The 57671-nt window shown below is 50.8% G+C and carries 43 protein-coding genes and 1 pseudogene (1 of these 44 running past the window's edge); 33 read left to right on the forward strand and 11 right to left on the reverse strand.

Annotation, left to right across the window (positions count from 1 at the left end; all coding sequences use genetic code 11):
• Positions 1–205 precede the first annotated feature (205 nt).
• The 7 genes from ACTQ3A_RS08265 (at position 206) to murI (ending at position 10709) form a co-directional block, all read left to right on the forward strand.
• Complete coding sequence (locus tag ACTQ3A_RS08265) at positions 206–1426, forward strand: homoserine dehydrogenase (RefSeq protein ID WP_441100835.1); 1221 nt, start codon at positions 206–208, stop codon at positions 1424–1426.
• A gap of 129 nt (positions 1427–1555) precedes the next feature.
• Positions 1556–3565: a methionine--tRNA ligase gene (metG, locus tag ACTQ3A_RS08270; protein WP_441100836.1), complete on the forward strand. Its 2010-nt coding sequence runs from the start codon at positions 1556–1558 to the stop codon at positions 3563–3565.
• A 302-nt stretch (positions 3566–3867) separates the two neighbouring features.
• Entirely contained in the window at positions 3868–4635 is a 768-nt protein-coding gene (locus ACTQ3A_RS08275) for a TatD family hydrolase (protein ID WP_441100837.1), read from the forward strand.
• 490 nt (positions 4636–5125) lie between these two features.
• Entirely contained in the window at positions 5126–7195 is a 2070-nt protein-coding gene (gene glgB, locus ACTQ3A_RS08280; RefSeq protein ID WP_441100885.1) for a 1,4-alpha-glucan branching protein GlgB, read from the forward strand.
• Positions 7196–7308: 113 nt separating this feature from the next.
• Complete coding sequence (locus ACTQ3A_RS08285; protein WP_441100838.1) at positions 7309–7560, forward strand: hypothetical protein; 252 nt, start codon at positions 7309–7311, stop codon at positions 7558–7560.
• A gap of 200 nt (positions 7561–7760) precedes the next feature.
• Positions 7761–9593: a Na/Pi cotransporter family protein gene (locus ACTQ3A_RS08290; RefSeq protein ID WP_441100839.1), complete on the forward strand. Its 1833-nt coding sequence runs from the start codon at positions 7761–7763 to the stop codon at positions 9591–9593.
• Between the two features lie 324 nt (positions 9594–9917).
• Entirely contained in the window at positions 9918–10709 is a 792-nt protein-coding gene (gene murI / locus ACTQ3A_RS08295) for a glutamate racemase (protein ID WP_441100840.1), read from the forward strand.
• Positions 10710–10803: 94 nt separating this feature from the next.
• Here murI and deoD read toward each other — a convergent pair whose 3' ends face one another.
• Positions 10804–11544 (reverse strand): purine-nucleoside phosphorylase, encoded by a 741-nt coding sequence (gene deoD, locus ACTQ3A_RS08300; protein WP_441100841.1) that lies wholly within the window; start codon positions 11542–11544, stop codon positions 10804–10806.
• Positions 11545–11815: 271 nt separating this feature from the next.
• On the opposite strand from deoD, the gene ACTQ3A_RS08305 reads away from it, so the two are divergent.
• The 3 genes from ACTQ3A_RS08305 to ACTQ3A_RS08315 are packed head-to-tail and all read left to right on the forward strand — an operon-like array spanning position 11816 to position 14591.
• Positions 11816–13246, forward strand: coding sequence for a transglutaminase domain-containing protein (locus tag ACTQ3A_RS08305; protein ID WP_441100842.1), 1431 nt, complete (start codon positions 11816–11818; stop codon positions 13244–13246).
• Between the two features lie 38 nt (positions 13247–13284).
• Entirely contained in the window at positions 13285–13506 is a 222-nt protein-coding gene (locus tag ACTQ3A_RS08310) for a hypothetical protein (protein ID WP_441100843.1), read from the forward strand.
• Positions 13507–13529: 23 nt separating this feature from the next.
• Entirely contained in the window at positions 13530–14591 is a 1062-nt protein-coding gene (locus tag ACTQ3A_RS08315) for an NUDIX domain-containing protein (RefSeq protein ID WP_441100844.1), read from the forward strand.
• Positions 14592–14880: 289 nt separating this feature from the next.
• Here ACTQ3A_RS08315 and ACTQ3A_RS08320 read toward each other — a convergent pair whose 3' ends face one another.
• From ACTQ3A_RS08320 to tnpA, 3 genes and pseudogenes are all read right to left on the reverse strand, one after another.
• Positions 14881–16317 carry a sodium-dependent transporter gene (locus ACTQ3A_RS08320; protein ID WP_441100845.1) on the reverse strand — a complete coding sequence of 479 codons (1437 nt, stop codon included), beginning with the start codon at positions 16315–16317 and terminating at the stop codon, positions 14881–14883.
• A 247-nt stretch (positions 16318–16564) separates the two neighbouring features.
• Positions 16565–17302, reverse strand: coding sequence for a TraX family protein (locus ACTQ3A_RS08325; protein WP_441100846.1), 738 nt, complete (start codon positions 17300–17302; stop codon positions 16565–16567).
• Positions 17303–17381: 79 nt separating this feature from the next.
• Positions 17382–17782, reverse strand: a pseudogene (gene tnpA, locus ACTQ3A_RS08330) (IS200/IS605 family transposase).
• Between the two features lie 81 nt (positions 17783–17863).
• Here tnpA and ACTQ3A_RS08335 point away from each other — a divergent pair.
• The 13 genes from ACTQ3A_RS08335 (at position 17864) to ACTQ3A_RS08395 (ending at position 31140) form a co-directional block, all read left to right on the forward strand.
• Positions 17864–19003: an RNA-guided endonuclease TnpB family protein gene (locus tag ACTQ3A_RS08335; protein WP_441100847.1), complete on the forward strand. Its 1140-nt coding sequence runs from the start codon at positions 17864–17866 to the stop codon at positions 19001–19003.
• A gap of 567 nt (positions 19004–19570) precedes the next feature.
• Entirely contained in the window at positions 19571–20095 is a 525-nt protein-coding gene (locus ACTQ3A_RS08340) for a prepilin peptidase (protein ID WP_441100848.1), read from the forward strand.
• 216 nt (positions 20096–20311) lie between these two features.
• Complete coding sequence (locus ACTQ3A_RS08345) at positions 20312–21391, forward strand: hypothetical protein (RefSeq protein ID WP_441100849.1); 1080 nt, start codon at positions 20312–20314, stop codon at positions 21389–21391.
• Positions 21349–22557, forward strand: coding sequence for a CpaF family protein (locus ACTQ3A_RS08350; protein WP_441100850.1), 1209 nt, complete (start codon positions 21349–21351; stop codon positions 22555–22557). The genes ACTQ3A_RS08345 and ACTQ3A_RS08350 overlap by 43 nt, the downstream gene beginning before the upstream one ends.
• Positions 22514–23527: a type II secretion system F family protein gene (locus tag ACTQ3A_RS08355; RefSeq protein ID WP_441100886.1), complete on the forward strand. Its 1014-nt coding sequence runs from the start codon at positions 22514–22516 to the stop codon at positions 23525–23527. Before ACTQ3A_RS08350 ends, ACTQ3A_RS08355 begins: the two co-directional genes overlap by 44 nt.
• Positions 23528–23660: 133 nt before the next feature.
• The gene (locus ACTQ3A_RS08360; protein ID WP_441100887.1) at positions 23661–24887 is read left to right on the forward strand and encodes a type II secretion system F family protein; all 1227 of its coding nucleotides are present in this window, start codon (positions 23661–23663) and stop codon (positions 24885–24887) included.
• A gap of 136 nt (positions 24888–25023) precedes the next feature.
• Positions 25024–25203, forward strand: a complete 180-nt coding sequence (locus tag ACTQ3A_RS08365; protein ID WP_441100851.1) for a Flp1 family type IVb pilin — start codon at positions 25024–25026, stop codon at positions 25201–25203.
• A 113-nt stretch (positions 25204–25316) separates the two neighbouring features.
• The gene (locus ACTQ3A_RS08370; RefSeq protein WP_441100852.1) at positions 25317–26864 is read left to right on the forward strand and encodes a DUF5702 domain-containing protein; all 1548 of its coding nucleotides are present in this window, start codon (positions 25317–25319) and stop codon (positions 26862–26864) included.
• A gap of 512 nt (positions 26865–27376) precedes the next feature.
• Positions 27377–28078, forward strand: coding sequence for a hypothetical protein (locus ACTQ3A_RS08375; RefSeq protein WP_441100853.1), 702 nt, complete (start codon positions 27377–27379; stop codon positions 28076–28078).
• A 54-nt stretch (positions 28079–28132) separates the two neighbouring features.
• Complete coding sequence (locus ACTQ3A_RS08380; protein ID WP_441494573.1) at positions 28133–28567, forward strand: prepilin peptidase; 435 nt, start codon at positions 28133–28135, stop codon at positions 28565–28567.
• Positions 28568–28744: 177 nt separating this feature from the next.
• The gene (locus tag ACTQ3A_RS08385) at positions 28745–29209 is read left to right on the forward strand and encodes a TadE family protein (protein ID WP_441100855.1); all 465 of its coding nucleotides are present in this window, start codon (positions 28745–28747) and stop codon (positions 29207–29209) included.
• A 131-nt stretch (positions 29210–29340) separates the two neighbouring features.
• Positions 29341–30669: a DUF6382 domain-containing protein gene (locus tag ACTQ3A_RS08390; protein ID WP_441100856.1), complete on the forward strand. Its 1329-nt coding sequence runs from the start codon at positions 29341–29343 to the stop codon at positions 30667–30669.
• Positions 30670–30729: 60 nt separating this feature from the next.
• Positions 30730–31140, forward strand: a complete 411-nt coding sequence (locus ACTQ3A_RS08395) for an HIT family protein (protein ID WP_441100857.1) — start codon at positions 30730–30732, stop codon at positions 31138–31140.
• A gap of 416 nt (positions 31141–31556) precedes the next feature.
• Here the strand turns inward: ACTQ3A_RS08395 and ACTQ3A_RS08400 are convergent, their stop codons facing one another.
• Positions 31557–32621 carry an undecaprenyldiphospho-muramoylpentapeptide beta-N-acetylglucosaminyltransferase gene (locus ACTQ3A_RS08400; RefSeq protein ID WP_441100858.1) on the reverse strand — a complete coding sequence of 355 codons (1065 nt, stop codon included), beginning with the start codon at positions 32619–32621 and terminating at the stop codon, positions 31557–31559.
• Positions 32622–33045: 424 nt separating this feature from the next.
• Between ACTQ3A_RS08400 and ACTQ3A_RS08405 the strand changes: the two genes are divergently transcribed.
• Both ACTQ3A_RS08405 and ACTQ3A_RS08410 read left to right on the forward strand, forming a co-directional pair.
• Entirely contained in the window at positions 33046–34662 is a 1617-nt protein-coding gene (locus ACTQ3A_RS08405) for an MBL fold metallo-hydrolase RNA specificity domain-containing protein (RefSeq protein WP_441100859.1), read from the forward strand.
• 40 nt (positions 34663–34702) lie between these two features.
• Entirely contained in the window at positions 34703–35401 is a 699-nt protein-coding gene (locus ACTQ3A_RS08410) for a 5'-methylthioadenosine/adenosylhomocysteine nucleosidase (RefSeq protein WP_441100860.1), read from the forward strand.
• 174 nt (positions 35402–35575) lie between these two features.
• Here ACTQ3A_RS08410 and ACTQ3A_RS08415 read toward each other — a convergent pair whose 3' ends face one another.
• Positions 35576–35842 (reverse strand): hypothetical protein, encoded by a 267-nt coding sequence (locus tag ACTQ3A_RS08415; RefSeq protein WP_441100861.1) that lies wholly within the window; start codon positions 35840–35842, stop codon positions 35576–35578.
• A 345-nt stretch (positions 35843–36187) separates the two neighbouring features.
• On the opposite strand from ACTQ3A_RS08415, the gene ACTQ3A_RS08420 reads away from it, so the two are divergent.
• Together ACTQ3A_RS08420 and ACTQ3A_RS08425 are read left to right on the forward strand one after the other, a co-directional pair.
• Positions 36188–38482, forward strand: coding sequence for a hydratase (locus ACTQ3A_RS08420; protein ID WP_441100862.1), 2295 nt, complete (start codon positions 36188–36190; stop codon positions 38480–38482).
• 761 nt (positions 38483–39243) lie between these two features.
• Positions 39244–39420, forward strand: a complete 177-nt coding sequence (locus tag ACTQ3A_RS08425; protein WP_441495288.1) for a hypothetical protein — start codon at positions 39244–39246, stop codon at positions 39418–39420.
• A gap of 516 nt (positions 39421–39936) precedes the next feature.
• Here ACTQ3A_RS08425 and ACTQ3A_RS08430 read toward each other — a convergent pair.
• A complete protein-coding gene (locus ACTQ3A_RS08430; protein WP_441100863.1) occupies positions 39937–40704 on the reverse strand; it encodes a response regulator transcription factor in 768 nt (255 codons plus the stop codon).
• Positions 40701–42386, reverse strand: coding sequence for a sensor histidine kinase (locus ACTQ3A_RS08435; RefSeq protein ID WP_441495289.1), 1686 nt, complete (start codon positions 42384–42386; stop codon positions 40701–40703). The genes ACTQ3A_RS08430 and ACTQ3A_RS08435 overlap by 4 nt, the downstream gene beginning before the upstream one ends.
• 557 nt (positions 42387–42943) lie before the next feature.
• Here ACTQ3A_RS08435 and ACTQ3A_RS08440 point away from each other — a divergent pair.
• The 6 genes from ACTQ3A_RS08440 (at position 42944) to ACTQ3A_RS08465 (ending at position 51199) form a co-directional block, all read left to right on the forward strand.
• Complete coding sequence (locus ACTQ3A_RS08440) at positions 42944–44434, forward strand: ABC transporter substrate-binding protein (RefSeq protein WP_441100865.1); 1491 nt, start codon at positions 42944–42946, stop codon at positions 44432–44434.
• A gap of 273 nt (positions 44435–44707) precedes the next feature.
• Positions 44708–45589 (forward strand): carbohydrate ABC transporter permease, encoded by an 882-nt coding sequence (locus ACTQ3A_RS08445; RefSeq protein WP_441100866.1) that lies wholly within the window; start codon positions 44708–44710, stop codon positions 45587–45589.
• Positions 45590–46417 (forward strand): carbohydrate ABC transporter permease, encoded by an 828-nt coding sequence (locus ACTQ3A_RS08450; RefSeq protein ID WP_441100867.1) that lies wholly within the window; start codon positions 45590–45592, stop codon positions 46415–46417.
• 88 nt (positions 46418–46505) lie between these two features.
• Positions 46506–49223, forward strand: a complete 2718-nt coding sequence (locus ACTQ3A_RS08455; RefSeq protein ID WP_441100868.1) for a glycosyl hydrolase family 95 catalytic domain-containing protein — start codon at positions 46506–46508, stop codon at positions 49221–49223.
• A 122-nt stretch (positions 49224–49345) separates the two neighbouring features.
• Positions 49346–49858: a ferritin gene (locus tag ACTQ3A_RS08460; protein WP_441100869.1), complete on the forward strand. Its 513-nt coding sequence runs from the start codon at positions 49346–49348 to the stop codon at positions 49856–49858.
• 90 nt (positions 49859–49948) lie between these two features.
• Positions 49949–51199, forward strand: coding sequence for a hypothetical protein (locus ACTQ3A_RS08465; protein ID WP_441495290.1), 1251 nt, complete (start codon positions 49949–49951; stop codon positions 51197–51199).
• Between the two features lie 287 nt (positions 51200–51486).
• Here the strand turns inward: ACTQ3A_RS08465 and ACTQ3A_RS08470 are convergent, their stop codons facing one another.
• The 3 genes from ACTQ3A_RS08470 to ACTQ3A_RS08480 form a co-directional block, all read right to left on the reverse strand.
• The gene (locus ACTQ3A_RS08470; protein WP_441100871.1) at positions 51487–54966 is read right to left on the reverse strand and encodes a bifunctional diguanylate cyclase/phosphodiesterase; all 3480 of its coding nucleotides are present in this window, start codon (positions 54964–54966) and stop codon (positions 51487–51489) included.
• Between the two features lie 198 nt (positions 54967–55164).
• Entirely contained in the window at positions 55165–56814 is a 1650-nt protein-coding gene (locus ACTQ3A_RS08475) for a response regulator transcription factor (RefSeq protein ID WP_441494572.1), read from the reverse strand.
• A 55-nt stretch (positions 56815–56869) separates the two neighbouring features.
• A protein-coding gene (locus ACTQ3A_RS08480) for a sensor histidine kinase (protein ID WP_441494571.1) crosses the window boundary here: on the reverse strand, positions 56870–57671 show its 3' portion. Its footprint extends 734 nt past the window's final position; the window shows 802 of its 1536 coding nt (coding positions 735–1536); the start codon falls outside the window, past its right edge — the gene reads right to left on this strand; the stop codon is at positions 56870–56872.

The raw sequence follows: 57671 nt of genomic DNA on the forward strand, positions 1-57671 counted from the left end.
ATAAGCTACGGATTGCTCCGTGCTTCGCACTCCCGCAATCCTACAGGTATTCGCGTTTTCGCCGTGTTTCACACGGCTTCACGCTCATACCTGTTGCCTTCGAAATCGCATCCAGTCTCTTACACACGCTTCGCGTGTGACGATCCTGTCTGCGTTTTCGAAGAGCTTATACACCTACATCAGATGAGAGCGAGGAAGAATACAGATGGTTAATGTTGCCGTTCTGGGTTACGGAACCGTAGGTTCCGGAGTAGTTGAAGTAATCAATACCAACCATGACAGTATCAACAAGAAGGCAGGGGATGAGATCAAGATCAAATATGTTCTTGACCTCAGAGATTTTCCGGGAGATCCGGTGGAGAAGGTTCTGGTCCATGATTTCAATGTGATTCTGCAGGACCCGGAGGTAGACATTGTCGTGGAAACCATGGGCGGACTGCACCCTGCTTATGAGTTTACCAAGAGCGCTCTTCTTGCAGGCAAGAGCGTGTGCACATCCAATAAGGAGCTCGTTGCGACGTATGGCACGGAGCTTCTGAAGATCGCGAAGGAGAAGAGCATTAACTATCTGTTTGAGGCGAGCTGCGGCGGAGGAATTCCGATTATCCGTCCGCTGAACTCTTCGCTCACAGCGGATGAGATTGATCAGATCACCGGTATTCTGAACGGGACGACAAACTATATCCTGACAAAGATGGGACGGGACGGATCTGATTTTGACGAGGCTCTCGCGGAGGCGCAGAATAACGGTTACGCGGAGCGCAATCCGGAGGCGGATATTGAGGGATACGATGCCTGCCGGAAGATTGCCATCCTTTCTTCGCTGGCCTACGGACGTCATGTGGATTATCATGATATCTATACGGAGGGAATTACCAAGATCACGGCAGTGGACATGAAGTACGCGCAGGAAATCGGCGCGGCGATCAAGCTTCTGGCGACAAGCTGTAAGGTCGACGATGGTTTCTACGCTATGGTCTGCCCGGGCATGATCAACGAAAGCAGCCCTCTTTACAGCGTGAACGGAGTTTTCAACGCGATTTTCATTCACGGGAATGTTCTCGGTGACGCAATGTTCTACGGCAGCGGCGCGGGAAAGCTTCCTACAGCCAGCGCGGTTGTGGCGGATGTTGTGGATGAGGCAAAGCATCTTCATCGCAATATAATGATGAACTGGAGCAGCAGAACCCTGAAGCTGTGTGACGTCAGTACGATGGAGAATCGTTTCTTTGTTCGTGTGAAGGGATCCGTATCAGAAAAAATTGACAAGGTGAATGAGATTTTTGGCAGGGTAGAGCCGATCAGTCTGCCGGCAGTGCCCGGCGAGTTCGCCTTTATCACAAAAAAGATGAAGGAATCTGAATTCAAGGCAAAAGCGGACCAGATGGGTGAAGAAATCCTCGGAAGAATCCGTGTATTTTTCTGAAAAAGACAGGCACGTGACAGGGTATTCAATGCCACATGAGGTTCGGGAGACGATGGTCTCCCGGTCCTGCATGTGGCGTTATTCAACAGAGAAGCCGGCTCATCTGTCGGCGGAAGAGGTGATTAGAGAATGGTAAAACATACAGGAGAGAATTATTACATTTCTACGGCTATTGCATATGCGTCCGGAAAACCCCATATCGGTAATACCTATGAGATCGTTCTTGCGGACAGTATTGCGAGATTCCGCAGGATGCAGGGATATCAGGTATATTTTCAGACCGGTACGGACGAGCACGGCCAGAAGATTGAGAACAAGGCCGAGGAGAAGGGATGCACGCCGCAGCAGTATGTAGATGACGTGGCAGCTGAGATTCACCGGATCTGGGATCTGATGAATACCTCCTACGACAAGTTCATCCGCACGACAGATGCGTATCACGTCAGACAGGTCCAGAAGATTTTCAAAAAGTTCTATGAGCAGGGCGATATCTACAAGGGACATTATGAGGGATGGTACTGTACGCCGTGCGAGTCCTTCTGGACGGATTCCCAGCTGGTGGACGGCAAGTGCCCGGACTGCGGACGTCCGGTCACACGGGCAAAGGAGGAGGCATATTTCTTCAGAATGAGCAAATATGCGCCGAGACTGATTGAATACATCAATGAACATCCTGAATTTATTCAGCCGGTATCCAGAAAGAATGAGATGATGAATAACTTCCTGCTTCCGGGGCTTCAGGATCTCTGTGTATCCAGAACATCCTTCAAATGGGGAATTCCGGTAGACTTTGATGACAAGCATGTCGTATATGTATGGCTGGACGCACTGACCAACTATATCACCGGACTCGGCTATGACGCCGACGGGAACAGCAGCGAGCAGTACAGGAAGTTCTGGCCGGCGGATCTTCATCTGGTCGGAAAGGACATCATCCGTTTCCATACGATATACTGGCCGATCTTCCTGATGGCGCTGGGCGAGCCGCTCCCGAAGCAGGTATTCGGACATCCATGGCTGATCCAGGCAGACGGCAAGATGAGCAAGTCAAAGGGAAATGTGATCTATGCGGATGATCTGGTCAATCTCTTCGGGGTTGATGCGGTCCGGTATTTTGTTCTTCATGAGATGCCGTTCGAGAATGACGGTGTCATCAGCTGGGAGCTGATGGTGGAACGCCTGAATTCTGATCTTGCGAATACGCTGGGCAATCTGGTAAATCGTACGATTTCCATGTCAAATAAATATTTCGGCGGAATTGTCGAGAACAAAAATGTGAATGATCCCGTGGACGATCAGCTGAAGGCGGTTGTCACAGAGACTGCGGGCAAGGTCGAGGAAAAGATGAAGGGACTTCACGTCGCGGATTCGATTACCGAGATTTTTGCGCTCTTCAAGCGCTGCAATAAATACATTGATGAAACCATGCCGTGGGCACTCGCCAAGGATGAGACAAAGAAGGACAGACTGGCGACGGTTCTGTACAATCTCGCGGAGAGCATTACCATAGGAGCATCGCTTCTTGAGCCGTATATGCCGGAAACGACGGAGCGGATTCTGAAGCAGCTCAATACCGGGAAGAGAGATTATGCAGATGCCGACAAATTCGGCCTGTATAAGAGCGGCACGAAGGTGACGGAAGAGCCGGAGATTCTGTTTGCAAGACAGGACCTGAAGGATGTCATGGAAAAGGTAGAGGAGATCCGTAAAGGACAGAAGGCCGCGTCCGGAGAGGCTGCGCAGAGCGGTACAGCCGGCGAAGGGGCTGATGCAGCAGGAGAAGAGAAGCCGGAGATCCACGTTGAGCCGAAGGCGGAGATCACCTATGATGATTTTGCGAAGATGCAGTTCGCGGTAGGTGAGGTTCTGGAGTGCAGAGAGGTTCCGAAATCGAAGAAGCTTCTGGTGTCTCAGATTAAATTCGGTGACCAGACCCGTCAGATCGTGTCCGGAATCAAGAAATGGTATAAGCCGGAGGAGATGGTCGGCAAGAAGGTAATGTGCCTGATTAATCTGAAGCCGGCGAAGCTTGCCGGTCTGGAGTCGCAGGGCATGATTCTCGCCGCGGAAGACAGTGAGGGAAATGTGACTCTGATGGCACCTGAGAAAGATATGCCGTCAGGCTCCGGGATTTCATAAATAAAATTTTTTAGAGAAAATGCCGTTATATAGCGGCTGGGTTATACGGAAGACTGCAGCAGGTGTGTTGCAGTCTTCTGCCATATAAGGGGCTGTGCGAACGTGTGGCCCGGGACAAAACGGATAAGGGCGGCTGCAGGAACGCGTTGCCCGGGACAAAACGGATAAGGGCGGCTGCAGATACGCGTGGCCGGGACAAAACGTTAAGGGTGGCTGTACGAGCGCATAGCTCACGACAAACCGTTTCAGCAGTATGTGCTGATGTTTACGGCATGGAATTTTACCCTGTGAGGTGATGAAGAATGATATTTGATACACATGCGCATTACGAGGATGAAGCTTTTGATGAGGACAGAGATGAGATGATCCGGACCCTTCCGGATTATCATGTGGGACGGTTCGTCAACGTAGCTTCCGACTGGGCCAGTCTGGAAAAAACGCGAAGGATAGCGGAGAGTTATACAGATGCCTTTGCCGCATTTGGTCTGCACCCGGACAACGTCGGGGAGCTGAATGAGGAACGGGTAAAAGAACTGGAAGAATATCTGCGTTTTCCGAAGTGCGTGGCTGTGGGAGAGATCGGACTGGATTATCACTGGAACAAGGATAACCGGGAGGAGCAGATCTACTGGTTCAGAAGGCAGCTGGAACTGGCGAGAAGTCACAGGCTTCCGGTAATCATTCACAGCAGAGACGCTGCACAGGATACGATGAATATTGCCCGGGAGGAGAACCTGGGAGAGATCGGCGGTGTGATTCACTGCTATGCGTATTCTGGCGAACAGGCGCTGGAATATACAGAGATGGGGATGTATCTGGGAATCGGGGGTGTGGTCACATTCAAAAATGCCAGACGTCTGAAGGAAACGGTGCAGGCAGTTCCTCTGTCACATCTCGTTCTGGAGACTGACTGCCCGTATCTTGCGCCGGAGCCGAACCGGGGAAGCAGGAACAGTTCCCGGAATCTCCGGTATGTGGTGCGTGCGATCGCGGAGCTGAAGGGGATATCAGCGGAGGAAGTCGAGCAGACAACCTGGGAGAATGCCTGCAGAATGTACCGGCTGCAGTAAGCCTGACCTGACAGCCTGAAATATTGCAATTGGGATTATCGGAGGCATTATAAAATGTATCGGATGCAATAGGGCGGATTAGAAAGATGACGGAAGAAAATCGGGCCCTCATTTGTGTAATTTTCCATATTTTTCTATACGAATCCAAATCTTTTTGTGATATTATGACTGTATAAGCTCTTCGAAAACGCATACAGGATCGACACGCGCGAAGCGTGTGAAAGAGACTGTATGCGATTTCGAAGGCAACAAGGAAAAGCACGAAGAGACGCGAAGCGGTTAAAGGGACGAGAGGACATTTTTTATAGAGAATAGAGACAGCAATTCCATAGAAAATAGCATCCGTATAAAGGAGAGGGATATGGCAAGAAAAAGCATCGGGGAAGAAAAGAAAAGCGAGACCGTGGAGAGGGCGACGGCCGCAGTGAAAGAGGCTTCCGGAAAGGCTGCCAGGGCAGCGAAGGAGGCATCGGATATCGCGTCGAGGGCGATGAAGGATGCAACGGAAAAGGCAGGCAAAAATGCGGCTGCTACCGTAAATTCAGTGAAGAAAAATGTGAAAAGATCGGTGGCGAAGGCACAGTCGGGAAAGATTGTGGATGAACCGGAGATTTCCGGGAAATCCGAAAAAACAGAAGAGTCTTCGGAAAACAAGGTTAAACAGGACCCGCATATTTTTTCTGATCTGGATTCTTATCTGTTCGGTCAGGCGACTCACTATGATCTGTACAAGAAGATGGGCGCGCACACAGCGCGTCTGAATGGCGAGAACGGAACGTGGTTCACATTATGGGCGCCGAATGCGGTCGCGGCGTATGTGATCGGAGAGTTTAACAGCTGGGATGAGAATGCGAATCCCATGAAGAAGATCGAAGATCAGGGAATCTGGGAGATCTTTATCCCGGGAGCGGCAGTGGGTCAGCTCTACAAATATCTGATCATCTCGAAGAACAATCAGAAGCTGTACAAAGCGGATCCGTACGGGAACTGGGCGGAGCTTCGTCCGGGAACGGCTTCGAGAATAGCGGATTTGAGCTATCGGTGGGGTGATGCGGCATGGATCCGCAACAGGCAGAACCTTGTGCCGGAAACGGCTGCGCTGTCGATCTACGAGGTGCATCCCGGGTCCTGGATGAAGCATCCATACAGTGAGGAAAATCCGGAAGGGTTTTATACCTACCGGGAATTCGCGAAGCGGATCGTCGAGTATGTGAAGGACATGGGATATACCCACGTCGAGCTTATGGGCATAGCCGAGCATCCGCTCGATCAGTCCTGGGGATACCAGGTGACAGGATATTACGCACCGACTTCCCGCTACGGGGCGCCGGCTGATTTCAAGTATCTGGTGGATTATCTTCACCGCAACAAGATCGGTGTAATTCTGGACTGGGTACCCGCGCATTTCCCGAAAAACGCCGAGGGACTCGCGAATTTTGACGGCGATGCCGTATACGAGCATGCGGACCCGAGACAGGGAGAGCATCCGGACTGGGGCACCAAGATCTTTAACTACGGCCGTCCGGAGGTGAAGAATTTCCTGCTTGCGAATGCGCTTTACTGGGTGGAGGAGTTCCATGTGGACGGCCTGAGGGTGGACGCGGTTGCCTCTATGCTGTACCTGGACTACGGCAGAAAGGACGGAGAGTGGATCGCCAATAAATACGGGGACAACAAGAACCTCGAGGCGATTGAATTTTTCAAACATCTGAACACGCTTGTGCCCGGTCGGAATCCGGGCGTCATGATGATTGCCGAGGAATCAACCGCGTGGCCGAAGGTGACCGGAAAGGTGGAGGACGGCGGCCTCGGGTTTACCTACAAGTGGAACATGGGCTGGATGCATGATTTTCTTGAGTACATGAAGCTGGATCCGTATTTCCGCAAGTTCAACCACAACAAGATGACCTTCGCGATGACCTATGCGTTCAGCGAAAGATATATACTGGTTCTCTCACACGATGAAGTGGTTCATCTGAAATGCTCGATGATCAACAAGATGCCGGGACAGGACGACGAGAAGTTCCAGAATCTCAAGGTCGGTTATACCTTCATGTTCGGCCATCCGGGCAAAAAGCTGCTGTTCATGGGTCAGGATTTCGGACAGTACAGAGAGTGGAGCGAGGAGAGGGAGCTGGACTGGTTCCTTCTGGAGGACAAGAAGAACGAGCATCTGCAGGCATATGTGCGTGACCTGCTGAACATGTACCGGAAATATCCTGCCCTTTACGCAAATGACAAGGGCTATGAGGGATTTGAATGGATGAACGCGGACGACTGCGACCGGAGCATCTTCAGCTTTGTGAGATGGTCGCCGACGAAGAGAAACAATCTTCTCTTTGTCATCAATTTCACGCCGGTGGAGCGCGCGGACTATATGTGCGGCGTGCCGAAGGCCGGGAATTACACGCTGATTCTCGACAGCAAATGCGAGAAGTACGGAGGGGATCACAAGGTTCCGCTCAAATACAAGGCCGAGGAGGGCGAATGCGACGGGCAGAAGCTTCACATCGCCTACGAGCTTCCGGCTTACGGAGCCGCGGTATTCAAATTCAACTGACAGACTGTGTAAAATTTTGCAATATATGCATGCAGCATATACTGCGGGAGTATCTGTTAACTTTTGGAATGAATCGCTTCCTTTCTGCGATAGCTTAATTTTAAGGTGATTGTATGTTTGGGAAAAGAGAACTATTTTTAACATATGATACGATAGAATTGCAAAATATTACCAGAAAGCTTAATAGTGCTAAGATTAGATATGAGATAAAAAGTAGCGATTTTGGAAGGTCTAACAGAGGTTCTGGATTGCTGGGCAACTTTGGTGAAAATCCGAACCAAAAAATTATGTACTATGTTTATGTGAAAAAAAATGACTATGATTTTGCAAAATCTGTGATAGACGATGTTTTAAAGGGAGTTTAGAAGATTGCTTTTGTTATTTTAGTTTTGAACTAAAATTTAAAAGAAAGGGGCGGCCCTTTTACATATCGTTTGTTAATGCTCCGACAACAATTAACATAGCATTAACACAGACTTTATATTAAACAGATAGTTTCTCCGGGTTATCTTTTGTACGCTTAATCTATATGTTAATGGAGCGTTACAGATCCCGGAGGTAGGTTATGAATGAGAAGGTACAGATAGTATTTGGTCTGCTGGGAGGACTCGCGATTTTCCTGTTCGGCATGAACATGATGAGCGACAGTCTGCAGAAAGCGGCCGGAGAGAAGATGCGCACGGTGCTGGGGATGCTCACCAGAAATCCGGTGCTGGGAGTGATTTCAGGAGCACTGGTTACAGCGGTTTTGCAGAGCTCCAGTGCGACGACGGTCATGGCGATCGGGTTCGTGAGCGCAGGCCTGATGACTCTTCCGCAGGCGATTTCGATCATCTTCGGAGCGAATATCGGAACGACCATGACGGCTCAGATCATAGCGTTCAAGCTGAGTGATTATATCTTTATCATCATTTTCATCGGTTTTATCATCGGATTTACCGCGAAGAAGCAGAAGATCAAATACATCGGAAATACCATCCTGGCTTTCGGGCTTCTGTTTGAGGGAATCGAGATCATGGGCAGCGTGATGAAACCTCTGGCTTCCAGTCCCTTCTTTATTAACCTGATTGGGAAGGTCGCTCATATTCCGGTGCTGGGTGTTCTGACAGGTCTGATGATGACTCTTGTAGTGCAGAGCTCCAGCGCTACCATTGCGGTTCTTCAGAATTTTGCGTCTCAGCCTGCCGCAGACGGGATCACAAGCATCATCGGCCTTGCGGGAGCGATACCGGTTCTCCTGGGCGATAATATCGGAACGACGATCACAGCCATTTTGGCAAGTATCGGCCAGAGCATCGACGCAAAGCGGACGGCGCTGGCGCACTGTATCTTTAATGTGAGCGGCAGTCTGCTGTTCATCTGGTTTGTAAAGCCCTACGCGAATCTGATCACGATGATCTCTCCGAAGGGCAATGAGGTAGATGTCATTTCCAGACAGATTGCCAATGCCCATACCGGTTTCAATATCATCATGACTCTGATCTGGACGCCTCTTCTGTGGCTGATGGTCAGGATCGTCATGAAGCTTCTCCCGGGAAAGAAGGAGCGGGTGGTTCCACTCGGCGAGCCCAAATATCTGGATGACAAGCTGATCCGGCAGCCGGTTGCCGCGCTCCATCTTGTGGCGCAGGAGACACTTCATTCCGCGCATATCGTCCAGCGGATGTTCGGAAAGGCGGAGGAGATCACACAGAAGGACAGTGATGCCGTACTTGGGACAATCCGTGCGGAGGCTGCGGGGGTACATGAGCTGTCAGAAAAGATCAACGAATATCTGGCCGCTGTTTTTTCGTTCGGTGCCATCACGGAGGACCAGGCATCCATGGCGACAGGTGTTCTTCTGATTCAGAGTGAAATCGACCGGATTGCGGATCTGTGCCGGAGTATCATTGAAAACATCGCGGGAGCGAAGAATATGAAACTGAAATACTCCAAGGATGCGATGAAGGAGCTTCGGAAATCCATGGAACTGATTCGCAGGATGTTTGAGGAAACACTTGTCCTCATGGCGGATCCCGGGAAAATTGAGACGGACAGTCTGAAGAAGGAACGGGAGATGGTCATGGACATCGATGAAGGGATGCGGAAGGATCACGTGAAGCGGGTCGCAAAGGGAAAGTGCGATGCGAAGATGACGGTGAGCTTCAACGCGCTTCTGCACGATCTTGACCGGATGGGAAGCAGCTGCCTGAATCTGTCGGATACCGCGCTGAAGGAGATCAATTTCAGCACACTTCTTCAGGGTGAGCCGGATCCCGAGAGAGAAGAACTTCTTCAGAGCAGTCCACACCCGGAGAGTGAAGAAATTCTTCAGGGCGGGATGGATCCGGAGAGTGAAGAAAGGATTCCGGCGGATGCCGTCCGTCCGAAGGCCAGGGCAAAGAAGGTCCGCGTATGAGGTCCTTGCGTACAATTGAAGAAATCCGAAACATTTGGTAAGATAGAGGTGTCGTGCACATGTGGCGCGGCACTTTTTGAATGACAGGAACAGTGGTATGCGTTCGGCTGTGAAGGGGCTGTGCGCGGAGAACGCCGCGGCAGACCGATGAAGTCGGTCAGATGTGGCAGCTGCGAGAGGTGCGAAAACAACGGAGCAGCTGGCTTTATAGATTAAATGCTGACCCGATTGCGGGGCATGAAGGGCTGCTTTGGCATTGTACGGCGGAGATCACGTTGGAAACCGGATGTAATTCCGATAGACTGAATCAGGACAGGCGGGAACATGAGTACAGATGAGAAAAAATACAGGGGTTATGTAGGCGTGTTTGATTCCGGAGTCGGAGGAATCAGCGTTTTGAGGGAAATGATCCGCGAGCTCCCGAACGAGAATTTTTATTATTTTGGGGATTCGGCGAATGCGCCTTATGGCGAGAAGACGGTAGAGAAGGTACAGGAGCTTTCCATGGCGATCGTGGATCGCATGGTGAATGAGGGATGCAAGGCGATTGTCGTCGCCTGCAACACCGCAACCAGTGCGGCGGTAAGGCTGATCCGGGAGAAGTACGAAAAGACAATGCCGGTGATCGGAATCGAACCTGCGCTGAAGCCGGCCGCCAGAGAGGAGCATCACGGGAGGATTCTCGTGATGGCGACACCGGTCACACTGAGGCTGGAGAAATACCATGAGCTTTCGGGAAGACTTGCCGGGGAGGCGGAATTCATCCCGGTTTCCTGCGCGGGTCTTGCCGACCGGGTGGAAAAGGGAAATCTGGATGCGGCGGACGTTACACAGATGCTTGAGAGGATGATCGGGCCTTATCGGGGACAGGTTGACGGAATTGTACTGGGATGCACGCACTATCCGTTTCTGAAGAAGCAGATTCACAGCGTCATGGGAGATGTGCCGCTCTACGACGGGGGCAGAGGAACCGCAAGGGAACTGCACCGCCAGCTTTCGCGGCATGGTCTGCTGAATAAAGGAGAAGAGCCGGGAAGAGTCGTTCTGGATTCCAGTCTGAGGACAGAGGAAGAAATGAAGATTTACCGGCAGCTTCTGGATGCGGACATCGAATAATCTGGATTCGTGTGAAGGATGTCAAAAATATAAAACGCCGCGCGGCGATCCGTCGTTCCGGATGGGCGGAGCAGCGGGTCGCCGTGCAGCAGAATCAGCCGAGCTTTCTCACGGTATCGGCAGCGGTCTTCAGGGCGATTTCCATCATTTCATGGAAGGAGGTCTTGATCTCTTCCGGGGAGAGATGCTCCGGCTTGAAGAGGTGATCGGAAATGGTAAAGAGGGCCAGTGCCTTTTTGTGAGCGTACATGGCCTCTGTATAGAGACCGGCGCTTTCCATTTCTACGGCAAGAAGCCCTGCCTCTTTTTCCTTTTCCGCAACGGCAGGATCGGGATAGTAGAAGAAATCGGAGGAATAGACGCTTCCGACGGAGGTGCGCACACCCATTTCATCTGCGATTCGTACCGCGTCGCGGAGCATGCCCCAGTCTGCGGTCGGAGCGATCGTGCCGGGCAGTCCGTAGCGGGACGGAGCGGCGGAGTTTGTGGAGGCGCTCATTGCAACGACAACGTCACGTACATTGACATCGTCTCCGACGCCGCCTGCGGAACCGATTCGGATGATTCCTTCGACGCCATAGAAGGTGAACAATTCATGGGAATAAAGGGTGATGGAGGGAATTCCCATGCCGCTTCCCATGACGGATACCTCGACACCGTCGTAGATCCCGGTGTATCCGAGCATTCCGCGGACATCATTGAACAGGACCGGGTTCTGAAGATAGGTTTCCGCCACATATTTTGCGCGGAGAGGATCGCCTGGCATCAGGACTACTTTTGCAACATGTGTTCCGTCTTTTACTTCCATGCATGCGGATGGTGAAACATTTCCCATAATTCATTAGCTCCTTTCGATGGCTTTGCGAAACCGGATTCTGGAAAAGGAATGCCGGCGGCAAAGCAGATGCAGATAGTTCAGATTTTTTTGCCGTGCTCCGTCAGCAGATAAGCGCGTGCGGGACGGCGGTTAGATTTCGTTGATATTTTAGCATATCTGAAGGGAACATGATATAATTCTCTTCATAAAAAACCACGGGCCTCAGAGTATGCGATGGCAGTGGTGTGAACCGGACGAACCGGTTTTACCATTCATCAGGGAGACGGATATGATGATAGGAAAAAAGAGGACAGGACTTTTCGTTCTGACTGTGCTTATGTGCGGGGCCCTGCTTGCGGGCTGCGGCTCCGGAGACTTTCATGTCTCAGAGCTTCCGGATATGTTCCGGAATTTTTTTAATGTGAATAAAGATCTTGAGGATACTTCCTCGTCAGCTGCGGACTCTGTTTCCGGAGGAAGCGGCGAAACGGGTGATCCTTCAGGATCGGGTTCGGATGCGGGAAGCGGTTCCGGAAAGCAGTCCACATCGAGTTCCGGGCAGTCGATTATCTCGGACATTTCTTCGTTTCTGGATGGAGTGACCGGGGATTATAAGGACAAACTGCCGGAGGGCGATTCACTTTTTGTGAATAATGCCCCGGTTTTTTACTACTACACGCAGCTTTCCGCGGAGGAACAGGGAATATACAATGCGCTTCTGGCGGTGACGAGAGACCCGACATCTACGGATTATCACAAAAAGGTGACGGTCAGTGAGGATCCGTCATCTGATGCATTTGGCAGGGAACTGACGATTGCATACGAGGCGCTGATTTACGATCATCCGGAGCTGTTCTGGTTCCGGCAGAGCAGCGGAAATTTCCAGTATTATTACAACAGCCTGAGCACAGGCGGGACGTATGATGTTATGATCCGGCTGAGCAGGACGTATGATGATTATCAGAACCAGATGACAGCCTTCAATCAGGCGGTGAGCAATTTTATGGCGGACATAGATCTGACGCGTTCACAGCCGGAGATTGCGCTGCAGATCCATGACAAGCTGATTGATACCGTGACCTATGACAAGGATCTGGCTGCGTCCTACTCACCGGACGGTGCCTTTGATTACGGGTATACCGCATACGGTGCACTGGTCGCCAACAGCAGAAACCAGGCAAATACCTGCGTCTGCGACGGGTATTCTTATGCTTATGAGTATCTTCTGCAGCAGGCGGGAATTACATGTACGAGAGTCGGGGGATATGCGGGCTCAGATCCGGATTCCATGGAGGCACATTCGTGGAATCTGGTTCAGCTGGACGGTGAATGGTATGAGGTGGATCCGACATGGGACGACCAGGACTCGGACCCGCAGCAGTACGCGTCCGGCGGGCCGATCATTGACGCGGCATTGAATGATGCCGCGTACTGGAACCGGATCCGTCATTTTATGTTCAATCTGACGACAGAGCAGATCAGCAATTATACGCCCGGCAGCGAGTACACATATTACACGCCGGACGGATACGCGACCTTCCTCTCATCTTCTGTGCATGTGCGGGACGATGGTACCGGGCATGCCAGTGGAACGGCGGATTATATCTCAAAGCTTGCGCCGATTGCGAACGGCACTGCCTATACCTACGATGTTCTTTCAGGCTATTCGGTGGGTTACCGGGGACAGACCGATTATGACGGGGACGGGATACCGGGCTGAGGAAGCGGATATATAGTCACAGGCAGGTGCGCAGGGGCGTGACTGTGATTTGCGCAGGCATGGCAGGAGACGGAAAAATATCCGGCCGGGAAAGCCGGAGCTGGTATAAGGGCGGAGAAGACGGAGGTGTATCCGGCCGGGAAAGCTGGAGCTGGTACAGGGCTGGAGTGGGCCGGAACGGACATCCGGCCGGGAAAGCGGAACCGGTACAGGGCTGGAGCGGGCCGGAACATATATCCGGCCGGGAAAGCCGTGAGTGATGTATGGCAGGAGAAGACGAACGATGGATCTTGTAAAGGAAAAACAGAAAAACGACCTGAAAAATATGAGTACGCTATGCTATCTGAAAAGGGACGGGAAATATCTCATGCTGCACCGGACCGTGAAGAAGCATGACGTCAACAGAGACAAGTGGATCGGAGTCGGCGGCCATTTCAAGCTGGGAGAGAGTCCGGAGGAGTGCGTGATCCGTGAGGTGCGCGAGGAAACGGGCTACACACTGACATCCTGGCAGTACCGGGGGATCGTGACATTTGACTCCGGAAAAGGGGATTATGAATATATGTCTCTGTTTACCGCGGATGGATACAGCGGCGAGCCGGCAGAATGTGACGAGGGCGAGCTTGCGTGGATCGACATCGAAGAGGTGTGGAAGCTGAATCTCTGGGCCGGAGACAAGATTTTCTTCCGGCTCATCGACGAGAACGTGCCGTTTTTTTCCCTGAAGCTGGTATATGACGGGAAAGACAGACTGGTGACTGCGGTCTTGAACGGCCGTCCGATGGAGCTGTTTGATGTGCTGAAGGAGGACGGGACCAGAAGCGGAATTGTGCAGGAAAGGAATGTAGTGCATCGGGAGGGAGATCCTCACGGAACGGTCCATATCTGGATTGTGCGGCCGTCGGAAGGCAGCCCGTCGGGCATGGAGGTCCTGCTGCAGAAGCGGAGCGCAGACAAGGATTCGAATCCGGGCTGTCTGGATATCTCCTCGGCCGGGCATATCGATGCCGGCGACGAGCCGCTGGAGTCGGCGCTGCGGGAATTAGGGGAGGAACTTGGAATTCATGCCGGTGCCGGGGATCTTGAGTATCTGGGTGTCCATGAGGGAAGCTATGAGAAGGAATTTCACGGCCGGATGTTCCGTGATCACGAATTCGCGCATCTCTTTGTCTACAAGAGACAGGTCGACGAGAGCCGTCTCGTGCTCCAGAAATCTGAGGTAGAGAGCGTGCGCTGGATGGATCTGGAGGAATGCCGGCAGATGGTACTGGAGAACAGGGAGGCGACCTGTATCTACCCGGATGAATTTGATCGGGTGCTCGAGTATCTGAAAAAACAGAGATAAACAGATGATATAGGGGCCTCTTCAGCGTCATTTGGAAGGAAAAACACTGCATACCTGTACAAGCCCGGATTCAGCCGGACTTGTGCGGGTATGCAGTGTTTTTTACGCGTGCGCTTTTCCTGTGTTCATTTGAATGTGGGCAGGATACTCCGACCGTTCCGGCCGGGGAAATTTGAAGGCGGGCAGACGCTTCGACCGCTCAGGCCGGGGAAATTTGAAGGCGGGCAGATACTCCGAGCGCTCAGGCCGGGGAAGCATGCTATTGCGTTTTTTACGCGAGTGTTTGCGTTCAGGCAATGGCATTGAGCAGGCCGGTGGACTGCAGGAACAGAACGAACATCATGACCGGGGCGACATATTTGATCATGATGACATACAGCTTTTTGCGGGTGAACCGGTCTCCGCTGGACTCCATTTCATCGATGATCCATTTCGGACCGACCACCCATCCGATCAGAATGGTGGAGAGCAGGGAGATAAAGGGCATCATGAAGCTGTTGCTGATATAGTCCATGATGTCGAGCAGCTGTCCGACAGAACCGTTGGGAAGCCTGACCTCCACATAGAAGATGCTGTATCCGAGCGCTATGACAGCGGAAGCTGCCATATAGATGATGGTCAGAATGACGGTGACCTTTTTTCTTGAGGCGTGAAAGAGTTCCATGCAGTTGGCAACAATGGCCTCCAGAACGGAAATGCATGAGGTCAGGGTGGCGAAGGCCGCCATGATAAAGAACATGGCGCCGATGAATATGCCGGGGGCTCCCATCGCATAGAATACCTTCGGGAGGGATACGAACATAAGGCTGGTTCCCGCGCTCATGCCGTCTGTTCCGGAGAATACGTAAATGGACGGGATAATCATCATACCGGCGAGAAGAGCCACACCGGTGTCGAAGATCTCGATCTGATTGACGGAACGGTTGAGATTCACATCTGGCTTTACATAGGAGCCGTAGGTGATCATAATCCCCATGGAGACGCTGAGCGAGAAGAACAGCTGGCTCATGGCATCCAGAAGGATCTGCAGAAATCTTCCCAAGGTCAGACCGGATAAATTCGGCGTCAGGTAGACAAGAAGTCCCTGTATTCCGGTTCTGGTGACGCCATTTTCATCCGTGTGGCGGAGTGTCAGTGAAAAAATGGCAATCGCTACAATGAGAACCAGCAGAATCGGCATCATCCACTTGGAGACCATTTCAATTCCTCCCTCTACACCTTTATAGACGATGATGGAGGTCACAGCCATGAACAGCAGAGCAAAAAATACCGGGGATACCGGTGAGGTAATAAAGGAGGTGAAGAAGCTGTCGCCGGCAGCTGCCTTCTGTGCTCCGGTAAAATATACGACAATATAGCGGCTGATCCAGCCTCCGATTACGGCATAATAGGTCATGATGAGAACGGGTACGAAGAATGTGATGATTCCGAGGAATTTCCAGCGCGGCCGCATGGAGGCATAGGCGTAAATAGAGCTTTTCCTTGTTTTTCTGCCGATTGCGATATCGGAGGTCAGAAGCGTGAATCCGAAGGTGAGAACCAGGCAGAGGTAGATGATGAGAAAAAGTCCTCCGCCGTCCTTGGCCGCAAGGTAGGGGAACCGCCAGAGATTTCCCACACCGACCGCGCTTCCGGCGGCAGCCATTACAAATCCCAGCTGTCCGCTGAAGGAGCCTGTCTTTGATTTCTTCTTTCCGGATCTGTTCCGGTCTGATTGAGCTGTCATTGTGAATTATTGTCCTCCTTATTTCTGTATTCATATATATTGCTTTTATTGAAGGCGTTGTTTTTTTCAAATGGGCTGCATTCCCGCAGGAGCGTTGTCCAGTATGGCGGGGCTGCATTCCCGCAGGAGCGTTGTCCTGTCTGCCCGGGCTGTACCGCACAGGTTCACGGGTTCACAAGTGTATCTGCGTAGAGCTGCTGCGCGCAGAAATACGAGACGTATCTGCGGAGGGCTGCAGCGGGCAGAATTACAGGGCATGGGTGCCACGGATCACTTTATGCAGAACGACCAGCAGAAGCAGATGCAGCGGGTAGAAGAAGTAGAAGAAATACTTCATTTTCCTCTTTCCCCTGGAGCGGTTGTAGGCTGCCACCGGAAGGAGTGACAGAAAAGCTGCCGGTTCCTGGAACAGACAGAAGCATGCCCAGAGATCTGCGGTCAGGGGACTTTTGAAAATCCGTCCATTCAGATAGTAGAAGCAGGCGAGAGCGCCGATTCCGAAGACGTCATAATCTGTGCGCAGAAACCATGCGGCAGCGGCAGAAGCGAAGACGGTCAGAATCTGAAGCAGTACGGCGGGAAGCCGGACCGGGTCGGATCTGCTCCGGATGGTGTCCAGAAAGCAGAACATCAGAAGCCCCAGCAGAAGGGTAAATACGGTGTTCTGCCAGCGGGGATCGAAAAACTGACCCGACATGGCAAGATTGAAGGGAATTTCCGAAACGAGAGCGAGCAGCGCGACGCGGATCATGTATTTTCGAAGATTCCGGGTGTGGAAATAGCCCTCTGCCAGAAGGAGACAGAAAAGAGGAAAGGCCAGTCTGCCGATGATGTTATCCAGGACAAAATACAGGGAAGAGTCCAGCTCTGCCTGAAAGACCTTCGCGAAATGGTCCAGAAACATGCTGACGCACGCGATGATTTTCAGCTCATTACCGCTCAGCGATATTTTTTTTGCGGGATGCGGATGAAACAGATTCTTCATAAATTAAATCCTTTCGTCAATCATTGGCGGAAACCCACTACCTTCAGGTGGTGGGAGGAGCCTTATAAATCTTTAGCCATCAACCCTGACTCTCAATATGCTTTTGTATAGTCGCTGACGATACTTCTCCAATACTGCAAGCAAAGTATCCATCTGACCAAAGTATCCTTTTCTTCCAATACTGTTGAGACAGAAACGAACCATACTTTTGCCATAGGTAATATGTTGTTTCTTGCTTTACAATCTTAACAATGTCGCAAACCCTATCAGTCGTATCATAACTTATTAAGAAATGTATGTGGTCTTTGTCTGTTTCCATAGCAATTATTTCGTAGTCCCGAGTATTGGCTATATCAAAAATCTTTTGCTTAACATCGTCAGCAATTGAACCTTTTAATAGTTGCTTACGATATTTACAAGAACTATATGTACTTTTAGGCTGTATTTTCGTCTGTTATGACGATTATATCTATTTCTCATAGTTTACCTCTGATAGTTATTGACTTTCACTAACTGCGATTATACTATATTTAGTGAAATGTCAACAAAAGGAGTACATCTATGGAACAGATGACGATAACAGCGAAAGTTCAAATAGTCGCCACTGATACAGACAAGGTTTTGCTTGATGAAACTATGTCTGTTTATCGTGATGCCTGTAATTATGTTTCAAACTATGTATTCCAAACTCATGATTTAAAGCAGTTTTCACTTAATAAGGTTTTGTATTCTACTTTAAGAGAAAAATTTGGCCTTAAATCTCAAATGGCTCAGTCCGTCTTGAAAACGGTCATTGCAAGATATAAAACTATTCTTGAAAATCAAAAGGAGTGGATACGGCCAGCCTTCAAGAAACCTCAGTATGATTTGGTCTGGAATAGAGATTATTCTTTAACGAAAAACTGTTTTTCTGTGAATACGCTTAATGGTCGTGTTAAATTGCCATATTTCACTGAAGGCATGTCTAAATATTTTGACCCCACAATTTATAAGTTTGGTACTGCTAAGCTCATAAACAGGCATGGCAAATATTATCTTTACATACCGGTAACTTATGACGTGGAAGAAAGTAATATTTCTGACATTTGTAATGTTGTAGGCATTGACAGAGGGATTAACTTCGTTGTTGCAACCTATGACAGTAATCACAAGTCTGGATTTGTTAGCGGGAAAGCTATCAAGCAAAGACGCGCTAGCTATTCCAAACTTCGCAAAGAACTCCAAACGCGACGGACACCTTCGGCAAGAAGAAGACTGAAAGCTATCGGTCAGCGAGAAAACCGTTGGATGCAGGATGTGAACCATTGTGTATCAAAGGCACTCGTTGAATCCAATCCAAAGCATACTCTTTTCGTACTTGAAGATTTGACAGGTGTTCGTAATGCCACAGAACGTGTGAAAACAAAAAATCGCTATGTTTCTGTATCGTGGGCGTTTTATGACTTCGAACAAAAATTAATTTACAAAGCAAAACAGAATCAATCTTCTGTAATAAAAGTTGACCCTCGTTACACAAGTCAGTGCTGTCCTATCTGCGGACATACTGAAAAGGCTAACCGTAACAAGAAGATACATTTGTTTGCTTGCAGGAACTGTGGCTATCAATCAAATGATGACCGTATTGGAGCTATGAATCTGTATCGTATGGGAATAAACTATCTTGCTGATAGTCAAGTACCTGATGCAGTTGCAGCAGAGTAAACTTTGCTGCAAGGGGTGCTGTCAACCACCCCCATGATGTAACGCCACTTTAGATAGCAGTATCTATTGGGGTTAAAGGTCGGAGACGTAAGTCGTTAGTACGACTGGGCAGTTACAAGCCCATGACCTTTAGGTCGTGGGTAGTTGACAGCTACCTGTGGATACGGACGTCCTGCAGGCGGTCGTCAAAATCAGGAAACACGCATATCCTGCAGGCAAAGTGTCAAAAAGTTCTGCAAGGCCAATAATGAAAACCATTATACCATAAAGTGACGCCGGGTAAATCCTACAAAATCCGGAAAAATTATTTGTGGATAGTGACGTACTTTACCGGCTTGAAAAAGGTGCAGGCGCGTTATATTCTTAAACCATCAAATCCATCACACATTTCTACACAGATTCCCAGACAACTCACTTATACCCACAGGCAAGCCTGTGGATTTCCCCGCTAAACATTTATGACCTGTATGAACATGTCTGCTCGAATGAAAGAATAAAGATATATGTCTGCCTGAATGAAAGAATGAGTCTAAAGATACACGTCTGCTCGAATGAAAGAATAAGCCTATGAATACACGTCTTCTTGTACTGGTTCTGGCAGAGGGAGCCGCGCTTTCTGACCTGAAGGAGGAGAAAATTCCGAACAGATGGGTTCTGACCGGACTTCTTCTCAGTCTCACAGGGCAGATCCTGTTTTGCCGGGAAAGCCGGTGGCATCCGGAATTCCTGTCTGCGCTGATTCCTTTTCTGCTTCTGATCCCCTTTTATCTGTTCCGGATGATCGGAGCAGGCGATATCAAGCTTCTGATGGTGACCGGGATTTTCATGAAGCCCGGCCAGATGCTCCTGTTGCTTCTGTTTACATTTCTGCCGGCAGCCGTGTATGCCGTTCTGCATTTGTGCCTCTCACCGTCCGGTTCGGACCGATTCCCCATTTTTGACCGATTCCATTCTATGAAGAGATACGTATATACATTTTCGGGTTCCGGAGGTCTGGAACCATACTGGAAGAGCAGCCGACCGGAAGAACGGGTGCATCTGGCAGTTTTTATATTCGGCGCGCTGATTCCATGGGCTGCGGGATGGTACTGAGGAGGGCAGGACAGAGCCGTGGGGCCGTGCCATAGAGCGCGGGACTGAGGAAGGACAGAGCCGTGGGGCCGTGCCATAGAGCGCGGGACTGAGGAGAGAAGGACAGAGCTGTGAGGGTGTGCCATGGGCGGGATGGTACTGAGGAGGGATGGACAGGGCCGTGCGGTCGTGCCATGGCGGTCTGTGTCAGAAAAAATCCGGAAGGAGGAGAATTTGATGCGAAAAGTACTTGCGGTGTGCGACACGGAGAGAGAATACGCGGTTCGCTTTATGAACTATTTAACGGAAAAGCAAAATCTTCCATTCGAGATCCGGAGTTTTACTTCGGTAGAAACGCTCAGAGAATTTACGCTTGAACATCATATTGAGATTCTGCTGATTTCAGAAAGGGCGGCCGATGATGAGATACGTCAGATGGATATCGGGACGGTGATGATTCTGGCAGAGGACGGCTCCGGCCTTCCGGAGGAGGGATTCCCGGAAGCCGCGAATTGCCGGCAGATTTACAAATATCAGAGCCAGAGCCGTGTAGTCAGAGAAGTCATGGACTGCTACGGAGCGGAGAAAGCCGCGACGGAGCCGGAGGTCATCGCAAAGCCGTCCTGTATTAGAACGGGGATATGCTCCGTGTCGGATCCGGGGCAGAAGGTGATTTTTTCCATGATATACGGACGGATTCTGTCGGAAAGATTTCCGAGCCTGTATCTGAACCTGGAGCCCAGATCCGGTATGGAGCAGTTTATTCCCGAAAAGGGGGAGAGTATGCGGACGCTCAGCGATCTGATGTATTTTTACCGACGCGGGAGAAGCGGTCTGATTTATCAGCTGAGTACAATGCTGCGCAAATTCGGCTCTCTCGATTATCTGCTTCCAGTGAGGGATGCGTCGGATATCGGGGAGATGACGGAGGATCAGTGGACGGGGATGCTTGGCGAGCTGACGCGAACCAGTACATACCGCAGAATCCTTCTGGATCTGGACTGGAAGATGAACGGGTTTGACGAGCTGATGCAGGGCTGTGAGGAGATCTACGTCATCGCGCATGACGATCCTGTTTCCAGAATGCGGAACCAGGCGTTTGCCGCCGAGCTGGAGGAGCGTGCAGGCAGAGAAAAAATACGGGAGGTGATCCTTCCGGATCCGGACTCTGCTCCCGGAAATGATGATTTCCTGGAGAGACAGCTGTCCGGGAGGCTGGGAAGGATCATACGGGGATGCATGGATTTCAGTGAGATGACGGAGGAGGGAAAGCGGTGCGGAACGAGGATATCTTTGAGAGAATACGGGCCGGCCTGATGGATCATCTGGAAGAAAATCCGGATCTGGAAGATGAGGAAATACAGGAACTTATTGATGATCTGATCCTGAATGATTCATCGTCTTCCCCGATGTCTCTGGCCGAGAAGGAACAGCTGCACAAATCGCTTTTCTATTCGGTCCGCAAGCTGGATGTCCTGCAGGAGCTGATGGATGATCCGGAGATCACGGAGATTATGGTGAACGGGTATCGTCATATCTTTTATGAGAAGGGAGGGAGACTCTATTCCTGGAAACGTCATTTTGCTTCGCGAGAGAGGCTGGAGGATGTGATCCAGCAGATTGTGGGCAGGTGCAACCGGGTGGTAAATGAACAGAGACCGATCGTAGACGCGAGGCTTCCGGATGATAATGGTTCGCGGGTGAATGTGGTCATGAATCCGATTGCGCTCGACGGACCGATTCTTACGATACGACGTTTTCCGGAGGAGGCTGTGACGCTTGAGCATTTGATCCGGTGGGGAAGTGTGACGAGAGAGGCGGCAGTTTTTCTGAAGGACCTTGTGGAGGCGAGGTATTCGATGCTTATCGGGGGTGGAACGTCGACAGGAAAGACGACATTTCTGAATGCGCTGTCATCCTGTATTCCATCGGAGGAGCGCATCATTACGATCGAGGATAACGCCGAACTTCAGCTTCAGGGCATTCCGAATCTGGTTCGGATGGAGGCGAGAGACGCAAACCTGGAGGGAGGTCATGCCATAACGATCCGGGATCTGATTAAAGCTGCTCTCAGAATGCGGCCGAGCCGGATCATCATCGGAGAGGTGAGAGGAGCGGAGGCAGAGGATTTTCTGATGTGCCTGAACACAGGGCACTCCGGAAGTCTGGGGACAGCACACGCCAATAGTGTGAGGGATATGATATCGAGGCTCGAGATGATGGTCCTGATGGGAGAGCAGCTTCCGGTTCCCGTGATCCGCAGACAGATTGTGTCCGGAGTTGAGATCATGATTCATCTGACAAGAGAGGCGGACGGGAAACGGCAGCTCGGGGAAATCGCAGAGCTTTCCGGGATGAAGGGAGAGGAGCCGGAGATCCGTACCCTGTTTGAAAGGGACAGAGAAGGAGTGCTGAGAAAGGTCAATGAACTTGGAAATCGTGAAAAACTGGAAAAGCTCTGGCGGAGGCGCAGCCTCCCGTGAGGAAGATCGAAAAGGAGGAACATCAGGCAGAAAAGTTCTCAAAGAACGTTCTGGAGAAGGAGAAAAGAAGGAAGGACGCTGGAGAAAGACCGTAGAGGCGGAAGGAGCAGGAAGAAAAAGAAAGACCGAAGGGGCGGAAGGGCCAGGCAGAAAAAGAAAGACCGCATGGGCGGGAAGGGCAGGCGGATCCTATGAAATAAGAGGGGCGAAAAGAATACGCAGGACAGGAAGGACGGACTACCGGGTTTACACGTTTTCACCTGTGGAGCTTCTGAAGTACGGATTCATCGGAATGCTGCTGGGAGTGTGCGTGGTATGGCTGTGCTACCATTCCCTCTTTGCTGCCCCGGTGGCTGTTCCGGTCATGGTCTTCTATGTTCTCGCGAAGAAGAAGCAGAAGCGGGAGGAAAGGCAGCGGCTGCTGAATTATCACTTCCGGGATTTTCTGTCTTCTCTTCATACGAATCTTCTGGCCGGCTATTCTCTGGAAAATGGTGTCCGCATGTCGGCATCTGATCTCACAAAATTGTATGGAAGGAGGGATCCGCTTGCAGCAGAACTGAAGGATATTACAGGGCAGATGCGGTTCGGAAAGCCGGTAGAGCAGCTGTTCCTTGAACTCGGAACGCGGAGCGGAGTGGAGGATATCATGAATTTCAGCGAGGTTCTGGTGATCGCAAAGCGGACCGGCGGGGATATGAGTCATATTCTGGAGTCAACGTGGAGAAATATCTGCGAGAAGATCGATACCCGGCAGGAAATTGACACGGTTACGGCTTCCAGACGATATGAGCAGAGCATCATGAGCTTCATGCCGGCGGGGATTATTTTGTACATGCGGGTGACATTTGAAGGATTTTCAGACAAAATCTACGGAAATCCGGCAGGCGCCGTTCTGATGACCTTCTGTCTGATCCTGTATGCAGGAGCATTTGCGGCGGGAAGAAAGATGTGCAAAATCGAGGTCTGAGCATTGAGGAATATACAGGTAGCATGAAGTAAACCCTTGTACGATAAGTTGTGTCACACACTGTATAAGGTCAGCTAATGGCAGGAGCATTGTATAAGTATGTGGTGTGGGAAAGGAGGCAGAATTGATAAAAATGGTGCTTCCGGCAGCTACAGCAGCGGCTGTCATCTGGCTTTTCCGTCATCAGAAAATATCCGGCGTCTTTTTTCTGATTTTAATCATCAGTACCGCGGCTGCGGGAGTGGTGGTCTTCCGGGAGATACGGGAGGGAGACTGGGAAACGGTGAAATCCGTCAGGAGAACATCGGGGGAAGCTGCGGGAGAACAGGTGGAGCTGGCCGTCGCGTCCGGAAGGGGCGAAAAAGAGGAAATCACAATTGAGATACCGCAACAGAGTTATTCGTCTCGGGAAGCGGAAGCAGAGATCCGGAAGGAGATGCAGGCACTGGACGAGAGGATTCTGGGAAAGAATGCAGATTTCGGGCGGATTGAGTGGAACCTGGAACTTCCGGAGAACTTTACGAACCCGTCGATGACGGTGGAGTGGTCTACGGACCGCCCGGATCTCGTCAGCTGGGAGGGCGTTCTCTCTCCGGAGATTCCGGAGGTCGGAGATAAGGTGACATTAACCGGAAAACTTTCTCTGTCCGGAAAAGAGGAAGAATATCAGAGGGTGATGACTGTATATCCCTCAAGAGAAAAGGAGGCGGTACAGGAAAGAATTCAGAAGGAAAGTGAAGCGCTGAATGAGAGAGCCGCAAAGAATGGAAGAGATCTGTCGGAGGAATACCTGCTTCCGGAGCGGGCGGACGGAGAGAAGCTGACCTGGTACAGGAAAATCAGTCATAAGGGAGCTTATCTCTGCATGATCATTCTTCTGGTTGGAATTGCTCCTTTTTTTGCGGGAAAGGACAGAAAGGAGAAAGCAGAACAGAAACGAAGGAAGCTCCTCACCAGTCAGTATCCGGAACTGGTAAGCAAGCTGCAGCTGCTTACGGCAGCGGGCCTCAGCGTGAGAAAGGCGATGGAGAGACTTGGAAGGGAGTACCGAGAAGTCGGCATAACCGTGGCGGAAATGAATAATGGGGTGTATGAGCAGGACGCTCTGACACACTTCGGAGAGAGATGCGGCACACCGGAGTACAGAAAGCTGGCTCTGCTTCTCGCCCAGAGCCAGAAAAAGGGAGGCAGCCAGCTGTCAGGGATGCTTGAAAAAGAAGTGCAGGAAGCATTTGAGACCCGGAAAAGACGCGCAAGAGCGGAGGGAGACCGGGCTGCCATACGCATGGTCTTTCCGATGTTTGTCATGCTTGGAATTGTACTGCTTATCATCATCATTCCGGCGACAATGCAGCTCTGACGAAATCCGGATGAGATTCAGGAAAACGCCATGCCCCGCAGGCGGTACGCCACCAATGTGCACAAAGCATGGAAGAAGTATCTACGGGAACATGAACAAAGCCAGGGGAAAGTATCTCTGAGAAAAGGAGGACAAAATGAAAAAACTGCGAAAGATGCTGAGGGCTTTTTTGATGGAAGAAGATGGAATCAGCACGGTGGAAATCATACTGATCATTGTGGTGCTGATTGGACTTGTGATTATCTTCAAGAGTCAGCTGACAAGTCTGGTGTCTAGTATTCTGAGCAAGATTACAAGTAAAAGTCAGGGGATCTGAGGGGGATCGATGATGGACGGCACGCGGTGATTGTTAGCGGAAAAACGCAGAAAGAACAATACGGAGCGGGGAATTGCTAACAGATAACCGGAGGAAGAGCGATGAGGGGCAAGATGCGGAAATTGTTAACGGATAACCGAAGAGAGAGGATGAGCCGGGGCAGTATCACACTGTTTGTCAGCATGCTGCTGTTGGTTCTCCTGGGGTTGATTTTTGCGGGACTGAAGTCCATGCGGCAGGCTGCGGCGAGAGCCGCGACTGCCAGTGCCCTGGAGCAGGGATTGTATTCGGTATTTGCGCAGTACGACCGCGAGCTGTTTGAGGATTATGGACTGCTGTTTCTGGACGGAGGGTACGGGACATCCGGTCTCCGTCTGGATGAGGTGCTCCGGGAGACGGAGACGTACTCGGAGTATGTCCTGGATCCGACGAAGAATAACCTGACGGGAGGAGGAAATCTGCTGAGCATCCGGCTGAACAGAGAAAATTGCTCGGTGACGGGTTATGTCCTGGCGACCGATCAGGAAAATACCGCCTTTCGAAGGCAGGTGTGTGAACAGATGAAGCTCCAGGCCGGAGCGGAACTGCTGAAAAAAATATCAGAGGGAATATATGAGGATGGAGAAAAGGCGGACGGGCTGAAAAAGCAGGCCGGAACGTACCGGACGGAAAATGCGCAGGAGTATTATGACAGAGATGTTGCCGAGGGGCTGTGCCGTCCGGTGCCTTCGGTCGAACAGAGCGGGGAAGAATCGGAAGAAATCTCGGCGGAAGAAATCGCAGAGGGATTCGGCGGCAATGTCGTGCCGGTCTGGGAGAACCCACTTCTTTCTTACCAGCTCCTCCGGGGGAAAGGCCTGCTGAAGCTTGTGTTCGGAGAAAATGAACCCGGTCTTTCCCGGAAAAGCATTGGAGCAGGAGAACTGCTGAGCGACAGAGAACATTCTCTGGGGATGGGGATGACGCCTTCGAAATGGGAAGGACCGATGGAAAAACTTCTGATCCAGGAATTTCTGATCGAGGACTTTCCGTGCTTTCAAGACGGAGAACAGCAGAAGCCGCTTTTATACCAGGCAGAGTACGCGATAGGCGGGAGGAGAAATGACCGGGACAATCTGAAACTGGTACTTTCGAAGATGCAGGTTCTAAGAGCGGCGTCCAATATGATTTTTCTGATGACAGACCCGGATAAAAGAGCACAGGCGGATCTGCTGGCAGCCGGAATCAGCGCAGGACTTCTGAACCCGGAGCTTGCGCCTGTTCTGGCATTTGCGATCCGGGTGGCGTGGGCGTACGGAGAGTCTGTTCTGGATCTTCAGGTTCTGACTCAGGGCGGAAAAATACCGCTCGTAAAGACGGCGGAATCCTGGCAGCTGTCAATCGAAAATATCGGGAGATTCACATCTGCGGCAGGAAATGAGAGAAAATCCTCTCTGACCGGTCTGGAATACAGGGACTATCTGAGAATTCTGCTTTTGGGCGAAGGAACGGAAAAGCTGACGGAGAGAATCATGGATCTGACGGAACTCAATATCCGAACCCATGAGGGGAAGAAGAACTTCCGTCTGGATCACTGTATCGATGCCGTGAATGTCGAAATCGGAACCTCCGTCGGTACCAATACCTATACCGCGGAGAGAAGTTACGGGTATGATATGTAGCTTGCTAACCATACCGGGGAGAGAAGCTGCGGGTATGATATGTAGCTTGGTAGCTTGCTAACCATACCGGGGAGAGAAGCTATGGGTATGATATGCAGCCTGCAAACCATACGGAATCCGGCGGGGTGTCTCCCGCTTTGCGGGAGGGTCCAAAATCCCCACACCCGAAACGACAAAAGAATGATTACTATACTATAAGAAAGGACATGAGATAATTCTGCGAATGCATTTCCGGATCTGAACGTATTCGGGAGGCAGCCCGGCGGATTCCGTACAGAAAACAACCATGCCCCGCAAGAGGGGCGCCACAAGCTGTATAAACCAGCTACTCCGTTGCTTCGCAACTCTCGCAGCTGCCGCTGTGACCAACTTCACCGGTCTGCCGCGGCGCTCGTCCACCGCTTTCCACTTCGTGTGAGTGGATCAGAAGGTTTCGCTGACCGGATGGATTCTTTCACCCAGAAGCACGGATTTTCAGGCAACCGCATAGATTTTTTTGGCAGGGGATAAAAATGAAAACAAAAGCAAAAACAGAGAGAAAAAAGGACAGGTGGAGACGGGGAAGTCTGACCGTGGAAGCGGCATGGTCGGTTCCGTTGTTTTTTCTCTGCGTGACGTCACTGATCTGCATGATGGATATTTACGGGATGTATGTGAAAAGGATGATTCATCTTCAGGAAGCGGTCGAAAAAGCAGGGGCGGTTACGGGGTTGACCGGTTCTTATGCGGGACCGGCTGTCATTGATCTGTGTGAGCCGGTCTATTACAAGCCGGAATGGTTTCCGGTTCCGATTCCGGGAAGAAGCGTTGCTGTAAGAGGGAGAGTTCATGCATGGACGGGAAGAGATCCCGAGGAGAACAGCGGACTTCCTTCCGAGGAGGAAAATCGTCTCGTTTATGTGACAGAATACGGAAGTGTCTATCACACCCGTTCGGAATGTACGTATCTGGAGCTTCAGATACGGCGAGTGCCTGCGGCGCTGGTTCCGGGGATGAGAAATGCCGGAGGGGGACGGTATCACGCGTGTGAGAAATGTGTCGGCAGGGGAGGGATGCACGGTCTTGTCTATATTACCGGAGAGGGAGAGTGTTATCACAATTCTTCGCGTTGCAGCGGGCTTACGAGAAAGGTTCATCTTGTGCCGGCTTCGGAGGCGGAAGGAATGCATATCTGCAGTCGATGTGCGGCAAAGGACAGAGCAGAAGCAGCGTAAAGCGGGAGAGCGGGGCCTGTGTAAAAGCATTGGAAAAGGCAGAGGAGAGTCGGAATGAGGTGCTGGAGTGTGGGAATGATCTTGCTGATTCTGACGGTAAATGGTCTGCTGGATCTGAAAACACGTCGGATTTTTCCAGGCTTTACGCTTCTGCTGCTTCTGGCCGGTATCATCGCGCGTAAAGGCGTCGATCTGACTGCATTGTTCCCGGGGCTTCTTTTTCTGCTGGCAGCCGTTCTGACAAAGGAAAGGGTGGGCGGGGGAGATGGCATTGTCCTTCTCGCATGTGGAGCGTGGAGCGACCTGATTGCCGTGTGCAGGATTCTTATTCCTGCAATCATCGGAGTGCTTCTGACAGGAGTTATTGTGAAGGCGGCACGTTCGGACGGGAAAGTCACGCTGCCGTTTGTCCCGTTTCTATGGCTGTCGTTTATGATATTGCTTGTTTCGGGCGTTTTTTCCGGATCCGTGTGGTTTGGCCGTCAATGAAAGAGATTTCCTAAATGACAGATATTCAAGGGAGGAATGGTAATGAAGGTGGTGATCCAAACAGATTCACACTTGTAAGTCCAAGGCGTTCAAAGAATGTACAATTACAAGCTGCACCTGGCAATCAGAACCCCAGAGCTTGCCTGCGGGAGCAGTCAGGTGACGAGGAGGAAAAATGTGAGCAGAAAGAAGAATCGGAAGTATGCTGCCGTGCGTGAGAAGGCAGCATGGTTCGCGCGGGGAAGCATGACGGTGGAGGCGTCGGTTATTGTTCCGGTGACGGTGCTGGTGACGGCGGTGCTTATTGTTCTGTGTTTCTACGTGCATAACAGGAACTGGTATCTGGCGGCGGCAGCGGAGGTGTGTCTTGCCGGGAACAGCCGGTATGACCGGGATATCGACGCGCAGAGTGTGGCGGCAAGAAAGGCGGAGGAGAGAATGGATGCGCAGGTTATACCGGCTTCGAGACCGGCGGTTGATGTCAGCTGCAGAAGGGGAGGAACGTCGGTCTCCTTCTCCAATCAAACCTTCGCGGCGTTTCAGGATATTTTCAATCTGTCGGTCAGCGCGGATGTGGATAAGGTAACCCCGGTCGAAGAGCTCAGGGCTTCCAGAACCGTAAGGAAAGCTCTCGGGAGATAAAACACGAATAAATGTGGCACCTGTGGATTGCGGGAGTGCGAAGCACGGAGTAATCCGCAGCTTATACAGTTTGTGGCACGACTTATCGTATGGACGTTTACTGGATGATCCGCAGAAAAGGGGGCGAGAGGATGAAAATCGAGAGCAGTCGGGATATTTATCACAATTACAGGATCCTTTCAGACGGAAAGACTCCGGACGTTCACAGCTATACGGTCAGAATGCTGACAGAGAATCATATACCGGGTTTTCTGGATTGTCACATTCAGGAAATTGATTCGAGCACAAGGTACCTCTATGATGTGACCTCGATGCAGACACTGGAGGATATTCTGGAGACCGAGAAGATCACGGGACAGCTTCTGGAACAGCTGTATTCCTCTGTACTGGCAGCAATCGGAAATCTTGAGGAATTTCTTCTGGATGAAAACGGGATACAGATGAGTCCGGAGCTTATTTTTCTCAATGCGGAGAGAACGCGGATCTACTTTATATATTATCCGGATGAAGAAGAGCCTTTTTCCGAGCAGATGAAAAGACTCGGAGAAATGATTCTTCCGCATCTGGATCACGGGGACAAGAAATCGGTGATCATGGGCTATGCCTTTTACCAGAAGGCGGCGGAGGGAAACATTTCAGCCGGGGAGTTTCAGAAACTTATTGAGGAATGCCGGCCGGATCCGGTGCCGGAGAGCAAGGGAGTGTCAGAAGAGGAAGAAAGAGAACGACGGGAAAAGCGGGAAAGAATCCTGGATGAATTTTTTGAGGAAGATGAAAAAAGTTCCGGGGAAGGTCTGTTTGCAGGGATTCGAAACTGGTTTTCACGCAGAAGACGGGAAAAAGGGAAAAATGATGAAGAGGGAGCGGCAATCATGCGTGATTTTTTCCCGGATGGGAAAAGGCAGGAGCAGGCGAACCAGTCGGAGGATTCCCATGCAAATGAGGTGGATGCAATTTCCGGAAAATTACCGGTAGAAATGGCAGGCAGATTATCAACCGGAAGATCTGAAAGGAGTGCCGATCATGTCGCTGACGATGAGGACGGCTGGAAGGAAACCGTACTTCTGGCATCGGGAAAGCAGGAGAGAGAGGAACGGAGGGCTCAGGCCCTTCTGCTGCCGGAAGGCCGGGAACAGGATTCAGGAGGCGGGAGCGGAAACGTCCGGACAGACAGGCTTGAACTGTGGAAGAGGAACCATATTCTGGGGAAGAGCAGAAAATCTGCGGATCTGATTCTGAATGTGCCAACCGTGAGCAGAATACATGCCAGGTTTGTGTATCGGGAAAATGGTTACTGGATTATCGACCTGAACTCCAAAAACGGAACCTTCCGGAACGGCGAGCTGCTCGTTTCCGGAGAGGCATATCCGCTTCAAGACGGCGACCGGCTGCGTTTTTCGGATCAGTGTTTTACGTATCACAGGGCAGGGATTGTTCAACCGCCGCCGGAAAGTGTATAATGAAGCAGGTATACAGGGATGTATATTGAATTCATGCAAACAGACAGGGAGGACAATATCATGAATGATTGTATTTTCTGTAAAATCGCAGCAGGCGAGATTCCGTCGGCGACAATTTATGAAGATGATGATTTCCGGGTGATTCTGGATCTCGGACCGGCGACGAAGGGACATGCGCTTATTCTTCCGAAAAAGCATTACGCTGATATTACGGAGATTCCGGAGGATCTCTTATCCAGAGCGGCTGTGCTCGCGAAGAAGATCGTGACCTTTATGATGAAGGCGCTTCCGTGTGATGGCTATAATGTGGTTCAGAACAACGGAGAAGCTGCCGGACAGACCGTATTTCATTTTCACATTCACCTGATCCCGAGATACAACGGGGACGGAGCCGGTGTTACATGGAAGCCGGGAACGCTGACAGACGAGGCTAAGAAGGAGATTCTGGAGAAGGCAAAGGATCTTAAGTAAGGCTTCGTTCATCTGGAATGAAGGAACATGACTGATCCCGAGAGAAACAAACGTGGCGGATGACTGCTTCTGAGCGAAAGGCGACGTGACAGAAGACTGCTTCTGAGCGAAAGACAACATGACAGAAGACTGTTTCCGGCAGAACCTTTTGAGACATGAATGAAAAAAGAGCCTGACACGGCGGGAAAAATAATACCGGCCGTGTCAGGCTCGCCCTATCAGGGGATTTCTTCTCTTTATCGGTCCGGTGGTTCCCTCACCGGCCCGACTTCCCTCTTGTCTTATCCTCGACGTGCGGGCGATTTTGGGAGGGAAGTTTATATATCCGACTGCCGTCAATACGATCTTCCATCGCTTACTCGTCCCTTCATGGGTTTTGGGAGGGGAGTTTATATTTCCGGCTGTCGTCTGTTCGGCTATTTTGTGTATTCCCGGATGAGATTCAGGATCATCTGAATCGAATCGGTATGTTTGCTGTTCTTCATTGCGGAGATATAGGTATCCCTGTTGTCATGAAGTTTCTGTACGGCGGAGAGGAGAGTGTCTTTGGTCAGATTTTCCTCTTCGATTACCTCGCTGTATCCCTGCTTTTCAAAAGAACGCGCATTCAGAATCTGGTCGCCGCGGCTGGCGTTCGCGGAAAGCGGAATGAGGAGATTCGGAATGGCAAGGGTGCTGATTTCACAGATTGCGTTTGCTCCCGCGCGGGAGATGATCAGATCCGCCATAGCGAAAAGATCGGGCAGCTCTTCCTTGATATATTCATACTGGCGGTATCCATCAGTATAATCCAGAGAGTGGTCGAGATTTCGCTTGCCGCACAGATGCACAACCTGATATTGCTTCAGGAGTTCCGGGAGAGCTTCGCGGACATGGTTGTTTACATTCACGGATCCAAGGCTTCCGCCCATCACGAGAATGACCGGCTTATCGTGGGAAAGACCGGTGAAGGAATAGCCGCGCTCTGCGCTGCCCTCTCTCAATTCTTTCCGGATCGGCGTACCGGTAACAACAGCCTTGCCTTCAGGCAGGCTAGAGAGCGTCTCCGGAAAATTGCAGCAGACCTTGGAAGCATAGGGAATGCATATTTTATTTGCGAGACCTGGGGTCATGTCCGATTCATGAATGATTACCGGAACCTTGCAGTGTTTCGCCGCGAGGACGACCGGGACTGCTACGAAACCGCCTTTTGAAAACACAATGTCCGGACGAATTTTTTTCATCAGTTTTCTTGCTTCAAAGATGCCCTTCACCACACGAAAGGGATCCGACAGATTCTTGGGATCGATGTATCGGCGCAGTTTTCCGGTAGATATTCCGTAATAGGGAATCCCCTCGGCCTCAATCAGGCTCTTTTCAATTCCGTTGTAGGAACCGATGTAGGAAATCTCGTATCCCAGTTCCTTCAGGCCTGGAATCAGGGCTATATTCGGAGTTACATGACCGGCGGTACCGCCGCCTGTGAGAACGATGTGCTTCATCAATTGGCCTCCATAGATGCTGTGAGTAATATCGGAACAGATTGTATTCCTTTCAGAAGCATTCTAGCTGATTTTATGAAAGAAATCAATTCCCGGCGATCATACCGGTCCTGCCATTCCGCGGAGGCCATACCGCTCCTGTTATTCCGCAGACATCATATCGGTCCAGTTACTGTATGCAACGATTTGTCTCTGTTCGCGCGTAACAGCTCAGACAAGTCACGAGCAGATCATCACCATGCCCCTCAAGAGGGTATCACAATGTATATAAATGTCCCGCGTTACTTTGTAGCTTCACAGCTTCTGCGCCGCTGACAGGTATTCACATCCTCTTGTAAATGCGGTGGGCAGTAGATTATAATTGAATCAGCATTCGCATCAGGTTTCTTATTGGTTCTATAAGCTGCGGATTGGGGGATTGTTTATGAAACTTACATTTTTGGGGGCAGCACATGAGGTGACCGGCAGCTGTTATTATCTTGAGGCGGCCGGAAGAAGGTTTCTTGTTGATTGCGGGATGGAACAGGGAAAAAATATCTACGAGAACAAACCGCTTCCGATCCCGGCGTCAGAGCTCGATTTTGTGCTTTTGACGCACGCGCATATCGATCACTCGGGCAACCTTCCGGTTCTTTATTCGAGAGGATTCCGGGGACCGATATACACGACGGAGGCAACAGCGGATCTTTGCGACATTATGCTCCGCGACAGCGCGCATATTCAGGAATTCGAGGCTGAATGGAGAAACCGGAAGGGAAAACGGGCCGGGAAGGAAACGTATATGCCGCCATATACGATGAAGGATGCCATCGGCGCGATTGACCTGCTTGTCGGAAAACCTTATAATGAGATTCTCTGTCCGGCAGAGGGGATCAAAATCCGGTTTATCGATGCCGGACATCTGCTCGGCTCTGCCAGTATTGAAATGTGGCTGACGGAGGGAGAGATCACCCGGAAGCTCGTTTTTTCCGGAGACATCGGGAATCTGAATCAGCCGCTCATCCGCGACCCTCAGTATATTCATGAGGCGGACTATGTTATCATGGAATCTACCTATGGAGACAGGAGTCACGGTCCGGTTCCGGATTACGTATCATCACTCGCAGACGTGATCCAGAAGACCTTTGACCGGGGCGGCAATGTGGTGATTCCGTCCTTCGCAGTCGGCAGAACGCAGGAGATGCTCTATTTTATCCGGCAGATCAAGGAAAACCAGATGGTGCGCGGACATGGCGATTTTCCGGTGTATTTGGACAGTCCGCTCGCAATTGAGGCGACAACCGTTTTCCAGAGACACCCCGCAGAATGCTATGATGAAGAAGCGGGAAGGCTGATCAAACAGGGGATCAATCCGATAGCCTTCTCAAATCTGAAGACGTCAATTACCGCAGCGGACTCAAAGGCGATCAATTTTGACGAGACTCCGAAGGTAATCATATCCGCCAGCGGTATGTGTGATGCCGGACGTGTGAAGCATCACCTGAAGCATAACCTCTGGAGACCGGAGTGCACGGTACTGTTCGTGGGCTACCAGGCTGTGGGCACCCCCGGCCGCGCTATTGTTGACGGGGCGGAGAGTATCCGGCTGTTCGGCGAGGAGATAGCGATACGGGCACACATTCAGGTCCTGCCCGGGATCAGTGGCCATGCGGATAACGAGGGACTGATGAGATGGGCTTCCGCGTTCACGGAAAAACCGGCAAAGGTGTTTGTGTGTCATGGAGAAGATGCTGTGACAGAGATTTTTGCGGAGCGGCTGCGGAAGGAACTCGGGTATGATTCCTATGCGCCGTTCAGCGGAACGGTATTCGATCTCGCCACAGGGCAGATCGTTGAAGCGCCCGCGGGTGTTCTAATTTCGAAGGAATCCGGTGGATGCGGAAAGGCGTCCCACCGCAGGGCTGCCGCCGTTTATGAGCGCCTTGTTGGAGCGGGTCAGAGACTTCTGGCGGTAATTCGCCGGAATGAGGGAGGCGCGAATAAGGATCTGGCGAAGTTTACGGACCAGATCAATGCTCTCTGTGACAAATGGGACAGATGAGTGTGCCGAGAGGCAAATCAATATAACAGGAGAATATTTTATGAGTTTAATTGGAATTATCGGAGCTATGGAATCGGAAGTAGCAGAGCTGAAGAACCTGATGAGTGAGACCGACATCCGGGAAAAGGCAGGAATGAAGTTTTACCGCGGCGTTCTTGAAGGAAAACCTGCCGTTGTGGTGCAGAGCGGTGTCGGAAAGGTAAATGCCGCAATGTGCACACAGATTCTGGTGGATGATTTTCATGTAGATTATATAATCAATACAGGAATCGCGGGAAGCCTTCAGAACAAAATTGATATCGGAGACATTGTTCTGTCTTCCGAGGCCGTGCAGCATGACATGGACGCAACAGTATGGGGCTACCAGCCGGGACAGGTTCCCGGCATGGACGTCTACCGTTTTCCGGGTGATGAGAAGCTGATCGGGCTGGCAGAAGAGGTAAATGCGGAGGTGAACCCCGAGATTCACACCTTCCGCGGAACGGTAGTCAGCGGTGATCAGTTCATTTCGGATCATGAGGTGAAGACAAGACTCGCGGAGAACTTTCATGGATACTGCGCAGAGATGGAGGGGGCATCCATCGCCCAGACTGCGTGGAGAAACGGGGTTCCGTTTCTGATCATCCGCGTGATCTCCGATAAGGCCGACGGAAGCGCTGTAGCGGATGACAACACCTTTACCGAAGACTGCGTGAGACACTGTGTGCGCCTTGTGCGCGGGATGATCCGCAGAATCTGAACCAGAACAGTTCAGAATGACCATTCGGTCGATATGTAAGCTTGCGGAGGAATCCGCAGAATCTGAACCGGTACAGTCCGGAATGACTATTTGATTGATATATAAGCTTGCGGAGGAATCCGCAGAATCCGGGACAGAGCAGGGAGCCGCGGCCTTCAGGGGCCTGCGGCTCTTTCAGTCTTCGTCCAGAACCTGAAGCTCCAGAAAATCAAAGGAAATTTCTTCTCCGACAAAGCTGTCCTGTGTGAAGCGTACCTTTTTGGTTCGCTTGAATTCCCGTATGTTGGAGTCCAGCCAGATGGGCACACTCAGATCCCATTCATGGCAGATCTGTTCCAGGGTATGGAAAACCTTGTGAGTCCTTGTCTCTTCGCTATCATCTGTTATTGTCACATCCATCAGGATATGATTGTCTCGTATCATTTTTCCCCAGAAACGCATGTTTGAATTTTCCTCCCGTCTTGCGAAATTATTCTAAATAATATATGATAAACACTGAATTTGCAATCCGCATTGTGAAGCAGCGAAGTGACACGCAAGCGGCACGTAAGTGCGAATATGCGCGGGCGGTGAGCCATATCCGTTCACACAAGGTGTAAAGCAGTGGGGCGAAAGGCGCGGCATACCGACAAAGCCGGCCGCCTGAAGGGCTGCGTGAGTTGCGGAGCAGCGGAGCAGCTGGCTGGATACAGTAGGTGACGCTGTCTACATCATGTCGGTTACTGTACAGGTCGGGCTGGCAGAACAGCGCGGCATCAGAGTGATTAACAGGAGGAATGATCAGGTATGATTGAATTACAGAACGGCGGAGTGTATCTGGTAAACGGAACAACCGTGATTCCGGATGGACCGGACGCTGCCGCACAGCTTCAGCAGAAAACCGGAAAAGCTGTGCCGGCGGATGAGGCGAAGAAGGAGACCATGGCATACAATATCCTGAAGGCACATAATGTCTCGGGCAACATGGAAAATCTTCAGATCAAATTTGATAAGCTTACATCACATGATATCACATATGTAGGAATCATTCAGACTGCCCGGGCATCCGGACTGGAGAAATTTCCGATTCCCTACGTGCTTACGAACTGCCACAATTCTCTGTGCGCGGTTGGCGGAACGATCAACGAAGATGATCATATGTTTGGTCTTTCCTGCGCGAAGAGATACGGGGGCATGTATGTTCCGCCGCACCAGGCGGTCATTCATCAGTTTGCCCGTGAGATGCTCAGCGGAGCTGGGAGAATGATCCTTGGATCAGATTCCCACACCCGATATGGCGCTCTCGGAACCATGGCCATGGGCGAAGGCGGACCGGAGCTGGTGAAACAGCTTCTGAACAAGACCTATGACATTGCGATGCCGGGAGTCGTTGCAGTCTATATGACAGGAGCGCCGGTGCTGGGGGTAGGCCCACAGGATGTTGCGCTCGCAATCATCGGAGCAGTATTTGACAAGGGTTATGTCAAGAATAAGGTTATGGAGTTTGTAGGACCCGGCGTTGCTTCACTGTCAGCGGATTTCCGTATCGGCATTGATGTTATGACAACAGAGACCACCTGTCTGTCTTCGATCTGGACGACAGATGATACAATCCGGGACTACTATGCGGAGCACGGACGTCCGGAGGATTACAGCGAGCTGAACCCGGGCCCGGTGGCCTATTATGACGGTTGCATCTATGTGGATCTGGATAAGATCAAACCGATGATCGCAATGCCGTTCCACCCGAGCAACGTCTATACAATCGAAGAATGCAACGCGAATCTCCCGGATATCCTGGACGATGTAGAGAAGCGGGCACAGGTGGCATTCAACGGAAAAGTGGATTATAATCTCCGGAACAAGGTACACAATGGAAGGCTCCTTGTGGATCAGGGAGTTATTGCGGGATGTGCCGGAGGCGGATTTGAAAATATCTGCCAGGCAGCTGATATTCTGCGTGGGCAGTACATCGGCTGTGATGATTTTACGCTGGATATTTATCCGGCAAGTGCACCGATTTACAAGGAGCTGGCGGCTAACGGCGTGATTGCGGATCTGATGGAAACGGGAGCTGTGGTGAAGACCGCGTTCTGTGGTCCGTGTTTCGGCGCGGGAGATACTCCTGCGAATGGAGATCTTTCGATTCGTCATTCCACACGTAATTTCCCGAACCGTGAGGGCTCTAAGGTCCAGGAGGGACAGGTTGCCGGTGTCGCTCTGATGGACGCGCGGTCCATCGCGGCAACCGCTGCTAATAAAGGATACCTGACACCCGCGACAGAATTTGCCGGTGAATACCGTCATCAGATTTACCACTTTGACTCGAATATCTACGCGCATCGCGTATTTGACAGCCATGGTGTCGCGGATCCGACCGTGGAAGTGAGGTTCGGTCCGAACATCAAGGACTGGCCGAAGATGTCTGCGCTTCCGGAGAACCTGATTCTCAAGGTGGTATCGGAGATCCATGATCCGGTTACGACAACCGATGAACTGATTCCATCGGGAGAGACTTCTTCCTATCGTTCCAATCCGCTCAGACTTGCCGAGTTTGCTCTTTCCAGAAAAGATCCTCTGTATGTAGGAAGGGCAAAGCAGGTTCAAAAGGCACAGAAGGCACTGGAAGAGGGAGGCTGCGCTGGAGATGCGCTCCCGGAGCTGAAGCCGGTTATGAAGGTGATCCATACGAAGTTCCCGGATGTCTGCCACCAGAATATGGGAGTCGGCTCCACGATCTTTGCCGTAAAACCGGGTGACGGATCCGCTCGTGAGCAGGCAGCTTCCTGTCAGAAGGTTCTCGGGGGCTGGGCAAATATCGCCAATGATTACGCGACGAAGAGATACCGTTCGAATCTGATCAACTGGGGTATGCTTCCGTTCCTGATTCCTGCAGGCAGTCTTCCGTTTAAAAACGGAGATTATCTGTTTGTTCCGGACATTCGGAAGGCAGTTGAGAGCAGGGAGGATGTCATCACGGCATATGTTGTCGGAGATGAAGAGTTAACCGGATTTGAACTCCGACTGGGCCAGCTGACGGACGATGAGAGAGAGATTATCCTGGACGGATGCCTGATTAATTATTATCGCAATCACAAGTAAACACTCGGTCGATGCTATGTGAGGTCAGAACCCTGATTTTTGTGTGGGTTCTGACCTTTTTGTTTTTTGTCGTCCAAAATATACATAAGCTTCGGGTTGCTCCGCGGACACGCACACGGATTGCTTTGTGCCTCTCCATGCCGATAGTTGTTGTCGTTGTGAATGTTCTTGCCTAGTGGTGAGAGAGCTCATTGTTGGTCAATAACATGAAAACTGGAGTTTTACTGAAATATGTCAGAATATAATGAAATGAATGAATAAAAAGCAAAAATAATAAAATAAGATGAGAAAAAGAGAGAATAAGTAAATAATAAATTAAAAATGCATTGACAAATAGGATTCTCTGTGTTATCCTTTAATCACATTAAAGAACGGGCGACAGAATTAATCCGATAAAAGCTCCGTCCTGATATTCAGATCCGATTCAGGATTACATGAACAGAGGGAACGGCCTTTGATATCATATCGGATAAACGTTAAGTTCGGATCTTTAATTAAAATACGAGAGAAGGAGGACAGTCCAATGGGAATTCCACCGGCACATCATCCTCAATATGAAAGTGGTATTGCATAAGCAGTTCCCTCAGAGAAGACCTTTTATAAGAGAGAAGAAAGTAACCGAGTTCCTGGTATAATCCGGAACCCATGATATGAAAGGTAATGTGAAGCTTGCAATTCATATTGAGTATATACCACGGAAAATCTGAAGCATCCAAAGGATTCGTGTAAAGAAACGAAGCCCTGTAAAGACGAGAAATTACATGGACGCGACAGAAATATCCAAAACATCGGAAGGGATTTTCGGACAGGCGTGCAGATATCACCGGCCGGAACGAGGAAGAGATTCCGATGAATTCACAGAACTTTCTAAGCGGGATAGAGAGAAGAGAATGCAGGAGCGTGAGTTCTATGCGAGAATCTACAGCTCAATATCCTGACGACGCAGGGAACAGATAAAGATTATCGTACTTATGTTTCTTTCCTTTGAATTTATTGAAAGCACTGTTTTAAGAGAAACAGAGAGCATACCTGTAATTAAGAGGAATCACGAAAGAGGGATATGTGATTCATAGCAGTAATTGATAAGATATGTGACTGATTAGAGATGTGACAGCAGTCAATATTTTATAAGCTGTAATTCAGAAACCGAAAAATAATTAAATCCATTTATCATTATTATTTATAACAGGTCCTTAGAAAGAAAAATTAAATAAGTCCGATTGTACAAAAAATTAAATAAAGAAAGTGTAGAAAATTGAATAGCATTGAACCATTTCAGTAGTGGCCGTCTTGTCAGAGAATATTTGATAAGGCGGCCACTGCTTTTCATTTGTTTTTGCGGGCAGAGGCACGATGTAAACTTATTATTCCGAGGCGTCCAGGGTGACTCTGGAACAATGCAGTGATGTTTCATTCCGCGGCACCCATGGAAGCACTGCCCGATACCCGGGTTCTTATTCCGGGGTGTCGGCTGTGGAACCGCCCCGGTATTTCTGCGGGCTGACGCCCTCATATTTCTTGAAGATCCGCGAGAAATAGCCCGGATCGTCATACCCTACAGCTTCTCCGATTATATGAATGGGATAGTCGGGATTTCGATCCATGAGCTTCTTGGCTTTCTGCATTCGAAGGGATATCAGGTATTTTGTCGGAGGCATGTGATAGGTCTGCAGAAATACCTTGGAAAGGTAGCTCGGACTATAGTTCAGCTTTTCGGCGATCAGATTCATATTGATGTCGTGGTCAAATTCCCGCGTGAGGTAATTCTTCAGAAGCTCCGCAATTTCCCGGGAGGAGTGGCATGAGAATTCGAAGGAGAAGCTCTTCTCGAGCTCCTGTTCTTCCATCCGGTATTTGTTTGCGAGAGAGGATAAAACCGTCCGAAGCTGATCCTCATCCACGGGCTTGAGCAGATATTCCTTCACCTGAAGGTGTATGGCACGCTTGGCGTATTCAAAGTCGGAATATCCGCTGACGACGATTACATCAAGGTCCGGGTGATTTTCACGGGCCTGCTCGATCAGCTCCAGACCATCCATGACCGGCATTCGAATGTCGGTCACGAGCAGATAGGGATTAGAGGCATTGATCAGCTCCAGTGCCTGAATGCCCGTCTGGGCCTTTCCGACGACGGTGAAGCCGGTTCCTGAATTTTCAATTTTTTTTATGATGTTCTGCTGGATCAGTATTTCATCTTCCGCAACAATAACTCCGTATTTCATAATATAAAACCTTTCTCTTTTGGAATTGTCATATTTCCTGTGCCGCCCGGCGTTTTTCTTCCGATTGTCACATAAGCATGGCCGTCTTCTGTGTTTCCAAAGTCAAAGACAATATCGTCTCCGCAGTAGAGCTTCCAGCGTATATATACATTGATCATGCCGAGCCCGCCGATTTTGAGATCGGTGAGATTGTGGTTCAGGTCGCGGTTGATCGTGGCGATCTTCTCATTCAGTTCATCGAGCACCTCTTCCCCGAATCCGTTTCCGGAATCTGTGACCCGGATATACCACATGGATTTGTCCCGGAAGCTCGTAATGGTGATTTTCCACGGCGGCAGACAATTGGTCCCGTACTTGATGGAGTTCTCCACAAGGGGCTGAATGATGAGCTTGGGAATTTTTTGCTCCATGATTTCGGGGAGAATATCAATGTGATAATTCAGACTCTCCTGATAGCGTACTTTCATGCAGTACATATACTCTTCAATATAGTGAATCTCATCGGCAACAGTAACGATCGTGATGCCGGTATTGGTGATATACCGCATGATGCGGGAGAGCGTCTGGCAGAGCTTTGTGACATCCTTGTTCTGACCGTTTTCCGCCAATATGCTGATGCAGGAAAGAGTATTGTAATAAAAATGAGGGTTCATCTGCACCTGCAGCGCAATCACGCGGGATTTCAGCTCGAGCTTCTGTGCGATTTCGAGCTCGGCGAGGGACTGCTGAAGGGATTCACTCATCTTCTGGAATTCCCGGTACAGCTCACCGAGCTCCTCATAGGAGGCGTCATAATGGTCGAGCTTTTCCTCTCCGAGATTTTCCAGACGCAGCCGTTGAATCACGTGCTTCAGATGCTTGATGGGCTTGACCATGTTGTGAGTCAGATACAGGGAGAGGATAATGGAAAACAGCACCATCAGGCCGGTGATCGTGATCAGGACTCGGAGCATCTGGTAGACTGGACGCAGAATGGCGTTGTTTTGCTGAAGAGCCACATAGGTCCAGCCGCTGTAGGTCGAGGTCTGCCGGGCGTACTGATATTTGATTCCGGATTCCGGATCGGTTCCGATGCCGTAGCTGTCGTTCGTGCCGGAAAGAGTCTGATAGTAGGTCTGACTGATGTCTTTATGATTTTCAGTTGTATCATAAGGAAAAATCAGAGTCCCGTCCGAATCAAAAATCAAAATATCCGCCTGCGTGGAGCTTTTGCTCAGGTAAGCTGTGATGTCATGAAAGAGAACCTTGCAGTTCTTGACCGTTTCAATTCCGCCTATGACACGGTTCTGGCCGTCGAGAGAGGCCCGGTACAGAGACAGATACCATGCTGAATTCGAAGCTCCGGCGGAGTATTTCCGGGTCTCATAGGGCGCGCTCAGGAATTTATAACCGCGAAGCCGGACCGCCTTCTCGAGCCATTTTTCATTGTTTTCGGAATAGGTATCATTTTTGGTGATGGTCCCGGATTCGATGACATGCCCATAGAGGTCGTAGATATTTACCTGGTCTGCGTCAAGATCGAGACCGTTCGACATCTGCACAACATCCAGAAAGGCATGGCCTTCATCGGAGGTCACGCTGAAATCCAGAACGGCAGGCATAAATTTGGTCTTGCGGTTATAGAAATTTATATTGGAGGATACCATATCCATGTCCTTGAGCTGCTTCTCTGTCTCATTCATCAAGGTTGAATTGAGCGTCTGAAGCATATTCTGCTCTCGGCTGATCAGGATATTCGAGTTGTATCGGAGAAAAAACAGCGCAAAGAAGGTCAGAACGAGGAGTGGAGGAAGCAGGATATATAGAAACAGCTTGGTCTGCAGCTTCCGGGGCCTTCTTGCTGTTTTCTGGTCTTGCGAGGCCGACAGAGGAGGGATTTTTTCCGGTTCCGATTTTCTGTGCCGGATGTGATTTTTCAACAGATAATTTCCTTTCGAGTGAGATTTTTTATAAGTTACCATCATATTATAAACGTTTTACATGGACTTGACAAATCCGTGAGCAGACGCAGAAAATCATCCCGGAATTGTAGCGGATCACATGTGTACATGGGCCATTACGAACAGGGAATTCGTGATTATTGCCATGGAATCGAAAATAAATAGAAGAAAATTGTTCAAACAGGACAATTTTGTTCAACTGCAGAAAGGTTTTATCCATGGTTTTGGATGCATTGTCTTGTTATGATTATGTTATGTGGAAACGTCAGTTTATTCAACAATGAGAGGGAGGAAAAAGTATGAAAAGAAAAGTAATCTCTATGTTGATGTGCGGCGCTATGGCTGCGTCGCTGTTTGCGGGCTGCGGAAGCTCGACAAGTTCCTCTTCGGCAAACGCGTCGACTTCTTCATCGACGGCGGCAGCTGCTTCTTCATCGGCGGAGGAAGCGGCGGCGACATCTTCTTCATCCGCGACAGAGTCGGTGGAGACAACGGCAGTATCATCGACTTCCGCGGCTTCCGGCGACAATGTAGTGGTCAAGGAGATCCCGAATGATGGCCAGTTTGACGGTCAGACGTTGAGCATTCTGGTATCCGCCGGATGGATGGACAACCGTTATGATGCGACGATCCAGAGATTCGAGGATACCTATGGTGTCACCGTAGATCTTCAGACGATTCCGGCCGATCAGTATCTGGATATTCTCCAGTCGGATCTGGCGAACGGCACCTGCCCGGATATTTTCTGGATTCAGTCGAACCCGGTTGGAGCCATTGAGTCCAACATTGGAAATCCGGAAGAGTACTGCATCGATTTTACCGGAGCTGACTGGCAGAACGTCATGCCGGAGACCCGTCAGGCATCCTGTATCAGCGACGGCAAGCTCTACGGACTGCAGATCTGGCATAATTCTCCGGAGTATGTCATGGTTTACAACAAGACCATGTTCAAGGAGCTCGGCATTAACGAGGTGCCGACAACCTATGATGAGCTGAAAAAGGATCTGAAGACAATCAAAGATTCTGGTGTCGAGACACCGTGGTTCATGCCCGGCGCGGACGGATGGCAGCATCAGCTCGCGTTCTTCCAGATCGGCGGTGTATACACCGAGGATGATCCGGACCTTTATGACAAGCTGAACAACAACGAGGCAACCTTTGCAGACAACAAGAAGATGCTTGAGGTTCTGAATGAGTTCAAGGAGCTTTCCGATGACGGCTACTTTGGAGAGGATTGGGTAGGAACCGATTCCACAAACCTGAGCAATGAGTTCGGCGACAGAAATACAGCAATGGCAATGGCAAACTCCAGCTTCATTCAGCAGATCAAGGATGATACCGGCACAAAGGATGAGTTTGGAATGTTCCTGATCCCGCTCGGCGATAACACCTGGTATCCGACCAATCCGGCCGGCCCGACCATGTTCGGCTATAAGGGAACGGAGCATGAGGATCTTGTAAAGGCGTTCTTCCAGTTTGTATGTACACCGGAGAGCCTGCAGGAGATTCTGGACAATTCTCCGCAGTATACGAACCTGGATGTAAACGTAGATATCGAACAGCACTGGCTGCCTGAGGAAAAGGAATTCATGAGTTCGGTTGACCCGAATAAGATGGGCGTAACTGTACTTCAGAACGGCACCAAGTACACCAACGATTATTGGATGGATTTCGGCGCGGATATGATTTCCTTCTGCCAGGGCTCTATGGAGGCTAATGACGTCCTGAAGAATATGGATGCGAACCGTGCAGAATCGGCGAAAACAGCCGGTGATTCCGCATGGAAGTAATCCTGCGGAAACAGACGGAGAACAGGAAAACGCTCTGAGCAGGCAGTGATGTCCCGCGTGTGGGGCACGGAGCAATCCGCGGCTTATACAGTTTGTGGCACAATGCATCGTATGAGCGTTTACAATGAAGTGTCGCCCGGAGGCCTGAGGAGGGCCTCTGCAGGCGACACTCCTTCGTTAGAGGATATAAAACCGGATGGTGGGAAAGCGGATTTGCCGCAGCGCATGAAAACAAATGCAGCAGCCGCTGACAGAAATTAGTATGAGGCAACTATGAATAAAAATAAGATTTACCCGAGATGGTTCGTCATTCTGCCGCTGATTATTTATGTGGTGTTTTTCCTTTTTCCAAGTATTCTCGGCGTATTCTATTCTTTCACGGACTGGGGGAGAATGACGCCGAAGAACGGACTTCATTTTATCGGTCTGCAGAATTATATCGACCTTTTTACATCCAATAAGAATTACATGGCGGGTTTCTGGAATACGGTCCGGTTCACGCTGATCTCCAATGTGGTGAAAATTATTCCCGCCTTTTTCCTTGCGATTCTTCTGAATTCCAGGCTGAAGGGCAAGAAGTTCTACCGGACGGTATTCTATCTGCCGTCCATTCTTCCCTTCGTAATCATTGGAATTATCTTCAGCTCGATCTTTTCTTACAATACCGGACTTCTGAACAGCACATTCACGACTCTTGGGCTCGATGTATTGAAGCAGAAGTGGCTGTCCGATCCTCATATGGTGTGGAATTCGATCTTTTCGGTGGATGCCTGGAGAGGTATCGGCTATGTCATGACGATCTTCCTGGCCGGGCTGAATACGATTGATGATTCCCTTTATGAGGCGGCAGAGATTGACGGTGCCGGTTTCTGGAAGAAGCTGTCTTATGTGACACTTCCGATGATGCGTGGACCGATCATGATCAATCTGGTATTCGGCATCACCTACGGTCTGAAGGTCTTCGATATCATCTATGTATTGACAAACGGCGGACCCGGACATAAGACCGAGGTCATGACCACTTACGTATTCCAGTTGTACGGCAGTGGCCAGTACGGAATGTCCACAGCCATGAACACCATTCTTCTGGCGGTTACCGCGGTGATTGGTGTGATCATTGTCAAGGTTATGAGCGGAAAGGAGGCAGGAGAATAAATGGGAAAGTCTAAGAGAATTCTTCAGACCATCATCAAGCAGGTCGTCTGTGTTGTGCTTTCTCTGCTGGTTCTGGTTCCCCTCTACATGGTGGTGATCAACTCCTTCAAGACGAAGGGGGAAGCGGCGAGAATGAATCTGAGTCTTCCGACGACATGGGTGTTCGGAAACTATATGGATGTCATTCAGAAGGCCGGTCTGATCCGCGGATTTGCGAACAGCATGATTTACGCGCTGGTTGCCACCTTCGTGGGCGTCATCATCAGTGCAATGGCCGCATTTGTTCTCAGCAGAAACCGGATCCGGATTAACCGGAGGCTGTACTATTTCTTTATCATCGGACTTTTCTTTCCGGTGAACTATGTAACGTTGGTTCGTGTGTTTCAGTGGTTCCATCTGACAAACACCAGACTGGGAATTATTCTGGTGTTCATCAGCTCGATGATTCCGTTCTGCATCTTCACGATATACAGCTTCGTTGAATCGGTGCCGAGGGAGATCGACGAGGCGGCCGTGATCGATGGCGCCGGACCGCTTCAGATGTTCTTCCGGGTAGACCTTCCTATGATGAAGCCGACAATTGTCACCTGCTTCATTCTGCAGTTCATGGGCGTCTGGAACGATTTCCTGACACCGCTGTATTTGTCGAGCAAGAGCAGCCTGTTCCCGATGACCATGGCGGTATATCAGTTCTTCGGGAAAAACCAGCAGTACTGGAACTATGTGTTTGCGGACATCGTGATGACGCTGATTCCGGTTATTATTGTATACTTCATCGGACAGAGATATCTGCTCGAGGGAACGACCGGCGGATCGGTCAAGGGTTAATGCAGGAGCCGGGTGAGTGTGCTTTTTGTGCGGCGCAGTCACCCGGCTTATCTTATATTGCAGGAAAAAATTTTGAGGGAGAACTTCGATGGATCATTACGAGAGAGTGAAACGGTACAAGGCTGTGTATGACGGGCCTCCGCGGGCGGTTCCGGATGGCGATGTCGATGTGTCGGGTAACGGAAGATGGAGAATCTGGCAGTATACCGGGACAAAAACCGACGCTCCGGTTCTGGGGAACGGAGATATGCTGGCGGCCTTTGCGGGCCCCTGTGAATATCCGCAGTTCTGGGTTACAACGAATGATTTCTGGCAGATGGAGAGCAATCCGAACTGGGTGTTTTTTCATGATAATTCGACGGCTGCAATGGAACCGGCGGTCACGCTGGGGGGACCGAGACCAGTCGGCCGCCTCGTGTTCTCAATACCGGAGCTGAAAGGAGCGGCCTGCCGCATCGAACAGCAGCTCGGGGATGCAGTCACGGTGGCGCACTATGATTTAGGGACAGAGGGAAAACTGACGATACGAAGCATGGTTGCGGCGACAGAAAATCTTCTTCTGGTACGGTTTCACTCGGAATTGGCGGACCCGGTGCGGATTCAGGCTCTTTTCCGTTTTCCGGATGAGCCGGGCATGGGATGTGAGAAGGGAGTGGATCTGTCCGGGAAAAATGAGAGCGGGACGGACCTCAGAGGAACCGCTGTCGGTATGATGTGCGGCAGAACGATCGAAGAACAGAAAACGGTTGGCGGGATTCTGTCAGGATTCCGGGCCTTCGAGGAGCAGGTGGATGTTCCGGTGAAGGCAGGATTCGGCGGTGCCTTTCATCGTCCGGAAGACCGTGAAGACGGGAATAAATCATCCGTATGGAGCGGCAATGCGGGTGTAGGTAAATCCTGCGCCCTGAGCAGGAATTCGGATGCAGATAAATGGTGCGCATCGAGCGTCAAAGCAAACGACGATGAATCGGGAGTGCGGAATACAAACAGCAATCAAGAGGATACGGCGTTTCTGGTGCTGCGCCCGGGAGAGAGCGCGGATTATGTGTTTGTTCTGCGCACCTGGAATAAGGTGTCGCGCCCGGTGGAGATGGCAGCGTCCAGAGCGGAGTGGATCACGTGCCGTGAGATTTCAGAGCTTAGAGAGCTTCACAGAAGCTGGTGGAGAGATTTCTGGAATGTGTCCGGAATCTGTCTGGACGATCCGATGATGGAGCAGCGTTATTACCTGTCCCAGTATGTGATGGCAAGTCTGAGCCGGGACCCCGATTATCCTCCGGGAATTCTCGGAGTCTGCACCTTTGACCGTCCTGCCTGGAACGGAAATTACAAAATAAATTACAATCACCAGTCGGCCTATCTTGGCTTGCTTGCCTCCGGGCATTTTCCACAGGCGGATCCCCATGACGCCCCGTACTTCGCCATGATGGATATCGGGCGGGAGATGAGCCACAGGCTGTATCAGCATGGAGGAACCTGTCTGCCTTTGGGACTCGGACCGAAAGGCATGGTCAGCGAGGCGCTTCTTCTCCACATGAAGTCACAGGCGGTTCACGGTGCGACGAATATGATCATGCGGTATTCGCTGACGCTGGACCGGGATTACGGGAGAAAAATATACCCGTTTCTCCAGAGCCTCGCGGATTTCTGGGAGGCGGATCTGATTCAAAAAGATGGATATTGGCATATCCGGGACGACAGCATGCATGAGCGGACAGAGGATGATGTCCGGAAGAACGGAGAATCCATGGATCCGGTCAACAGTCTCGGATACCTGAAATGCCTCTTCCGTTTTCTTCCGGTCATCAGCCGCGACCTCGGGCTGGATGAGGAACGCCGGAGTCACTGGGAGGATATCGCGGATCACCTGGCACCGTATCCGATGGGGACACTGGAGGATATCCGGGAGAATCCGACGCTCTGGGCGGAGGCGGAGGTGCCGCTTGGCAAGCTGGTTCCGGAGGAATGGATGAAAAAACCTGTCTTTTTCGATGAAGGAAAAGGAGGAAAGTGGTCCTATCATTTTCCGGGAAATATTATGCAGATTTATCCGGCGGGGGCGATCGGGCTCGGATCCGATCCGGATGTGCTCGAGACGGCGCGGAATACGGTCCATGTCCATTCCATTATTGAAAATCAGATGGCGGAATATCGGAAAACGCACGACACCGGCGCGGATGACCTGGACAATGAACAGGGGGATTCTGATCCGCACTACAGAAAGGCCGGCGCATGGAACGCGACAAACCTGAGCTGCCTGTTTTTCCCTGCGGCAGTCCGCGTGGGCTATGATCCGGAGGTGATCTGGAGGGAGCTGGAAGAGAGGATCGTACATCGTGGTCTGCCAAACGGGTATATCAACCGGAATCCACATGGAATCGAAAACCTGAGCACAGTGCCGAATACGCTGCAGGAGATGATGCTGCTCAGTCACGAGGGCATTCTCCGGATTTTCCGGGTGTGGCCGGTGAAGAGTCATCCGAACGCTTCTTTTGAGAGGCTCTGGGCATACGGCGCATTTCAGGTGAGCGCTTCCCTTGAAGCTGGAATTGTCGGAACGATACAGATTCTGAGCCACGCGGGCAGAGAACTGGTACTTGAGAATCCGTGGCCGGGAGAAGAAGCGGAGATCGTGCATCTGCAGACCGGCCGCAGAGAGGTTTCCGGAGGAGAGTACCTGAGAGCGGAGACTTTCCCGGGTGAACGGCTGGAAATTCGCAGGATAAAACCTTGTTACAGCCAGTTTGCAAAGGGCAAGAGGACTGTAAAATCCTTGCCGTACATAGTTGGGGGAACAGTAACCTGAACGGAGATGGGGGGAACAGTAATCTGAACGGAGGTTGTAATCTCGTCAAAAATGTGGTATGACATATTTAACAATTCGGTGAAAGAACAAATGTTTTTATTTATCAGAAAAGAGGACATGCCATGCTTGATAAGAAAGTAAAAGAATTGATCAATGATCAGATCAACAAGGAGTTCTATTCCGCATATCTGTATCTGGATTTTGCAAACTATTATTATGATCAGGGGCTTGACGGCTTCGCGCACTGGTACGATGTCCAGGCGCAGGAGGAGAGAGATCATGCGATGCTGATGCGCACTTATCTTCAGAACAACGGTGAGCTGGTAACCTTTGAGGCTGTCGCAAAGCCGGACAAGACCTACAGCAGCCTGGATGATCCGCTGAAGTTCAGTCTGGAGCATGAGCAGTACGTGACCAGCCTGATCAACGGCATCTACAAGGCAGCAAGTGATGTCAATGATTATCGCACCATGCAGTGCTTTGACTGGTTCGTAAAGGAGCAGGGAGAAGAGGAGAAGAATGCGGACGACCTCATTCGCAAGTTCAAGCTCTTCGGCTCTGATCCGAAGGGACTTTACGCGCTGAATCAGGAACTTCTCGGAAGAGTCTATGCTGCTCCGTCTCTGGTTCTGTAAGTGGGACTGGTAAGAAAGATACGGCGGGGAGCCCGATGTACTTTATCCGGTTCTTCCGGGATCAGGTAGTTTATGAGAATCAATAGCAGGTTGAGCAATCAGGAGAAGCTGTCGCTTCTCGGACATTCCGGGGGCTTCGGACTGGAAAAGGAGAGCCTTCGGGTTACGATGGACGGGCGTCTGGCACAGACGCCCCATCCTTTTCCCGGAAATAAGCATATTGACCGGGATTTCTGTGAAAATCAGGTAGAGATTATCACAAATCCCGAGGGCAGCGTCCGTAAAGCCGTAGATTCGGTGAGGGAATATCATGAATATGTCGCGGATGCGCTGTGGAACCTGGAATCGGGCCGTGAGGTACTGTGGCCGTTCAGCAATCCTCCCCGCATATCCGGGGAGGATGAGATCCCAGTGGCGCGGTTCTCGGGAGAGCTTGCTGAGCGGACTGCCTACCGGAAGTATCTTGGAAGAAAATACGGTAAGCGGAAGATGCTGCTTTCCGGCATTCATTTCAACTATTCCTATCCGCCTGAATTTCTGCAGCGGATTTTTGAGGATAGTGGAGAGGGGAATTACAGGGAATTTGTGGATTCTCTGTATCTGAATCTCGCCAGGAAGGCCATGATGTACAGCTGGCTGATTGTGGCGCTGACGGCGGCGAGCCCGCTTTATGATCTTTCTCTGTTTGAGGAGAGTCAGCGGGACAGGGTCCGGGATCTGAGACTGGCTACGGTCCGGTCCAGTGAGTTGGGGTACTGGAATGACTTTACCCCGACGCTCCGATATGAGAGCACAGAGGCCTATGTCGCCTCGATTCAGAGGTATGTAACGAAAGGTCTTCTTCATTCGCCAAAGGAACTGTATTATCCGGTGAGACTGAAACCGGCCGGCGAATATTCGATGGAGGGCTTTTCCGGAGGGATCAGCCATATTGAGATCCGTTCGCTGGATCTCAATCCGCTGTCCCCGTTCGGCCTGATGGAGGAGGATGTGGAATTTCTTCGGATGCTCATCGGATGGATGACCGTCCTGCCGAATCATGAGCTCAGTGAAGAGAGACAGAAATCCGCGATACACAATATGAAAAAGGCGGCATCGCTGGATCTGGAGAATGTAATTCTTCGAAACGCGGATGGTACCAGGAGCGTGCTTACCGATAAGGCACTGGAGGTGCTGGACCGGATGGAACGGGATCTTGGCAAGAGCTCAACGCTTGATTTTCAGCGGAACAAGATTCTTCACCCGGAAAACAGATATTCGGAAATTATTCTGGACCGCTATGGCGATGATTTTATGAAATCCGGTATTCTGCTCGCAACAAGGCGATTTCATGGACAATAAAAGGGAAAGTCCGCGCCAGGGGGGACCCGCGGGTAATAAAGGGAACAGCCTTGTCCAGAGGCGGTCCCGCAGAAAAAAAGAGCATCGCAGCTGCTCTGACTGAGAAAAGCTCTGCCGCTTCGGCGATAAGCCGAAGCGGCAGAGCTTTCTGTGTGTTGATTCGGCCGAGCGGCGGGTTGCCGCGCTGCTGAGAAGTTGGCCGAGCGTCAGGTTGCCGCGACGCTGAGAGTTTAGCCGAGCGTCAGGCTGCCGCGCTGCTGAGAGGCCGTCAAACCGGCGGATCTCCCTCAGCAGGGCAGATCCGGTGTGCTGTCCGCATCGTCGAGGAATACATAGAAGATATCACCGTAATAGACGCTGTGCACGAGTCTGCAGGAGTCTCTGATCGTCCGGATTCTGCCCTTCCTGGTCTTAATGCGGTATTTCTGGCAGAAGGCAAGATAGTCGGGAAGAGATTCACGGGTATCTGAGGGGTCGCCGTGCTCTGCATAATATTTGCGGATACGCTCTCTGGTTTTATCCCTGTCCTCCGGGCAGAGGATGGAAAGAAAGCTCGATTTCGAGTACTCGTTGAATTCATCAATGCTGTCACACTCACAGAGCCGGAGGAGATATTCACTGGCGTACAGAATCTGCAGGTCGTCTGCCATCTTGTAGACCAGTACGGCCTTTGGAAGATCCGACGCGAGATTTGTGATGCTCTTCTGAAGGTGCGTGCGGTTTTCACTGCATATGTTGGAATCGTAAACCCTGTAGCAGTGCCCCTCCGACTGTTTTGCGGAACAAAGAGCCGCGTTTGCCTTGCGGCAGAGCGTGCCGGGCTTGCTGCCCTGCTTCGGGTATTCCACGAGGCCGGCAGACAGGAAAAACCGGTAGCTTTCAGTGTGAAAATCGACAGTCATCGGGCTCGATACGAGGCGGCTTACGATGGAACTTGCTTCTGTAAGAGAAGAATCTTTCATGAAGACGATGAATTCATCTGCAGCATTGCGTCCGATGATATCCCCGTCATCGAAGTTCTGTCGCAGGGCATCCGCGACACGGCAAAGCGCCTTGTCACCGATGTCGCGTCCCAGAATATCGTTGATGATTTTAAAATTATCGATATTCAGGTTGATGAGTACACCCGGGGTGGAAGGGTAGCTGCGAATGTATCTTATAAGCTTCTGATCGATGCCTCTCCGGTCGAGAAGGCCGGTAACGGGGTCTATCTGCATCTGCAGATCCCGGCCCTGAGAATACCAGAAGTCGAGCATTTTTTCCTGGGAGGAGCTGCCTGTCCATTGAACAGCTACTGTAAAGACAGCTGCGTCATGGCCGTTCTGTATGATGTTATGGATGAGCCAGGAATAACCGCCGCTTCCGTTTTTGATCCGGAAGGATTCGGAAAACTCATGAAGACTGTTTTCCGAGGCGCGGTCCATCCATGTTCTGCAGTCCATGAACGCAAGATAGCGTTCCCGGTCATCGGGATGCACGTTATTTTTGCAGAAACTCTCACGGGCCTGCGTAAAAGTGAGATGTGTTCTGAATGCCGAATCCCAGTTCCGGTAGATCAGAGTATAGCTGTCTTCTTCAACGTTGACCTGCACGATTCCAAGGAAGGAGGAGAGAAGGTTCGCCATGGATTCGTTGATGCGGTCAGATCCTATGGAGGTATTTCGCATCATCTGGTCATGAAAGGCCTTGTTGTAGAGTGAGTTTTCGATGTCACAGATACAGGACAGAACCATACGGGCGCCGTTTGTGCTGAACGGAATCAGGGTGTAGGACTGCAGGTGCTGCCGGTTTGTTTTATCGTGAGACCCGAAAAAGGCCGTGACGTAATTTGCGTTTCCGTCTGGAATGCGGGTGTTCAGCTTATCCATATCGTAGAAGTCTATGAAAGAGGAACGATCCTCCTCATCCAGATATTTCTCCGCATATGCCGCGATGGCCTCTTTGCTTGTGTCGCAGAAATCCGTCAGCCTGTCCTGCGCTGCGTTCAGGTAGATATTCTCTGCCCTTCCGGTATCGAGATTGAACAGGTCGATCCTGTTGAAAATCGTCAGAAGATGGCGGATTCCATCGTTGATATGGATGGAACGGGTTATCGCTGACGAAGAATCCAGAATCAGTCCGGTAAACGCGAGGTAGGCATAGCTGTCCGCCTTCGATGAGATTGTGCGGAAGCTGATGCTGCAGAATTTGTTGCTGATGACAAGGTCGAGAGAATTTGATTCCTGCGTGTCCCCGGGATGTGTAATCGCATGGAGGATGATGCTTCGGTAGGTTGAAACGGACATAAAATACTGAAGAAAATCCTCTGAATCCCGCAGATTAAGAGATTCGGCCATTTCGTCCATTGCGGTGTTGTGATAGAGCAGTCTGGTTCCCTTTTGATCCGCTTTTACAAGCATGAGCGGAACTCTTGAGCCGGAATCATAGCTTCTGCCGGATTCCAGAGGAGAATCGGACATCATGTTGATTTCACCGATGGCTTTGTAGCAGCGCGCCTTCTGAGGAGATTCCAGACCGAATTTTGAAATCAGCTTCCGAATCTCCATAATCGGCAGTGGCTTTGAGTAATAAAATCCCTGGAGCTGCTCGCATCCGATTGTATTCAGGAATTCAATCTGTTCACGGGTCTCCACACCCTCGCACAGCGTATGGATGCCGAGATGCTTGGCCATGTTGACGACGGACGCGACCAGGGTTCTTGCCTTCTGGTTGCTCTCCATGCCGCGGACGAAAGTCTGATCAATCTTCAGAACATCGAAGTTGAAGTCCTTCAGTGTGCCGAGAGTAGAGTACCGGCTTCCAAAATCATCAATCCAGATCTCATAGCCGGCCTCCTGAAAGCGGCTGATCTGATGCCGCAGATATTCCGGCTCGGCCTCCAGTGTACTTTCGGTGATTTCAATGTTGATCAGCTCCGGAGAGATACCGGATTGGGTCACGATGGAATTCACTTCGTTAAAGGCATCTGCGCCCAGAAAATCATTTCGTGAAAGATTGATGGAAATCGGTACCACCGGTCGTCCGCCGGATTCCGCGGTCTTGAGATCCCGGCAGACATTCTCTACCATGCGAAGATCCAGTCTGGAGATCAGATGGGCGTCCTCGAGGACGCCGATGAAAAGCGCGGGAGACAGAATGCCATTTATGGGATCATTCCAGCGGCACAGTGCTTCAAAACCGCAGATCCTCCCGCTCAGAGTCCGGATCACCGGCTGATACCAGGTCTCAATATATCCGCATTCGAGCGCCTCGTTGAAATGATTCAGAATATAGCGCTTCAGCTCCTCACGCTCAGCGATGTCATCATTGTAGATGGCGATATTGTGGTCGTACTGATCGTGAATACTCCTGGCGGCAAGACGCGCGTGATCGATCATGAGCGAGACGTTTGTGTCAGACGGACCGTTCTGAAGATAGATGCCGGCCTTAAGCTCCAGGCTCACATTTTTCTGCAGCGCATGGACAAAAATATGGAGATGTTCGATTTTGTCGGAGACATCCTGGCTGCCGATCAGCACGGAGAACTGATCCGCTGAGAGGCGGGTGATATAATCGCCGGGGAAAGTCTTCCGGAGTTCCTCCGCAAACTGCAGAAGAAGATCGTCTCCCTCATGGAATCCATATTTATGATTGTAATCACGGAAGGCACAGATGTCGAAAAAAATCAGGACATGCTGCCTTTCCGGAGAAAGGGTCAGATATTTTCGGACTGCATTCAGGTATCCTTTCATCGAAAGCAGCCCGGTAAGTTCATCGTATTCAGCCAATGTATAATACTCCCACACATATGATTAAAAATGGATTATAACATTTCCGGGAGTTAAAAGCTACATAAAGATCAAATGTCGATAAATCGGTCCAGATTTCAGAAAAAAATTCCAACCCGGTGGGAGCTGAGCACTCCGTATGAGACAGACTCCGCGAGGGACAGATTCCGCGGGGGACAGGCTCCGTAGTGGACAGATTCACCGGGATTCGCGGTATTCGGTCGGGGATACACCTTCGGAACGCCGGAAGAGCCGGCTGAAGTAATTCGGATCCTGGTAGCCCACGGCAGCGCAGATCTCTTTTACCGGAAGCTTATTCTCGGCGAGAAGCTTTTTGGCGTGACTGAGCCGGATGCCGGTCAGGTATTCGATAAAGGTTACACCCTCCTCTTCCTTGAAAATCTTGCTGAAATAGTAGGGACTGATGTTGAGCTCCCTTGAGACGTCATCAAGTGACAGGTCTCGGGAGTAGTGGCTGTCGATATATTCCTTTGCCCGGTGCGTCAGGCTGCTGGCGCTGCTTTTGGCCTTATCGGCGATTTTTTCGGCGGCATCCCGGATCTTCGTTACAAACCACGTGTGCAGCTCCGCAACCGTATAGTCAGAGATAATATTCAGATAATCGCCGCGATCCGCAAAGCGATACAGGCCAAAGCCTCCGCTCTGGTAGGCAATGTGCTCGGCCCAGAGTACAAATTCGATCGTCTTCAGACGCACGTTATTTTCATAGGTCGCGGCCTGTGTTTTCTCCATCCAGGTAAAAAACTGGTCTGCGTACAATCCGGCGTCCCGGATATTGCCGTTCTTCACACTGTCGAAGAGCTGTTTCTCAAGGTCAATCGGGTAATCCTGCTCGTAGGTGCAGGAGACAGGGAGATCGTCGGCGTGGGATACTGTCTCGTTGTTCTCGCAGAGGGAGCGGAGTGCCTCCCGATAAGAGGTGCGCATGTCTGAAAGAGGCATGACAGAGCCGATTCCCATGCGGTAATTTACCCCGGTCTCCTCCTTCAGGCGCGAGATGATTCTGCGGACGCGGTCGATCACCCGGACCCTTTCGACATAGTCCATTCTGGCGGCCTCATAGGGAATGAAGACAGGGATCTTGTTCATCATGATCTGCCCGATGACAGCATGAGCACTGTATTCTTTCAGAATCTCACGGATTTTTGCATAATACTTCTGAAGGCGGATTCCGGTTCCGATCGGATTGCCCAGGTGGTCTCCGCTTCCGGTGAGGGGAGCAGGGGCTTTTGGCTGTTCCGGATTCTCATGCCCGGATGCAACGTCTCCGCACGCAAGAAGCGCGACAAAACCATAGGATTCAGGAATTTCCAGCAGATTGCAGTAGCTTGCCGTGACTTGCGGGGAATTATCCAGAAGGAGCAGAGAATAAACCAGACCGTTTTCAATCATGGGAACGACGGCATCGAGCTTTTCACGATTCGAGAGCTCGCGGCTTCGCTGTTCACGGGTGCGGTCGATACCGGCCATCGCTCGGGTCATCGTATCGACGAAGACCTTGCGGTCCAGAGGCTTTGTCAGAAAACTCATGACGCCGAGATCCAGCGCGTCCTTGGCAAAGCTGAACTTGTCATAGGCGGTGAGGACGATAAAAACCGTTGCGGGGCTGAATTTCCGGATTTCCCGGATCGCCTCGATACCGTCAATTCCGGGCATGCGGATATCCATGACGGCGATGTCCGGCCGGAAGGTCTCCGCCAATTCAATGACGGCGCGGCCGCTTCTGGCGGAGCGCACCTCACATCTGTCATGAAATTCCTTATCCATAATATACGTAAGAGAATCGATGGCGATCCCTTCATCATCTGCCAGCAGAACTCTGTACATTTTCAATTCCCCCTTTAATGCGGCGCCGACATCCACGGCGCGTTAATGATCATGGTTATTCCGGCATCGGAATATAAAGCAGGACCTCGGTTCCCTGTCCCTCGCCCGGGCTTGTGATGTCAAAGACATCCTCGCTGTTGTAAAACAGCCGCATCCGGCTGATTACATTGGAGAGCCCGACTCCGTTTGTCTCATCTCCCTTTCGTCTGACAGGAGCGTTTCCGGATAGAATCGCGTTCATCTGTTCCTCCGTCATCCCTCTTCCGTTGTCATGGACAGAGAGCGTGATATATTTTCCGGTCCGGTAAACGGAGAGGATGATGACCGCCGGGCGGTCCATGTCGCGGACGCCGTGATTGATCGCGTTTTCGATGATTGGCTGCAGAATCATGCTGGGTACCGATACCCGGGTCAGATCATCGTCGATTCTCTTCTCATAGGTGATTGCGCCGGAAAAACGCACGTTGATGATATACATGTAGTTGTCAGCGAGGGCAATTTCATCCGCGAGAGTTGTGATCTGGTTCTCACGGTTTGTCTTATTGCGGAAGAAGGCAGCGACATTCTGCAGATACTTATAGGTCCCGTCCGCTTCCTCCATCATGGCAAGCTGCGCGCCTGCATTGAGGGTATTGAACAGGAAGTGCGGATTGATCTGGGCCTGCAGATATTTCAGCTCGGCTTCCTTGAGGTGGGCGTTCATGAGGAGTTCCCGTTCCTTCAGCCGGTTCTCGGATTCCATGGATTCCCTGAGCTTCTGGAGATAACCTTTCATGCTGACGACCATTTCGTTGAAGGCGGAGGTGACGATGCCGAGCTCATCGTCGCTTTTTACCGCAAGCGGAGGAACGTCAAAG

Source organism: Bilifractor sp. LCP21S3_F8, assembly GCF_052117805.1.
Taxonomy (GTDB): Bacteria; Bacillota; Clostridia; order Lachnospirales; family Lachnospiraceae; genus Bilifractor.

What these genes read in the sequence shown, in the direction of transcription:
- ACTQ3A_RS08265 (WP_441100835.1), top strand. Translation starts at nt 206, where the DNA reads ATGGTTAATGTTGCCGTTCTGGGTTACGGAACCGTAGGTTCCGGAGTA.
- metG (WP_441100836.1), top strand. Translation starts at nt 1,556, where the DNA reads ATGGTAAAACATACAGGAGAGAATTATTACATTTCTACGGCTATTGCA.
- ACTQ3A_RS08275 (WP_441100837.1), top strand. Translation starts at nt 3,868, where the DNA reads ATGATATTTGATACACATGCGCATTACGAGGATGAAGCTTTTGATGAG.
- glgB (WP_441100885.1), top strand. Translation starts at nt 5,126, where the DNA reads ATGAAGGATGCAACGGAAAAGGCAGGCAAAAATGCGGCTGCTACCGTA.
- ACTQ3A_RS08285 (WP_441100838.1), top strand. Translation starts at nt 7,309, where the DNA reads ATGTTTGGGAAAAGAGAACTATTTTTAACATATGATACGATAGAATTG.
- ACTQ3A_RS08290 (WP_441100839.1), top strand. Translation starts at nt 7,761, where the DNA reads ATGAATGAGAAGGTACAGATAGTATTTGGTCTGCTGGGAGGACTCGCG.
- murI (WP_441100840.1), top strand. Translation starts at nt 9,918, where the DNA reads ATGAGTACAGATGAGAAAAAATACAGGGGTTATGTAGGCGTGTTTGAT.
- deoD (WP_441100841.1), bottom strand. Translation starts at nt 11,544, where the DNA reads ATGGGAAATGTTTCACCATCCGCATGCATGGAAGTAAAAGACGGAACA.
- ACTQ3A_RS08305 (WP_441100842.1), top strand. Translation starts at nt 11,816, where the DNA reads ATGATGATAGGAAAAAAGAGGACAGGACTTTTCGTTCTGACTGTGCTT.
- ACTQ3A_RS08315 (WP_441100844.1), top strand. Translation starts at nt 13,530, where the DNA reads ATGGATCTTGTAAAGGAAAAACAGAAAAACGACCTGAAAAATATGAGT.
- ACTQ3A_RS08320 (WP_441100845.1), bottom strand. Translation starts at nt 16,317, where the DNA reads ATGACAGCTCAATCAGACCGGAACAGATCCGGAAAGAAGAAATCAAAG.
- ACTQ3A_RS08325 (WP_441100846.1), bottom strand. Translation starts at nt 17,302, where the DNA reads ATGAAGAATCTGTTTCATCCGCATCCCGCAAAAAAAATATCGCTGAGC.
- ACTQ3A_RS08335 (WP_441100847.1), top strand. Translation starts at nt 17,864, where the DNA reads ATGGAACAGATGACGATAACAGCGAAAGTTCAAATAGTCGCCACTGAT.
- ACTQ3A_RS08340 (WP_441100848.1), top strand. Translation starts at nt 19,571, where the DNA reads ATGAATACACGTCTTCTTGTACTGGTTCTGGCAGAGGGAGCCGCGCTT.
- ACTQ3A_RS08345 (WP_441100849.1), top strand. Translation starts at nt 20,312, where the DNA reads ATGCGAAAAGTACTTGCGGTGTGCGACACGGAGAGAGAATACGCGGTT.
- ACTQ3A_RS08360 (WP_441100887.1), top strand. Translation starts at nt 23,661, where the DNA reads ATGGTGCTTCCGGCAGCTACAGCAGCGGCTGTCATCTGGCTTTTCCGT.
- ACTQ3A_RS08365 (WP_441100851.1), top strand. Translation starts at nt 25,024, where the DNA reads ATGAAAAAACTGCGAAAGATGCTGAGGGCTTTTTTGATGGAAGAAGAT.
- ACTQ3A_RS08370 (WP_441100852.1), top strand. Translation starts at nt 25,317, where the DNA reads ATGCGGAAATTGTTAACGGATAACCGAAGAGAGAGGATGAGCCGGGGC.
- ACTQ3A_RS08375 (WP_441100853.1), top strand. Translation starts at nt 27,377, where the DNA reads ATGAAAACAAAAGCAAAAACAGAGAGAAAAAAGGACAGGTGGAGACGG.
- ACTQ3A_RS08380 (WP_441494573.1), top strand. Translation starts at nt 28,133, where the DNA reads ATGAGGTGCTGGAGTGTGGGAATGATCTTGCTGATTCTGACGGTAAAT.
- ACTQ3A_RS08390 (WP_441100856.1), top strand. Translation starts at nt 29,341, where the DNA reads ATGAAAATCGAGAGCAGTCGGGATATTTATCACAATTACAGGATCCTT.
- ACTQ3A_RS08395 (WP_441100857.1), top strand. Translation starts at nt 30,730, where the DNA reads ATGAATGATTGTATTTTCTGTAAAATCGCAGCAGGCGAGATTCCGTCG.
- ACTQ3A_RS08400 (WP_441100858.1), bottom strand. Translation starts at nt 32,621, where the DNA reads ATGAAGCACATCGTTCTCACAGGCGGCGGTACCGCCGGTCATGTAACT.
- ACTQ3A_RS08405 (WP_441100859.1), top strand. Translation starts at nt 33,046, where the DNA reads ATGAAACTTACATTTTTGGGGGCAGCACATGAGGTGACCGGCAGCTGT.
- ACTQ3A_RS08410 (WP_441100860.1), top strand. Translation starts at nt 34,703, where the DNA reads ATGAGTTTAATTGGAATTATCGGAGCTATGGAATCGGAAGTAGCAGAG.
- ACTQ3A_RS08415 (WP_441100861.1), bottom strand. Translation starts at nt 35,842, where the DNA reads ATGCGTTTCTGGGGAAAAATGATACGAGACAATCATATCCTGATGGAT.
- ACTQ3A_RS08420 (WP_441100862.1), top strand. Translation starts at nt 36,188, where the DNA reads ATGATTGAATTACAGAACGGCGGAGTGTATCTGGTAAACGGAACAACC.
- ACTQ3A_RS08425 (WP_441495288.1), top strand. Translation starts at nt 39,244, where the DNA reads ATGGACGCGACAGAAATATCCAAAACATCGGAAGGGATTTTCGGACAG.
- ACTQ3A_RS08430 (WP_441100863.1), bottom strand. Translation starts at nt 40,704, where the DNA reads ATGAAATACGGAGTTATTGTTGCGGAAGATGAAATACTGATCCAGCAG.
- ACTQ3A_RS08435 (WP_441495289.1), bottom strand. Translation starts at nt 42,386, where the DNA reads ATGAATGAGACAGAGAAGCAGCTCAAGGACATGGATATGGTATCCTCC.
- ACTQ3A_RS08440 (WP_441100865.1), top strand. Translation starts at nt 42,944, where the DNA reads ATGAAAAGAAAAGTAATCTCTATGTTGATGTGCGGCGCTATGGCTGCG.
- ACTQ3A_RS08445 (WP_441100866.1), top strand. Translation starts at nt 44,708, where the DNA reads ATGAATAAAAATAAGATTTACCCGAGATGGTTCGTCATTCTGCCGCTG.
- ACTQ3A_RS08450 (WP_441100867.1), top strand. Translation starts at nt 45,590, where the DNA reads ATGGGAAAGTCTAAGAGAATTCTTCAGACCATCATCAAGCAGGTCGTC.
- ACTQ3A_RS08455 (WP_441100868.1), top strand. Translation starts at nt 46,506, where the DNA reads ATGGATCATTACGAGAGAGTGAAACGGTACAAGGCTGTGTATGACGGG.
- ACTQ3A_RS08460 (WP_441100869.1), top strand. Translation starts at nt 49,346, where the DNA reads ATGCTTGATAAGAAAGTAAAAGAATTGATCAATGATCAGATCAACAAG.
- ACTQ3A_RS08475 (WP_441494572.1), bottom strand. Translation starts at nt 56,814, where the DNA reads ATGTACAGAGTTCTGCTGGCAGATGATGAAGGGATCGCCATCGATTCT.